Raw genomic sequence first — 46,030 nt, 5'->3', positions numbered from 1 at the left:
TCCACCCCGAAGGGCTTCACCGTTCGACTTGCATGTGTTAAGCACGCCGCCAGCGTTCGTCCTGAGCCAGGATCAAACTCTCCGTGAATGTTTACTCGGCCCCACAATCAAGCAGGGCCGGTTCACACCCGCGTTGAGCGGCACGGCAACCACCGGAATAGGGCGGTCCCGCGCACTGCGTCCTCGCTAGTGTTTGTTTCAAAAGGAATCTCCAACCCCGATCAAACGATCGAGGCCGGGGATGTCAACATATCTGGCGTTGACTTTTGGCACGCTGTTGAGTTCTCAAGGAACGGACGCTTCCTTCGGACCGCCTTCCAGCAGGCCCTCCGGGCTTCGTTCTTTCGTGTTTCCAGCTTACCAGATGTTTTCCGCTCCGTTTTCCGGAGTTTCATTCATCCGATTCCCGCTGGCGGGATTTCCTGCAAACTTCGTCCCGAAGCCTATCAAAGCTTCAGTGCGCTGGTTTCGCAGGATTTGCTTCGTCGGAGGGCGCGCATTTCGTGAAACGCGCTCGCCTCGATTCGGCGGTGTCGTAGACACTAACGCCCGGGCCCGACCGTTGTCCAGTCAGTCCCAACCGTTCAAACCTACTAGTCCGCCCTCACCACGTCAATGGTTTGGCCGGGATGCGAGAAGACTAGCAGGTCAGAGGAGTGTTGATCGCATCGCCTCAGCCCGCGACGGGTTGCAGGTCCGCCCGGTCGGCCGCGTCCAGGTCGCCGAACTCGCCGTCCTCCGCGGCCTTTCGGCCCAGCACCAGGGCGTAGAGGAGGAAGGCCACCTCGGCCGACACGCCGATGGCGATTCGCGCCCACGTGGGCAGTCCCGACGGGGTGACGAAGGCTTCGAGGACGCCGGAGACCGCCAGCACCGTCGCGAGGCCCATGGACATTCCGATGATCGAGCGTCCCTGTTCGGCCAGCGCGACGCCGCGCGTGCGCGGACCGGGGGCGATGACGGTCCAGCCGAGGCGCAGGCCGAGGCCGCCGGCCACGAAGACCGCGGTCAGCTCCAGCAGGCCGTGCGGGATGAGGAGACCGAGGAAGACGTCGAGGCGGCCGGCGGAGGCCATCAGCCCGATGCCGACGCCGAGGTTCACCACGTTGGTCCACATCACATAGACCACGGGGATGCCCAGCGCGATCCCGTACAGCAGGCACTGCACCGCGATCCAGGCGTTGTTCGTCCAGACCTGCGCCGCGAAGGAGCTGGCCGGCCGGTCCGAGTAGTAGGCCTCGTACTGTCCGCCGGGGCGGGTCATCTCCCGCAGTTGGTCGGGCGTGATGAGGCTGTTGCGGACCTCCGGGTGGGTGGCCATCCACCACGCGAGCAGCGTGGTGAGGAGCAGCGAGAGGACGGCGACCGGCACCCACCAGTGGCGGGCACGGTAGAGCGCGGCCGGGAAGCTCACCGTGTAGTAGCGGGCGACGTCCTGCCAGCCGTTGGTGCGGGCTCCGGTCACGGCGCTGCGGGCGCGTGAGACCAGGCTGGTCAGGCGGCTCACCAGGGCCGGGTCGGGCGCGGCGGCCTGCACCTTGGCCAGGTGGCCGGTGGTCCGCTGGTAGAGGGTGACCAGTTCGTCCGCCTCCTCGCCGTTGAGCCGCCGCCGGCGGGCAAGGGCGTCCAGCCGGGCCCACTCCCCCTGGTGGGTGGCGACGAAGACGTCCAGGTCCATTCGGCGGCTCCATGATCGGCGGTGGGCGCGGACGGGCGTGCGCGGGCGGGCAGGTGCGTACGGACACGTGCGGCCCAGCATGCCAGCAGGGGCCCTGGGCGCGGCCCCCGGGATCTCACTTCCCGTGCGCCCGCCGGGCCCCGTATGTTTGCGGCTGCGGATCAGACTGCGGAGAGCGGGGCACGGGGGGCCGATCCGGGCCGTTTCCCTCCCCGGCGCTGCCGCCCCCGGCGGTCCCGGATCCCATGGGCGAGCCGGACGGGCTCCAAGAGCGTGAACGGACAGGTGTCTTGAGCGACCTGGTGACGGGTGAGGCGGTCGTCCTCGGCCTGCAGACGGCGAAGCTTCCGAGCCGGGCACTGGCGATCGTGCTCGACCTGCTCGTGGAGTTCGCCGCCCTGCTGGTGGTCACGCTGCTGCTGAGCGTCGCGCTGGTCGGCCTCGACGGCGCGGCGCTGGCGGCCACCATGATCGGCCTGATGGTGTTCTTCCTGGTGGCGGTCCCGGTGATGGTCGAGACCTTCACCAACGGCCGTTCGCTCGGCAAGGCCGCGCTCGGTCTGCGGGTGGTGCGCACCGACGGCGGCCCGGTGCGGTTCCGGCATTCGCTGGTGCGCGGGCTCGTCGGGTTCTTCGAGTTGATCGCGTTGTCCGGCTCCCCCGCGATGATCACCTCGGCGGTGAATCCGGACGGCAAGCGGCTCGGCGACATCTTCGCCGGGACGGTGGTCGTCCGCGAGCGCACACCGGGTGCGAGTGGCTCCGCTGCCCCGCTGCCGCCGGTGCACCCGCATCTGCTGCAGTCGATGGGCCGCGAGCTGGTCGCGATGGACTTCTCCGCGGTGCCGGAGCCGCTCTGGCTTGCCATTCGCCAACTGCTCGGCAGGGTGGGGCAGTTGGACCCGGCGGTGATGAACCGGATGACCGCTCGGCTGGCCGAGGACCTGTCCGCCCGGATCAGCCACCCAATGCCCCCGGGGCTGCACCCGGCGGCTTACCTGGGCGCGGTGCTCACCGAACGCCAGCGGCGGGAGTGGATCCGCGCCCAGGAGCGGCTGCGGGCAGCCGGCCCGGTGCCCGTGCAGGTTCCCGCGCCCCGTCCGGCCTCCGGTCCGGTGCCCACCACGGCCGACGGCCGGCCCCTGCGGGTCCTCGGTGTCCCGGCCGATCCGGCACCGGTCGCACCGGTCGCACCCGTCGCACCCGTCCTGCCCGTCGCACCGCTCGCACCGCCCGCCGCCGTACCGGCCGCCCCGACCGCGCCACCGGCGCCGTCATTCGACAAGCCCGCCGCCGGCACCGGCTTCGCCCCGCCGTCCTGACACCCGGACGCCCGGACGCCCGGACAACGCAGCGCCCCGACAACGCAGCGCCCTGGCGCCCCGACGCCCGGCGCCCTAGTCCTCGTCGTCTCCGCCGTCCCCCACCCGCCAGGCGTTCGGCGGTGACTCCAGCTCCTCCAGCTCGATCCCGCCCGCCGCCAGCACCACGTCCCCCGCCAGGTGCACGACCTGCTGCTCCCCCGTCTCCAGGTCCGCGACCTGGTACCGCTCGACCAGCAGCGGCCCCGAGTCCGTCTCGTGCGTCTCGACGCCCTCCAGCAGCCACCCCTGGTCGAGGGTGCGCGGCGCCAGCACCGGTTCGGTGAACGCCACCAGCCGCACCCGCGCGCTCGCCCCCTGCCGCAGTCGCAGCAGCCGGGCAGTGGCGACCAGGAAGCCCGGCGAGCTGCCGGTGAAGGCGTGCGCCCGGTCGTGTCCCTCCACCGCGTGTTCGCCACGGGGGTCGGCCGCGTCGGTCCGGACCCAGGCCACGCCGTCCACGGCCCCGCCGCGCACCTGCCAGCCTCCGGCCCGCAGTTCCATCCGCAGCGGCCGGGCCCGCGAGTCCAGCGTGAGGTCGACGCTGCCGATCACCCGGCCGTCCGGTGCGTAGGTCTTGGAGACGTACCGCCACCCGGCCGCCCCGGGGGCGCAGCTGAAGCGCTCCTCGCCGAGCAGGACGTGGTCGTGCGTGTCATGGAGCGAGTAACGGCCATTGGGCATGCCCGGAAGCCTACGTGTGCGTTTCGCGTGCAACGTTCTCCGGTCGCCCGCGCATTAGGGGTGTGGACGGCGCCGGACCGGTGCCGCCGCCACGACGAGAGGGGGTGCGGATGGCGAAGCAGACGCGCGACGAGGAGTTCACGGAGTACGTGGCCTCCAGGAGCGGCTGGCTGCGGAAGGTCGCCTATCTGCTGTGCGGGGACTGGCACCGGACCGATGACCTGGTGCAGGAGACGATCACCAAGCTGTACGTGAACTGGGCGAGGGTGGCGCGGGTGGAGAACCGGGACGGCTACGCCCGGCGGATCCTGGTGAACACCTTCCTGGCCGAGCAGCGCTCCCCGTGGTGGCGGCGCACCGTCCGTGCGGGGGCCGAGCCGGACACGGTGGCGGGCGGCGTCGACCTGGACGCCTCGCTCGACCTGCGCCGGGCCCTCTCCGCCCTCCCGCCCCGCCAGCGGGCCACGGTGGTGCTCCGCTACTACTGCGACCTGTCCATCGAGCAGGCCGCCGAGGCTCTGGGGTGTTCTTCCGGCAACGTCAAGAGCCAGAGCTCTCGCGCGCTGGACGCCCTGCGCGGCAGCCTCACCGCCCGTCCCGCCGTCGCCGAGAGGATGTCATGACCACCGCCGATCCCCACGACCTGGCCACCCGTCTGACGGACCTGGCCGACGAACCGGCGCCGCCTGCGGGCTTCGACGCCGGCCGGTCCATGGCCGAGGGCGCGGCCCGGCTGCGCCGTCGCAAGCTGGCCGTGATCGGAGCCGTCGCGGCCGCGACGGCCGCGGTGGTGACCGGCGGCACGCTCCTGCTCCCGGGCAACGGCACCGCCGCACCCCTACGGCCGGCCGTGCCCGCGGTGGCCACCACCACGGCCCCGACGGTCACGCCCACCCCGACCGCAGCACCGGACCGGACCGGGGCCGACCCGCTGGCCCCCGAGATCCGGTTCGGCCGGCTGCCGGACTGGGCCAGCGGTGAGAACGGCGTCAGCTACCAGACCGGCTTCCACGGCGTCGAGTTGCTGGCGAGCGGCCGGGGCGAGAACGCCCCGAGCCTGCGGCTCTCGCAGTTCCCGGCCGGGTCCCGGCCCCCGATGGCCGGGCCGCCCGGCAGCGACGTCCGCACGGAGGCGGCCGAGCCGGTCGGCGGCCGGACCGCCTACTGGGTGGTCTCCGACGCGCCGCCGTACGACACGCCCACCCTGCGGTGGCTGACGCCCTCGGGCCGCTGGGCGGAGCTCTCGGGCTCCGGCGGCCGGCCGGCGGACGTCTCGCGGGAGGTCCTGCACGACGTGGCCGCCGGGGTCGGGTACGGCACGTGGGACGTCCCGCTGCCGGTCCGGTTCAGCGGACTGCCCGAGGCCTTCGAGGCCACCAACGTCCAGCTGAGCCGTCCGGGTTCGGACGGCAAGGGCGCGTGGAGCATGTGGCTGATGCTCCAGGCGGAGAGCAGGACCGTCTGGTTCACCGTGAAGCCGGCCGCCCCGGGGGCGCCGGCATCACCGACCGGCAAGGACGGGTCGCCGCTGACCGGCCCGAACGCGCCGCTGTGCTCCGTGGGCAACGGGGTGCAGGTGTGTGTCGGGGCCTCGGCCGACCTGCCGCCCTCGCTGGAGCGGCTCGGCGGACTGCCGTGGATGCTCGCCCACACCACGGCGCTCGGCGTGGACGCGAGCACCTGGACGACCGACGTCATGCGCTGACACCGGCCGGACGCGCCGGTGGCCGGCACCCCGAGCGGGGTGCCGGCCACCGGCGTCAGTACCTCAGCGGCACCGCATCAGTAGCGGTACTGCTCCGGCTTGTACGGGCCCTCGACCGGAACGCCGATGTAGTCGGCCTGGTCCTGGGTCAGGGTGGTCAGCTTCACGCCCAGCGCGTCGAGGTGCAGGCGCGCGACCTTCTCGTCCAGGTGCTTCGGCAGCACGTAGACGCCGATCGGGTACTGCTCGGTCTTCGTGAACAGCTCGATCTGGGCGATCGTCTGGTTGGCGAAGGAGTTGGACATCACGAAGGACGGGTGGCCGGTCGCGTTGCCCAGGTTCAGCAGGCGGCCCTCGGAGAGGACGATGATGGTGCGGCCGTCGGCCTTGCGCCACTCGTGGACCTGCGGCTTGACCTCGGTCTTCACGACGCCCGGCAGCTGCGCCAGGCCGGCCATGTCGATCTCGTTGTCGAAGTGGCCGATGTTGCCGACGATGGCCTGGTGCTTCATCCGCGCCATGTGGGAGGCCAGGATGATGTCCTTGTTGCCGGTGGTGGTGATGAAGATGTCGGCGGTCTCGACGACGTCCTCCAGGGTGGCGACCTGGTAGCCGTCCATCGCCGCCTGGAGCGCGCAGATCGGGTCGATCTCGGTGACGATGACGCGGGCGCCCTGGCCGCGCAGCGACTCGGCGCAGCCCTTGCCGACGTCGCCGTAGCCGCAGACGACCGCGACCTTTCCGCCGATCAGGACGTCGGTGGCACGGTTGATGCCGTCGATGAGCGAGTGGCGGCAGCCGTACTTGTTGTCGAACTTCGACTTGGTGACCGAGTCGTTGACGTTGATGGCCGGGAACAGCAGCTGGCCGTCACGGTGCATCTCGTACAGGCGGTGGACACCGGTGGTGGTCTCCTCGGTCACGCCCTTGATGGTGGCGGCGACCTCGGTCCACTTGTTCGGGGTGTCCTTCAGGGTGCGGTTGAGCAGCTCCAGGATGATCCGGAACTCGTCGTTGTCCGCGGTGGACGGGTCCGGCGCGCTGCCGGCCTTCTCGAACTCGACACCCTTGTGGATCAGCAGGGTGGCGTCGCCGCCGTCGTCCAGGATCATGTTCGGGGTCTTGCCGTCAGGCCAGGTCAGCGCCTGCTCGGTGCACCACCAGTACTCCTCCAGGGTCTCGCCCTTCCAGGCGAAGACCGGGATGCCCTGCGGGTTCTCCGGGGTGCCCTCCGGGCCGACGGCGATGGCGGCGGCCGCGTGGTCCTGGGTGGAGAAGATGTTGCAGGAGCACCAGCGGACCTCGGCGCCGAGCGCCGTCAGGGTCTCGATCAGCACGGCGGTCTGGATCGTCATGTGCAGCGAGCCGGTGATGCGGGCGCCGGCCAGCGGCTTCGACTCGGCGTACTCGGCGCGGATGGACATGAGGCCGGGCATCTCGTGCTCGGCCAGCTGGATCTCCTTGCGGCCGAACGGCGCCAGGGAAAGGTCGGCGACCTTGAAGTCACCGGTGGTGTCGCTGGACATGCGTCTGCTCCTCGCTGATGGGGTGGGGCCGAAGGTCCGGTCGTGTGTCGCGCGCGGCAGGCCGTACGGGTGCACGGCTACGCCCGGGCCGCCGGATCCCCGCGGTGGCGGACCGGCTCCCTGTTGCGCAGCACAAACCGTCGGAGGACCTCTCTCCCTCGACCGGCGCACACCCTACGGGCGCGGACCGCCGATCGACCGCCATCAGCAGCGACGTTCTGGCTCTGGTGACGAATCTACACCGACGGCCCCACCGGCCGTCTGCCGATGACCGATTTCGGCCCCCGGCCCGACCGGGGCTCCAGTGCGGCTCCGCCCGCCCGCTCGGGGCGGGGCGGAGGGGCGTCAGTGCGCGGCTTCCGGGCCCGGCCCGCCGGGCGTGGCGGCCGGGTCCTCGCCCGCCGCGGCCTTCTCCGCGCTGTAGACGTCGGGCTCCAGGTAGATGGCCCGCGCGATCGGGACGGCGGCCCGGACCCTCTCCTCGGCCGCGTCGATGGCCTCCGCCACCAGGGCGGCACTGTCCTCGGCGTTGACGCCGATCTTGGCGGCGACCAGCAGCTCCTCCGGGCCGAGGTGCATGGTCCGCATGTGGATCACCCGGGTCACGGAGCGGCCGTCCACCAGCGCCTCGCGGATCCGGCGCACCGCGTCCTTGTCGGCGGACTCGCCGAGCAGCAGCGACTTGGTCTCCATGGCGAGCACCACGGCGATCACCACCAGCAGGACGCCGATGCACAGGGTGCCGATGCCGTCCCAGACGCCGTCACCGGTGATCACGGTGAGCGAGACGCCGAACAGTGCGAGCAGCAGGCCGATCAGCGCGCCGGTGTCCTCCAGCAGCACGACGGGCAGCTCCGGCGCCTTGGCGGTGCGGATGAACTGCACCCAGCCCCGGTCACCCTTGAGCTTCGCCGACTCCCGCACGGCGGTGAGGAAGGACCAGCCCTCCATCGCGATGGCGAAGACCAGCACGCCGACCGCCCAGACCCAGGAGTCCAGCGCCTCGGGGTGGTTGACCTTGTGCCAGCCCTCGTAGATCGCGAACAGGCCACCGACGCTGAACAGCACGATGGCCACCAGGAAGGCGTACACGTAGCGCTCGCGGCCGTACCCGAACGGGTGCTCCTCGTCCGCCTCCCGGCGGGCCCGCTTGCCGCCGACCAGCAGCAGCACCTGGTTGCCGGAGTCGGCCACCGAGTGCACGCCCTCGGCCAGCATCGAGGACGAGCCGGTGAAGCCGAAGGCGGCGAACTTGGCCGCCGCGATCGCCAGGTTCGCGGACAGCGCCGCCACCAGTGCCTTGGTGCCGCCTTCGGTGCTCATGCCTGGGTGTCCTCACGGGGTCGGTCAGCGTCGTCGACCGCTTACCGTACCGGCCGCGCGGCCCGGCCCGTTCGACCGTCTCAGGACTGCGCGGCAGCGAGGCCCAGGTAGACGGCGGCGAAGTCGGTCAGTGCGACCAGGTCGACCAGGGCGTGCAGCACGTCCGGCCGGGCGGTCGCGTACTCGGTCAGCCGGACATCGTGCGCGGCGGCCAGCCGGTGCGCCCGGGTCACCCCGAAGCTGCGCGGGCCCGCGTCCTCCTCCGGCACCTCGGCCGGCCCGTCCTGATCGTCCGACGCTCCACCGGCCGGGCCCGGGGCGTGCCGCAGCAGCAGGACCTGCAGGTGCAACGGGTCCGGCTCCTCGACCCGGTCACGGAAGAAGTCGTCCGGGTCGGCGCCCGCGCCCAGCTGCCCGGTGAACATGCCGCGGTGGGCGGTGAGCACCTGCGGCAGTTCCCCGGCCAGCGCCGGCCGTCCGGCCCGGTCGGCCAGCTGGGCGGCGAAGCGGTCGGCGGCGGCGCCGGCGATCGGGCCCTCGGCCCACAGCAGCGGAACCGTCCCGGCCAGCCGCGCGGCCAGTCCCTTCGCCGGGTTGGTGTACGCGGCGGCGTCGGGGCGGCAACGCACGGCGGTGGCGTCCAGCAGGTCGGCGACGCCCGGCAGCGCGTCGTACGGCAGCTGGGTGAGGCCGATCTTCTGGGCGAGCGCCAGCAGCGGGGCGAGGTGGGACCAGAGCGCGGCCGGGTCCTCGGGCGGCAGGTCAGGCTCGGCGGCCGCGACGGCGGTCCGCCCGTCCTCGGGCAGCACCGAGGTCACGTACGGCAGTGGCAGCGCGCGCACCTGCAGGGCGGCGTCGGCCAGCGCGCTGCCCGCCGGGGCGGTGACGACGACCGCGCAGCCGCGCGCGTAGGCCTGCTCGGCGAGGCCGACCAGGCCCTGCTCGCCGCCGGCGGCGGAGCTGATCACCAGCAGGTCGAGCGGGCCGGCCCAGCCGGGCAGCTGCCAGCCGAGCCCGGTGGTGAAGGCGGGCGGGGCGCCGGCCCGGTCGGCGCGCGGGGCGGCCGCCTCGGCCGGCGGCAGCGGCACGACCAGGCTCGCGGTGCCGGCCAGCGCGGCCAGCATCCCGGCCGCGGTCAGCGCGCTGCCGTGTCCGGCGACCAGGACGGCGCGCGGGCGGCCGTCCGGGCGCAGCCGGTCGAGGCCGGCCGCGTCGGCCTGCCGCAGCGCGGTGCGAACCCGGGCACCGGCGCCGGCCAGGGCCAGCAGGGCACCGTCCCGGTCCGCGCGCTGGAGGGCGGCCGGGTCGTCGAGCAGGGTGTCGTCGAGCATGCGGCGGGCCTCCGGCTGCGGTCCTGGGCGGCTGGCGGGGTGGGGCTTCGCCCCAAGGATCAGGCCGGGCGGCGGGCCTCGTCCACCAGGAGGACCGGAATGCCGTCGCGGACGGGGTACGCGAGGCCGCAGTCCGCGCCGGTGCAGACCAGCTCGGGCTGCTCCTCGGTGCCGCCCTCGGCGAGAGCGGCCCGGCACTGCGGGCAGACCAGGATCTCCAGCAGGAAGGATTCGAGCTTCATGGGGCTCTCCATAGTTCGGTGGTGGCACGGAGGTGCCCCGGCCGATAGGCAACCCTACCGGCCGGGGCACGAGCGCCTCTGGTGAGGCGCGCTTCGCTCAGCCTCGGAGCTCAGTCGCTGAGCTCAGCCTCGGAGCTCAGCCTCGGAGCTCAGCCGCGGAGCTCAGCCGCGGACGAGGGCGAGCACGCCGTCGCGCAGCTCGGCCATCTTCGCCGGGTCCTTGGCCTCGACGTTCAGGCGCAGCAGCGGCTCGGTGTTGGAGGCGCGCAGGTTGAACCACCAGTCCGGGCCGGCCAGGGTCAGGCCGTCCAGCTCGTCCACGGTGGTGCCCTCCGCGTCCGCGTAGGCGGCGCGGACGGCGGCGGTGCTGGCGGCCTGGTCGTCGACGGTGCTGTTGATCTCGCCGGAGGCCGCGTAGCGGTCGTACTCGGCGGTGAGCTCGGACAGCGTGCCCGGCTGCCCGCCGAGCGCGGCCAGCACGTGCAGCGCGGCCAGCATGCCGGTGTCGGCGCGCCAGAAGTCGCGGAAGTAGTAGTGGGCGGAGTGCTCGCCGCCGAAGACGGCGTCGGTGACGGCCATCTCCTGCTTGATAAAGGAGTGGCCGACCCGGGTGCGCACGGGCTTGGCACCCAGCTCGCGGACCACCTCGGGGACGGTCCAGGAGGTGATCAGGTTGTGGATGATCGTCGGCTCGGCCTCGCCGGCGGCCTGGGCACGGGCGATCTCGCGGGCGGCGACCAGGGCGGTGATCGCGGACGGGGAGACCGGCTCGCCGCGCTCGTCCACGACGAAGCAGCGGTCGGCGTCGCCGTCGAAGGCCAGGCCCACGTCGGCGCCGACCTCGCGGACCTTGGCCTGCAGGTCGACCAGGTTCTTCGGGTCGAGCGGGTTGGCCTCGTGGTTGGGGAAGGTGCCGTCCAGCTCGAAGTACATCGGGACGAGGTCGATCGGCAGGCCGTCGAAGACGGTCGGCACGGTGTGGCCGCCCATGCCGTTGCCGGCGTCGACCGCGACCTTGAGCGGGCGGATCGCGGTGAGGTCGACCAGGCCCAGCAGGTGGTCGGCGTAGCCGCGCAGGGTCTCCTGCTCGGAGAGCGCGCCGGGCTTCACGTCCCTGGCCGGGACCGTGACGGTGTCGTCGGCGGCGGTCCAGGACTCGACCAGCTCGCGGATCTCGGCCAGGCCGGTGTCCTGACCGACCGGGGCGGCGCCGGCCCGGCACAGCTTGATGCCGTTGTACTGGGCCGGGTTGTGGCTGGCGGTGAACATCGCGCCGGGCAGGTCGAGCTTGCCGCTGGCGTAGTAGAGCTGGTCGGTCGAGCAGAGCCCGATCCGCACCACGTCGGCGCCGTAGGCCGCGGCGCCCTCGGCGAAGGCCAGGCTGAGCGACGGGGAGGAGGGGCGCATGTCGTGGCCGACCACGATCGCGGACGCGCCGGTGACCTGGACGAACGCGGCACCGAAGGCCCGGGACAGGCTCTCGTCCCACTGGTCCGGGACGACGCCTCGGACGTCGTACGCCTTCACGAGCTGCTTGAGGTCGCGCACTGCGGCTCCACCCTGGTCTCTGTACTGGTCGGTCGGGATACGTCGGGGCCCACCGCCCGTCCGGTCGACGGACGCAGTGGCGGTAGACGGGCAGCGTACCCGGGCCGGACGAACGCCCCGTGCCGGGAGAGTCGTCAGTTGTCGGGCGAGCGCAGGACCCGGAGGTGGCCGCGGCGGCTGCCCTCGGTGGAATCGCCCTCGGGCGCGCGGCCCTGACGGGGGGTCTGCGGGCGGGCGGCCTCGCGCACGGCGTTGGCGAGGGCCTCCAGGTCGTCGCTGCTGCGGCGCAGCGGCCCGGCCTCGGCGGCGAGCCGGACGACCTCCCAGCCGCGCGGGGCGGTGAGGCGCTCGGCGTGCTCGGCGCACAGGTCGTAGCAGTGCGGCTCGGCGTAGGTCGCGAGGGGGCCCAGGACGGCGGTGGAATCCGCGTAGACGTACGTCAGCGTCGCGACGGCCGGCCGGCCGCACGCGGTCCGCGAACAACGACGTACAGAGCTCACGAGGGTGGACGGTACCGCACTCCCCGCCGGGGAGCGAAGACCGCCTGCCCGGAGGGTGTGCCGTGTCGCCCTCCGGGCGCCGGGGCCGCGCATCGGCCGCCCCGGGCGTTTCCCCGTCGGAGTGGTCCACTTCCGACCGTCCAAGGACTACTCTCGGCAGTGATATGGACAGCTCCGCACCGCAGTCATCGACAGGCCCAGCGCGCCGCCCCCGGCACCGCGACCGGCACGGCAGGGGGCTGCGCGGCCCGCTGGCGCCCCCGCAGGTGCCGATCTCGCTCACCCGCTCCGAACTGTTCGACGACTACGTGCGCGAGTCGGTGGAACGACTGGAGCGGCGTTGGCCGCAGCTGATCGAGGTGGAGTTCGCCGTCCAGGAGGTGCCGCTGCACGAGCCGGACGGCGCCGACGCCGAGGACGGCGTGCCGCTGGGGCGGGTGTCCCCGGGCACGCAGGGGCGCAAGAGTCAGATCGTGGTGTACCGGCGGCCGGTGGAGATCCGGGCGAAGACCCGGGAGGACCGCGCGGCGCTGGTGCACGAGATCCTGATCGAGCAGGTCGCCGAGTTGCTGGGCCTCTCGCCGGACGCCATCGACCCGCGCTACGACGAGGACTGAGCCGGGGCCGGTTCGGCCGGGGTCCGGGGCGGCACCACGCGGTGCCGCCCCTTCGGCTTGCTCAGCGCAGGACGACGCCCGGGTCCTGGGCGGCCTGCGGGACCTTGACGGTGCTGTGGTCGTCGCGCAGCGCCTGGACGGTGAACATCGGCACGTCCTTGGCGGGGATGGAGAGCATCCGGGCGGCGACCACGGGGCCGCCGGAGACGGTCTCCACGGTGAGCGCGAAGACCCCGTTCAGCCCGGCGGGCTCGGGCGCCGGGAGGGCGACGGTGCCGCCGGCCGGGATCTGGACCTCCTTGGTGGCCGGGGTGCCGCCGCCGCTGCCGGCCGAGGCGGTGACCCGGACGGTGGCGGCGTCGCCGGCGGAGGTCAGGTAGAGCGTGGAGGCGCCGGTCCGGTTGTCGGCGACGGTGGCGCGGGCGCCGACCGGGTTGCTGCCGGTGAGCCAGGCCGCGTCGGACTTGCCGTTGGCCGCCGCCCGGTCGACCCGCAGCCCGGCCACGACGGGGGTGGGGTGCTTGGGGTCGCTGGGCGACAGCCGCAGGCCGGCGACCTCGTCACGGGTGACCTTGCCGAGGTCGACGGCGGCCACCATGCCCGCCTTGACGTGGATCGACTCGTTGCCGGCCGGGGTGAACCAGCCGTTCTTGCCGGAGAGCTGGATCTTCAGGTCGGCGTCGTCCTCCGGCGGCGCCCAGACCACCAGGCGGGCCGAGGCGGTGTCCGCCGGCAGGCCGGGCAGCACCTGGGTGTCGGCCGGGGCGGCCGAGGCGGGGATCCAGTCGGCGCCCTTGTTGCCGTCGGCGGCGTGCAGGGCGGCACCGATCCGGCCGGAGCGGACCACCACGTGCACGGCGAGGTCGGCGACGGCGCCCTTGGTGAGGGTCGACAGCAGGACGGCCTGGGAGCTGCCCGGGGCGACGGTCAGGCCGTTGGCGGCGTCGTTCTCGATCAGGCCCTTGTCGCCGTACAGCTTGATGTCGACCACCGCGGCGGAGGACTCGGTGTTGACCAGGCTCAGGTAGTCGACGCGGTCGCCGGCCGTGCTGGCCCCGGCGAACCAGAAGCCGGTGCCGGCCGGGGTGCAGGTGACGCCGGACAGGCCGAGGCCGCGCTGCTCGGTGACCACGGTGGTCTGGGTGACGGTGAAGCCGGGGGCGAGGGCGCCGGTGGCGACCGCTCCGGTGCCGGACGCGGTGTCCCCGTTGGCCGCCGGGCCGGTCGCGGGCGTGCCGGGCTTGGTCAGGGTCAGCCGGGCGTCCGCGGGTGCGGCGTTCTTGTCCTGGGCCGGGGCGGTGGTCGGCGCGCCCGAGCCGGTCGGGGCCGGCGTGGTGGCTGTCGGGGTGGCCGGGGCCGAGGGGGTGCCGGAGGGCTGGGCGGCGGGCACGGCGGGCGCGGCCGCGTCGGACAGCCAGCCGGAGCCGCCGGTGGCGGAGCCGCTCCCGGGCGGGGTGTAGGCGGAGAGCGTGGTCGAGCCGGTCAGGCCCTGCAGGGGCTGCGGGCAGACCGCGCCGGTCCGCTCGACCTGCGCGGTGCTGGGGGCCGCTCCCCCGTCCGCCGAGGCCGGGGCGGCCGGCGGGCGCACCTGGGCGATCCCGAACACCGCCGCGAGCACCACGGCCGCGGCGAGCAGGGACGGGGCCGTCCTCGTCCCGCCGGCCTTGCCGGCGAACCGGCCGGGCGCGCCGGCCGGTTCGGGCGCGGACGACTTCGGCGCGGGGGCGGTGCCGACCGGCTCGGGGGCCTCGTCGGCGCCGGGCTTCTTCCTGAATGCGGGCTTCTTCATCGCGGGTCAGCTCCCCGATCCGGGCTGGTGCGGGTACCGGCCGGTCCCGTTGGGGTCGTTCGGGTCGTAGTAGGGCTCGGCCTGCGGCTGCTCCGGCAGCCAGGGCTGCTGGTGCTCGGGCTGCTGGTACGCGTCGTAGCCGTACTGCGGCTGCTCCGACTGGTACGGCTGCTCGTAGCCCTGCTGAGGGTAGGCCTGTCCGCCGTCGTAGCCCTGTCCGTCGTACCCCTGGGTCTCGTAGCCCTGGCCGCCGTAGGGCGCGGCCACCGGCTGCTGGGCCGCGTACTGGTCGTAGCTGTACGGGTCGGCCTGCTGGTACGTCTGGTACGGGTCGCTGTACGGCTCGGCCTCCTGGACGGCGGCGGCCGCCTGGACCGCCTCGGTCACCGGTTCGCCGGCCGGCTGCGCCGGGACCGCGCCCGGCCGGCCCTCGTACACCCCGGCCTCGTCGGCGCCGGGCTCGCCGCCCTCGCCGCGCTCGGCCATCCGGCGGGCCCGGCGGCTGCCGGGGGCGGGGGCCTGCGCCTGGGCGGCGGCGGCCAGCGCGGCGGCGGCCACCACCTCCTCGGGCAGGTCGTCGTCGTTGTGGTTGCGGCGGCCGGGCAGGGCCAGCACCAGGATGGTCAGGCCGAGCAGCACCTGGCCCCAGATCCAGCCGGTGTGGGCGAGGCTGCCCTCCCGGGTGACGGTCAGCTTGCCGCCGCCGGCCGGGAGCTTGAAGCCCTGCGCCCAGCCGTCGACGGTGGTGGGCTCCAGCGCGGTGCCGTCCACGGTGGCCTTCCACTCGGGCGCGGCCGACTCGGCGAGCCGCAGCACGCGGCCGTCCGGACCGGCCGGGACGGTGGCCGCGAGGTCGCGGGCACCGGACGGGACGACCACCGGGGTGGTGCCCGGGCCGGTGATCACCGCGCGGACGGCGGGGGCACCGCTGACCTGCCACAGCGCGGCGCCGTTGTCCTGGTTGGTCTTGACCAGGCCGGGCGTGGTGTCCAGGACGTCCCGGAAGACGTCGATCACCGGCTGCTCGACCAGCACGTAGGCGATGCCGTAGCCGGCCAGGGCGTTGGCCTGGTCGGCGCCGGAGCCGGCCAGCAGGCTGCCGACCATCCGGTTGAGGCCGTCCTGGGTGCCGGTCGCCGGGTCGACGGTGGACTCGGCCTGGCCGAGCGTCAGGCCGGCGCCGCGCACCACGGTGTAGCGGACGGCGCCGCCGCTCTTCTCACCGGTGACGACGAGGGTGCGGGACCGGTCGGTGGTGCCGGCCTCCTCGGCGATGAAGGCGGGCACCTGACCGCTGTCGGCGCGGTGCAGTGGCTTGCCGACGCCGGTCAGCGCCCACCACAGGCCGGTGCCCAGCGGGGCCAGCACCGCGGTGGCCACCACCAGGGCGGCGACCGGCTGGCGCCAGCCGAAGGCGATCCCGGCGACGCGGGCGTTGGCGCCGTCGGCGCCGATCGCGGCCGCGGCCAGCAGGGCGATACCGGCGATCAGGGTGGCCGGGCCGGCCCAGGCGGGGACCGCCGGACCGCCGGAGGCCGGGGTGACGGAGGCACCGGCCACCACGACCGAGAAGACCAGGCCCGCGCCGGCCGCGCCCCAGGCGGCGAGCACCGCGCGGCGGCGGTCGGCGCGCAGCAGCGCGGCGAGCGCGGCGAGGACGACGCCCACCGACAGCCAGATCGGCGGCACGCCGGCGCCGCCCGGGTTGACAAGCAACAGGCCGGCCGCGCTCGCGCCGGTGCCGTGCAGACCGGGCAGCCCGGCCTCCAGCAGCAGCGACTGCGGGTGCGACAGCACCTTGAGCGACCACGGGGCCAGCACCGCGACCGGGACCGCGAGGATCACCAGGACGCGCAGCCCGAGCAGCCGCAGCGCCGTACCACCGGAGCCGAAGGCACCGCCGCGCACGACCGCGGCGACGAGCATCGCGAGGCAGAGCGGAACGGCGAGCGCCCAGGTCAGCGGGACGAAGGCGGTGGCCAGGCCGAGCAGCAGGACGGCCATCCAGACCGGCCGCCAGCCCGGGCGGGCGCCCTTGGCGGCACTCTCGTCCCGGATGCCGAGACCGGCTGCGATCGCGGCGGCGCGGGCCAGCGGCGGCAGCAGCACGGCGAGGACGGCGGTGCCGATCCGGCCCTGGGCGAGCGCGCCGGTCGCGGCGGGCAGCAGCGCGTAGGTGGCACTGGCCCAGGCGCGGACGAGCTTGGAGTCCAGCAGCGGCCGGGACACCAGGTAGGCGCTGACCGCGGACAGCGGGACGGTGAGCACGACGAGCAGGGTGAGCGCGAGGTCGGCGTGGTCGAACAGCAGCCAGGACAGCACCGCGAGCACGCCGAGGTACGGCGGTGCGGCGGCGGTGGAGCCCGTACCGACCGGATGCCAGGCGTCCGCGTACATCGACCAGAGGCCGCTCGCGCCGTCGGAGGCGGGCAGCAGCGCGCCGCCGAAGAGCTCGCCGCTGCCGAACAGGCCGCGGCAGGCGATCAGGGCGAACACCAGCAGGGCCGCGAAGAGCACCGGCGCGGGGCGCCGGGCGAGCTTCTTGATCAGCGCGAACTGCTCGACGACCAGGTCCTCGGAGTCGTCGTCGCCGCCGGCCTCGGCCGAGCCGTGCCGGCTGCCGGTGTCGTCACTGCCCCCTATCCCGAGCGAACCGATGACGCCTTCGACGGCCAGCCGGGTGGTGGCGCCGGGCGCCGGGAAGAGCGTGCGGTCGTCCAGGGCGTCCGCCGCCCTGGTCCGGGCGCGGCGTTTGCGCGCGGCCAGCAGCCTCGGGAACCGGACGAGTTCGTGGCCGAGACCGGCGAGCTCGTCGACGGCCTGGCGCGGGTCCTTGCCGAGCAGATTGGTGACGGCCCGCAGCAGGGTGCCGAGCACCAGCCGCAGCAGGACGTAGGGGAAGAGCGCGCCCCGGCAGTTGGCCAGCAGCGAGTAGACGGCACCGGCCTTGTCCACCCGGTGCGGGTGGGAGGAGGCGCAGTCGATGGCGCGGCGTTCGCGGGCGGAGGCCTCGGCGTGCCGCAGCACCGCGTCGGGGGCGATCACGACGCGGTGGCCGGCGGCGTTGACCCGCCAGCAGAAGTCGGTGTCGTCCCGCATCAGCGGGAGGGCCTTGTCGAAGCCGCCGAGCTCCTCGAAGACGTCCCGGCGCACCAGCATGCCGGCGCTGGAGACGGCGAGCACCGGGCGGACCTGGTCGTGCTGGCCCTGGTCCTGCTCGCGGCGGTCGAGGCCGGTCCAGCGCCGCCCGGAGCGGGCGATCGTCACGCCGACCTCAAGAAGCTGCCGGCGGTCGTACCAGCTGCGCAGCTTGGGGCCGACCACGGCGGCGCTGGGGGTGGAGTCGGCGACCTGGAGCAGGCGGCGCAGCGCGTCGGTCTGCGGCTCGCAGTCGTCGTGCAGCAGCCAGAGCCACTCGACCGGCTGGGTCTCGCGCGGGCCACCGCGGCCGAGGTCGTCCTCCTGGGCGAGCGGGTCGCCGAAGTCGTCCCAGCCGCCGGTGACCGGGTCGTAGCCGGAGGGGTCGAGCCGGTAGGGCAGGTCCTCGGGGCGCAGCGGCGGGCTGTTGAAGACGGCCTCGGCGACGGCGGTGCCGAAGCCGGCCCTGCGGCCGAGGACGAGCGGGCCGCTCTCGGGGAGCCAGTCGGCGAGGGTGTCGGCGAGCAGCTGCGGGGAGCTGTCGGTGGAGCCGGTGTCGACCGCGAGGACGCGCTGGACCTGGCGGTCCTGCCCGAGCAGTCCCGCCAGCGCCTGGGGGAGCCAGCGGGCACCGTCGTGCGAGACGATCACCGCGGTGACCAGGTGGCGCGGGTAGGCGGGCGGCCGGGAAGCGGTGAAGCCGCTCTGGTGGCTGTAGACGGTCATCGAGTGCGCGGGCCCCAGTTCTCGGTGGACACAGCCGGTGAACGGCAACCGGATGGCGCACCACACTAACGGCTCCGGGTGGACGCTTCGTCCGGGAGGCCGGTGCGGGGACGGTGAAGGAGACGGCGGAGGGGACCGCGGAGGCCGCGGCGGAGGCCGCGGCGGCGGGGAGGAGGGAAGGGGCCGGGAACGCGAAAGCGCCCCACCACCGCGGTGAGGCGCCCGTACAGCTGTGCGGTTGTCCGTCGTTGTCGAAAGGTCAGCGGGGCCGGCGGGCCGGCCCGTCAGACCGCGCTCTTCTTGAGCCGACGGCGCTCGCGCTCGGAGAGACCGCCCCAGATGCCGAAGCGCTCGTCATTGGCGAGGGCGTACTCCAGGCACTCCGAGCGGACCTCGCAGGCGAGGCAGACCTTCTTGGCCTCGCGGGTCGAGCCGCCCTTCTCGGGGAAGAAGGACTCGGGGTCGGTCTGGGCGCACAACGCGCGCTCCTGCCAGCCGAGTTCCTCCTCGTCCTCCGTGATGCCGTCCCCGATCAACAGCTCAAAGAGCTCGCTCATGTGGCGCGCCTCCTCTGCCCCTACTTGGCGTCCCCGTGGTTGCCGTTGCCTCGTGCGGCTGACGACACGAGTGAAATTACAGTTGCGTCACTCTGGCCCAGTCAAGCCGAGCTCTGGTATTGGGGCCAGGATTCACTCCCCGGCACCAAGCCGTTACGAATAGTGTACATATTCGGACACAACGGACCTTCCGCCTCAAGGCCCTGAACTGCGCCGAACCGTCCGCAACCATTCGCCAGGTGACGCCCGGTCACCACCACAGGCCGGTCATCGGCCTGCCTTCCCGGCGATCTTCTCATCGAAACATAGAGAGTGATGAATCACCCCATCAGGGCAAGATCCGGGCCTAACCCACTCGAATGCCGCATCCATGGGTTTGACACCGGCACCGCGGATGCGGTGTCCTTGCCCCTATGTCAGAGTCCACCAGCCCCCGGAGCGGTTCCACGCTTCGCCGTGCCGTGAACTCTTGTTGTCGCCTCTGTTCCTGCTGTATCTAGGCGCCCGCGTCCCACCGCGCGCCGCCCCAGGAAGCACAGAGGCCGCCCGCGATTCCCGCCCCAGGACATCCCGGATCCGGCTGATCCCGACGAACCAGCCGACACCTCCGAGGACGACTCCCGTGCGCATGATCCGCATCCGCAGGCGGAACCGCGACCGCAACAAGCTCGCCCGCCGTGGCCTCGCCGCCCACTCCCCCCGCCGCACCGGCGGACAGCGCTGGGCGGACGGGCTGAGCGACGTCTCCATCGCCGGCGACCCGCTCGCCTTCCCGTACCTGGCCCGGACCGACCTGCCGGCCCACCCCACCACCGTCGCCGGGTACGCCCGGCTAGTCCGCGAGATCGCCGCCGACCGCGCCCGCTGGGAGCCGCTGGTCCGCTACGACGCGCTGACCCGCTGGTACGCCCGGCTGGAGACCGGCCCCGGCTACGAGGTCTGGCTGCTCAGCTGGCTGCCCGGCCAGAGCAGCGGCTTCCACGACCACGGCGAGTCCTCCGGCGTGATGACCGTCGTCCGCGGCGAGCTCGTCGAGCGCTCCCTCACGCTGCCCCGGCCCTCGGCCGGAGGGGCCCCCGGCGGCGCGGTCGCCCGCGCCCTTAAGCCCGGCGGGCAGCGGGTGTTCTCCTCCGGCTACCTGCACGAGGTGGTCAACGGCGCGCTCGAACCCGCCGTCTCCATCCACCTCTACACCCCGGGCCTCACCGAGATGAACCAGTACGGCGCCCACGTCGTCCCCGAGCAGCACACCGAACAGCACGCCGAACAGCACGCGGAGCCGCGGCGGGCGCCGTCCGAGCGGCACTGAGCGCAGGCTGACGGACGGTCGGGCCGTGGCAGGATGAGCCCATGCGCATCGTGGCACTGGCAGGCGGAATCGGCGGAGCGCGCTTCCTGCGCGGGCTCCTCGCGGCGGTCGGACCGCAGGACGAGATCACCGTCATCGGCAACACCGGCGACGACATCCACCTCTACGGCCTCAAGGTCTGTCCCGACCTCGACACCGTGATGTACACCCTCGGCGGTGGCATCCACGAGGAGCAGGGCTGGGGCCGGACCGACGAGACCTGGTCGATCAAGGCCGAGATGAAGGAGTACGGCGTCGGCCCCGAGTGGTTCGGGCTCGGCGACCGCGACTTCGCCACCCACCTCGTCCGCAGCCAGATGCTCACCGCCGGGTACAGCCTCAGCCAGGTGACCGAGGCGCTGTGCGTGCGCTGGAAGCCCGGCGTGCGGCTGCTGCCGATGAGCGACGACCGGGTCGAGACGCACGTGCGGATCACCGACGAGCAGGGCACCCGGGCGGTCCACTTCCAGGAGTACTGGGTCAGGCTGCACGCCGCCGTGGACGCCGAGGCGATCATCCCGGTCGGCGCGGACACCGCGAAGCCCGCGCCCGGCGTGCTGGAGGCGATCGCGGAGGCCGACGTCATCCTCTTCCCGCCGTCCAACCCGGTCGTCTCGATCGGCACCATCCTCGCCGTCCCCGGCATCCGGGAGGCCGTCGCCGCCGCCCCGGCACCGGTCGTCGGGCTCTCCCCGATCATCGGCGGGGCGCCGGTGCGCGGCATGGCCGACAAGGTGCTCGCCGCCGTCGGCGTCGAGGCCACGGCGGAGGCCGTCGCACGGAACTACGGCTCCGACCTGATCGACGGCTGGCTGGTCGACACCGCCGACGAGGCGTCGGTGGCCGCGGTCGAGAACGCCGGGATCGCCTGCCGGGCCGTCCCGCTGCTGATGACCGACGTCGAGGCCACCGCCGCGATGGCGCGGGCCGCGCTGGCACTGGCGGACCGGGTCCGCGCGTGACCGGCCCGCTGGAGATCCTGGGGGTCGAGGGGATCCCGGAGGTCGACGCCGGGGCCGACCTGGCCGCGCTCATCGCCAAGGCCGGCACGTACCTGGACGGCGACATCCTGCTGGTCACCTCGAAGGTCGTCAGCAAGGCCGAGGGCCGGCTGCTGCACTCCGCCGACCGCGAGGCCGCGATCGACGCCGAGACCGTCCGGGTCGTCGCCCGGCGCGGACCGGCCCGGATCGTCGAGAACCGCAACGGCTTCGTCATGGCCGCCGCCGGGGTCGACGCCTCCAACACCGCCCCCGGCACCGTGCTGCTGCTGCCCGAGGACCCGGACGCCTCGGCCCGCGCGCTGCGGGCCCGGCTGCAGCAACTCACCGGCCGCCGCCTGGCCGTCGTCGTCACCGACACCTTCGGGCGGCCGTGGCGCAACGGGCTCACCGACGTCGCGATCGGCGCCGCCGGACTGTCCGTACTGGACGACCACCGCGGACGCACCGACAGCCACGGCAACGAGCTGACGCTCACCGTCACCGCGACCGCCGACGAACTGGCCGCCGCCGCCGACCTGGTGAAGGGCAAGGCGACCGACGTACCGGTGGCGGTCGTGCGCGGACTGGGCCGGCTGGTCACCGTCGAGGACGGCGAGGGCACCCGGCCCCTGGTCCGGCCCGCCGCGGACGACATGTTCCGGCTCGGCACCTCCGAGGCCCTGCGGCAGGCCGTCACCCTGCGGCGCACCGTCCGCTCCTTCACCCCCGAGCCGGTCGACCCCGCCGCCGTCCGCCGCGCCGTCGCGGCCGCCGTCACCGCGCCGGCCCCGCACCACACCACGCCGTGGCGGTTCGTGCTGCTGGAGTCGCCCGACACCCGCACCCGGCTGCTCGACGCGATGCTCGCCGCCTGGCAGCGCGACCTGCGCGAACTCGACGGCTGGGACGACGCCAGGATCGCCCGCCGCACCGCCCGCGGCGACGTCCTGCGGGACGCGCCGTACCTGGTGGTGCCCTGCCTGGTGACGGAGGGCTCGCACGACTACCCGGACGCCCGGCGTGCCGCCGCCGAACGGGAGATGTTCACCGTCGCCGCCGGCGCCGCCGTGCAGAACCTGCTCGTAGCCCTCACCGGCGAGGGCTACGGCTCCGCGTGGGTCTCGTCCACCATGTTCTGCCGCGACACCGTCCGCGCCGCCCTGGACCTGCCGGCCGGCTGGGACCCGATGGGCGCCGTCGCCGTCGGCCGCCCCGCCGAACCCCCGCGCTCCCGCCCGGAACGCGACGCCGCCGCCTTCATCGCGGTCCGGTAGCGGCTGCACCGCCCCTCCGGTTCCCGACGGACGCGGCCGCCGGTCAGCGGCGGCGGTGGTCCTCGGGGGCGAGGCGGGGGCCGTAGCGGGGCGCGTGGACGGCCGTGGCCAGGAGGAGGCGGCAGACCCGGTGGCGGTGCGGCCGGTAGGGCTCCAGGAGCGCGAGCATCTGGGCGTCGTCGCTGCGGGGCCGGCCGGCCAGCGCCCAGCCGACCAGGTTCGGCAGGTGGAAATCGCCGACCGAGACCGCGTCCGGGTCGCCGTTGCTGCGCTGCAGGGTCTCCGCCGCCGTCCAGACGCCGATGCCCGGGACGGCGGTGAGGCGGGCGAACGCCTCCTCGTGCCCCATCGCCGACGCCTCCTCCAGGCGCGGCGCCAGCCGCACGGCCCGCATCACGGTCGCGGACCGCTTCGGGTCCACGCCCGCCCGGTGCCACTCCCAGCTCGGTATGAGCGCCCACTCCCGGGCCGACGGCGCGACCCGCATCCCCTCGGCCGGCCCCGGCGCCGGGGTGCCGAAGTCCCGCAGCAGGGTGCGCCAGGCGCGGTACGCCTCGTCGGTGGTGACCTTCTGCTCCAGGACCGCCGGGACGAGGGACTCCAGCACCAGGCCGGTCCGGGTCAGCCGCACCCCGGCGGTACGGCGCTGGGCGTCCCGCAGCGGACCGGGCGGCAGCACCAGCGCCTCCGGCCGGTCCTCCGCGCCCAGCAGCGCGGGCAGGCGGTCGAGCAGCCAGTCCGCGCCCGGGCCCCAGGCGGTCGCCTCGACCTCGCCGGCGGCGGGACGGGACAGCACCCGCAGGGTGCCGACGCCCCCGGGGGTGCGGGAGGCGCGCCAGACGGCGCCGTCCCCGCTGGTCCGGTAGGCCGGGTCCGCCGGACCGCGGCGCAGCGGCAGCAGGGTCCGGGCCGCGTCCAGCGGGAAGCCCGGCCGCCAGCGCCGCACCGCGCCGCCGCCCGTACCGTCCGTCCCGCCCGCCACTGCCGTCGCCTCCTTCGCCCCCGTCGCCGACCATGGGGATATGAACGATACGCGGCTGCCGGAGCTGCCCTCCGGGGACGAGAGCGCGGTGCGGGGGCTGTACCGCCGGGTGCTGGAGGGGTGGAACCAGCGGGACGGCGCGGCCTTCGCCGGGCCGTTCGCGGAGGACGGCGAAGTGATCGAGTTCGACGGGACCCGCTACCGCGGGCGCTCGGCGATCGCCGCCGAGACGGGGCGGGTGTTCGCGGACCACCCGACGCCGGAGTACGTGGCCAAGGTGCGGCGGGTCCGGGCGCTGGGGGCGGACGTGGCGCAGCTGGACGGCGTCGCCGGGATGGTGGCGGACGACGCGGAGGACCTGGACCCGGCGCTCAACGCGGTGCAGACGGTGATCGCGGTGAACGCCGGGTCGGGGTGGCGGATCGCACTGCTGCAGAACACACCGGCGCGCTTCGACCTGCAGCCGGACCGGGCGGAGGCGTTGACGCGGGAGCTGCGGGGGCTGATCGGGCGGGGCCCGGGGCCGACGCAGGAGCACCCGGTCCGGCCCCAGGGGTCCTGACGGGGTTCAGCGGCCCTGGAGGTGGGCGGCCCAGGAGCGGATGTCGCCGAGCCGGTCGTAGAGGCCGTCGCCGGGGCACTCGGTGGCGAAGGCGTCCCGGTGGCCCGAGACGGTGTCGAAGGAGACGACCGTGCCCTTGGGGTAGCGGCTCTGCGAGGAGCCGGAGGTCAGGTTGGTGTGGCCGGCCGCGTCCTGGCCGGTCAGGCCGAGCTTCCAGGCCGCGATCTTGCTCACGCCGTCCACCAGGTCCTGCGGCGGCCCGTCCGTGGTGAAGGTGCCGAGCGCGGCGACGCCGGCCGAGTCGGTGTTGAAGCCGAGGGTGTGTGCGCCGAGGACGGGCTGGGCGACGCCGCCGGCGCGGCCCTCGTAGATGGTGCCGCAGCGGTCGACCAGGAAGTTGTAGCCGATGTCCCGCCAGCCGTTGCTCTGGACGTGGTACTGGTAGATCGCGCGGATCATCTGCGGTGCGTCACCGCACGCGTAGTCGGTGGTGGTGTCGGTGTGGTGGACGAAGACCGCCTTGACCGTCCCGGTGTAGACGAAGCCCGGGTCGCGCAGCGACTCGTCGGCGCCCCAGCCGGCCCGGGTGACGATGCCCGGGCGCGGCGCCTCGTGGTCCTGCGGCAACCGGGCGGCCGCGGTCCCGGCCGGCAGCGTGCGCGGGGCGGAGGATGCCGCGCCCTTGCCCGGGTCGACCAGTTCGGCGCGGAGCCCGGCGGGCAGTCCGTTCGGCCCGGGGGTGACCTCGATCGTGACGCCGTCGCTGCGGCCGGTCCACAGCGGTGCCGTCGAGCCGCGGATGCCGGACCGGCCGTCCCGCTCGTCGGGGGCGTCCTCGCCCTCGACGGCGAGCTGGTGCCAGTCGGTCCAGGTACCGGTGGAGGCGCGGTGGGTGCGGACCCGGATCGAGGTGCCGGCGAGGGACTGCCGGGGGTCGTCCCAGCTCACCCCGATGAGCGAGAAGGGCTTGGTGGTGCGCTTCGTGACGCTGTGTTCGGCGGAGGTCAGCGACAGGCTCGTCACGGTGCCGCCACCGGCGGAGGTCTGCTCGGCCGGGACCGGCTCGGCGACGGCTGGGACGGCGGTGGACTGGAGCAGCAGGACGGCGATGCAGCTCGTGGCCGCACCGGCGAGAAGTGAGATACGCATAAAACGGATATTGACGACAAATGACCGATGCCGCCACGCCGCCCCGCGCCCGTTCGGCCGCCCCTCCCGGCCTCCCACTCGAAGGCCGTAGGCTGGGGCGCACCATGACTGCGCCTTTCGCTGCCGATGCCCGCACCCCCGTCGAGCTGCTGCACGCATACCTGCGCGGCGGCACCCCTTCGGTCGATCCCGCGGCCCCGCTGGTCACCTTCTACGACGACGCCACCGGCGAACGGGTGGAGCTGTCCGCCCGGACCTTCGACAACTGGGTCGCCAAGACCGCCAACCTCCTGCAGGACGAGCTGAACGCCGGCCCGGGCGACCGGGCCGCCCTGCTGCTGCCCGCCCACTGGCAGAGCGCCGTCTGGCTGCTCGCCTGCTGGTCGGTGGGGGTGGCGGCGGTGCCGGGCGGCGACCCGGCCACCACGGACCTGGTCGTCAGCGGCCCGGACGGACTCGCGGCCGCCCAGGCCTGCGAGGGCGAGCGGGTGGCGCTCGCCCTGCGGCCGCTCGGCGGGCGCTTCCCGCAGCGCCCGGACGGCTTCCTCGACTACGCCGCCGAGGTGCCCGGCCAGGGCGACCGCTTCGCCCCGTACTCCCCCGTCGCCCCGGAGGGGCAGGCACTGGAGACCCTGGTGGACGGGCTGCCGCTGAAGCTGACGGGCGAACAGACCGTCGCACTGGCCCGGGAAGGCGCGGTCCGCCTCGGCGTGAAGCCCGGCGACCGGGTGCTGTCCACCCTCTCGTACGACGACTGGGCGGGCCTGGAGGCCGGCCTGCTGGCGCCGCTGGCGGCCGGCGCCTCGGTGGTGCTGTGCCGCAACTCGCAGGCGCTGGACGCCGAGCAGTGGGAGAAGCGGATCGACTCCGAACGGGTGACACTGCGCCTCGGGTGACCCCCGGGCCCCGGCCGGGCGGGTAGGGATCCCTGCCATGGCCGAGGACGACACCGAGCACCCCCCGACCGACACTCCCCCGACGGACGGCCCGCCCGCGGACCGTCCCCCCGCGGACGCCTCCCCGGGCGGGGCCGGACGCCCGCGCAGACGCCGGCGGTGGCTGATGATCACCGCCGGCGTCGTCGCGTTCCTGCTGGTCGCCACCGGGGTGCTGCTCTACGTCGCCTACCGCAAGCTGGACGGCAACATCCGGACCGACTCGGCCACCGACCGGCTGCTCGCCAAGCTGGAGGCCGAGCGGCCGAGCCGCACCGCCGGCGCGCGGGGCGCCGAGAACATCCTGCTGATCGGCAGCGACGACCGCTCCGGCTCGAACGGCTCCTACGGCGGCGAGGCTGGCACCCAGCGCTCGGACACCACGATCCTGCTGCACCTGGCCGCCGACCGGAAGCACGCGACGGCGGTCTCCGTCCCGCGCGACGTCATGGTCAGCGTGCCCGCCTGCGAGAAGCCGGACGGCACCCGCAGCAAGCCCGCGCTGATGCAGTTCAACTGGGCCTTCGAGACGGGCGGCCCGGCCTGCTCGATCCGCACCGTCGAGCAGCTGAGCGGCATCCGGATCGACCACTACGTGATCGTCGACTTCAGCGGCTTCAAGACGATCGTGGACGCGATCGGCGGGGTCGACGTGTGCGTGCCGCAGCCGATCCACGACAAGGACGCCAGGCTCGACCTGCCCGCCGGGCGGCAGACCCTGCACGGCGAGCAGGCGCTCGGCTACGTCCGGGCCCGGGAGAGCCTGGGGGACGGCAGCGACACCCAGCGGATGGGCCGTCAGCAGCAGTTCCTGGCCTCGCTGATCCGCAAGGTGGAGTCGCAGGGGGTGCTGCTGAACCCGGCCCGGCTGTGGCCGGTGCTGGACGCGGCGACCTCCTCGGTCCGGGCGGACGGCGGGCTGTCCTCGCTCGGCGCGCTGTACGACCTCACCCAGGACCTGCGCGGCATCCCCACGCCCAACGTGGTCTTCCTGACCGCGCCGCGCCGCCCGTACCGCTACGACTCGGACCGGGACGAGTTCGTGCAGCCACAGACCGGCCAGCTGTTCACGGCGCTGCGGGACGACCAGCCGGTCTCCGTCCGGCCGCCCGGGTCGACGCCGTCCCCGGGCGCGGACGCGGGCGCCGGGGCGAGCCCGGGTGCGACCCCCGGCGCCGGCTCCGCCGAGGCGGCGACGGCGGCGTCGCCCTCGGCCACCGCCTCGCCCACCTTCGAGGGGCGCACCGCCGACGTGGACGCCTGCGCGCAGCACTGACCGGGCCGCGCGGCCGTCCGGAACCCGGCCGCGCGGAGCCGCAGGTCGGCACGGGTACGTCCGGCGAATGCCCTGTAAATGTCCGGTGGCGAACGGAATTTACCTCCACTTTGTTCAAACATGATGCAGATCACAGCAGGAACCATTCCCCCGTTCGGCTCGTCTACTGTGTTCCGGATCGGCCCGTCAGGACGGGCGGGCCGGAGCCGTGACCGGTCGAACGTAGGGAACCCCCGTGCACGAGGAGCAACCGGAAACCGGCCGGTACCGCGTGGACCCGGCCCCCGGTGTCCCCCGGCAGCGCCGCCGGAACGCCGGAACGCCCGAGGCGCCGGCCGGGGAGGGCCGCCGGGACAGCCGGCGGCGGGCCGCCGCCCTCGCCAAGCGGCAGCGGCGGCGCCGGGCGCTCAAGTGGACCGCCGGCGCCGGCGCCCTGGTGATGGTCGCGGGCTGCGGCGGGGCGTACTACCTGTACCGGCACTTCAACAGCAATCTGACCTCCGTCAAGGTCCAGCTGGGCGACGAGGCGGAGCGTCCCAAGGCCGCCGGGGAGGCGCTGAACGTCCTGGTGATCGGCACCGACAGCCGGGCCGGCCTCGGCCGCGAGTACGGCGACGAGGGCAGCACCGGACACGCCGACACCACCCTGCTGTTCCACATCTCCAAGGACCGCTCCAACGCGACGGTGGTCAGCTTCCCGCGCGACCTCATGGTGCCGATCCCGGACTGCCAGACCCCCCAGGGCAAGAAGATCCCGGGCTCGGCGCGGGACATGTTCAACAACAGCCTCGGCCAGGGCGGGCGCGACGCCGGCTGCACCTGGAAGACCATCGAGAAGAACACCGGGATCCGGGTCGACCACTTCATCCAGGTCAACTTCGAGGCGGTGAAGACCCTCTCCACCGCGGTCGGCGGGGTCGAGGTGTGCGCCGCCAAGGACATCAACGACTCGGACTCCCACCTCAAGATGACCAAGGGCCGGCACGTCGTCCAGGGCGAGGAGGCGCTGGCCTTCGTCCGCACCCGGCACGCCGTCGGCTTCGGCGGTGACCTCAGCCGGATCCCGCTGCAGCAGCAGTTCATCAGCTCGATGATCCGCAAGATCAAGAGCGACGACACCCTGACCAGCCCGACCAAGCTCTACAAGCTCGCGGACGCCGCCACCAAGGCGCTCACCGTGGACGACGGCATCGGCAGCGTGGAGAAGCTCAAGAACCTCGCGCAGGACATCAGCAAGGTGGACACCAGGAACATCACCTTCGCCACCGCGCCCGTCCTGGACGACCCCAAGGACAAGGACCGGGTCGTCTTCAAGCAGCCGGACGCCCAGCAGGTGTTCGCGATGGTCGCCGGCGACCGCTCGCTGACCGAGACCGCCGCCCCGCCCGCCCCCGACGGCGCCGCCTCCGCCGCGCCGGCGGCACCGACCGCCACCGCCCCGGCGGTGGACACCAAGGACGTCCAGGTCACGGTCCGCAACGGCAGCGGGAAGCGTGGGCTGTCCGGGCCGACCGTCGACAAGCTCCGGACGAAGGGCTTCGCCAAGGCCGCGGTCGGCACCGACGCCCCGGTCGCGGCGGGCACCACGGTCTCCTACCAGGCCGGCCAGGAGGCCGCGGCCGGAGCCCTGGCCGCCGCCCTCGGCCTGCCGGCCGACGCCGTCCGGCCGGCCGCGAAGGCGGACCCGAAGGCCGGGCTGCAGCTGGTGCTCGGCAAGGACGCCCTGACCGCTTCCTCCACCGCGGAGGGGGCGCCGACCGAGGCGCCCGAGGACCTCCAACGGGTGCAGGCGGACGACACCGACCTCTGCGCCAAGTAGCCCCGGACCGGGGAGCGGGAACGCCACGCCCGCACGCGGACGGCCGCGGCCGGTAGCGGGCGGCGGCCGGTGCACCGGCAGCGGGTCCCGCGGCCCGACGAGGCCCGGTCGGCCCGGCCGTCGACGCCCGCGCCCGGCTCGGCCCTCCACACGGCTCCGCCGCCCCCGCGAGCGGCGGAGGCGGCGGAGACGGCGGTCGCGACGGGGCGTCAGCCGGTCTTGGAGAGCACATCCTCGGCGGACGGGCCGACGCTGGCGATCACCCGGCGCGCCAGCGAACGCGGCGAGGTGAGGAAGCCGAAGCCCCAGCTGAGGTGCATGGTCGCGAACGCCACCGGGAGCATCGCCCTGGCCTTGGCTGACAGGCCGCGGCCCTCGGTCACGGCGCCGCCGACGATGCCCAGCAGGTAGGCGCCGGGCACCGCGAGGAAGGCCGGGTGGACGGCGGCGCCGAGCACCAGCCCGAGGGTGACCGCCAGCAGCGCGGACGGCGGGGCGAGGTAGCGCAGGTTGACCGAGCCGCGGTGGTAGCGGGTGACGACCCGGCGCCAGCGGCCGTAGTCCTTGTACTGCTTGGCCAGCGCCCGCACCGAGGGCCGGGGGCGGTAGGTCACCTTGAGCTGCGGGGTGAACCAGACCAGGCCGCCGTCCTGGCGGATGCGGTAGTTCAGCTCCCAGTCCTGGGCGCGGATGAACTCCTCGTTGTACCCGCCCAGCTTCTCCAGCACCTCGCGCCGGAACACCCCGAGGTAGACGGTGTCCGCCGGGCCGGCCAGGCCTCCGGTGTGGAAGGCGGCGTTGCCGACGCCGAGCTTGGAGGTCATCGCGGCGGCGACCGCGTTCTCCCACTCGGTCTCGCCCTCGGCGTGCATGATGCCGCCGACGTTCGCGGCCTCCATCTCGCCGAGCAGCCGGACCGCGGTCGCGATGTAGCCGGGGGTGAGCAGGCCGTGGCCGTCCACGCGCACCACTATCGGATGGCGGGAGCCCCTGATCGCGGCGTTCAGCCCGGCGGGCGTCCGGCCGGTGGGGTTCGCCACCGTCCGCACCCGCGGGTCCTCGGCGACCAGCTCGGCGGCGATCTCGTCGGTGCGGTCGCGGGACGGGCCGAGGGCGATCACCACCTCCATCGGCCCCGGGTACTCCTGGTCCAGGATGCGCCGGACGGCCGTGCGCAGGTGACGTTCCTCGTTGAGCACCGGCATGATCACGGAGACAGCCGGCAGCTCCTCAGCAGCCTTGGTGTTCATCGGGGCCCACCGTACCGGTGCGGACGCGTCCTCGTCTCGTCCCGGTCCGGGCCGCCGCGCGCCCCTCGCGCCCCCGCGCCGGGACTGTGATCAAGAATACGTGCCCGCCCGGCGGCGCGGGCCCGGACGGAGTGGTTCCGGCGCCCCTGCGACACGGGTCCGGTACGGGTTCAGAGTGCGTAGTGGGCCACGGTGAACACCGCGTAGCCGACCAGCGAGAGCCGGTTCGCCAGGTGCTGCGGGCCGCCCAGCCGGTCCGGCAGGACCCGGTCCGGGCGCAGGTCGGGCCGGTGGGCGGCGGTGGCCACCGTCCGGGCGAGCGCCACCGGGTCGTACCGGTCGCCGAAGTGACCGGCCAGCCAGACCGCGGGGCGGCTGGCGACGGAGAACTCCCTGCCGCCGCGCAGCCGGATGGTGAGCAGGTTCCGGTGGACCGCGGCCGCGTTGATCTCCGCCCAGCGGAAGCTGCGGGTGCGCAGCGCGGTGGCGACCCGCAGGCCGTGGCGGTCGGCCACCATCTGCCAGGACAGCGTCTGGGCGCAGGCGAGGATCGCCATCGAACCGATCCACAGCGGGCGGACCAGGTTCTCCCACCAGCCGTCGTCGTCGAGCAGCACCACGGCGGCGGCGACCAGCAGCGCCGCCACCGGCCCGGCGGCCGCCCGCAGCGGCGCCGGCATCTCCCAGCGGCGGGCGGCCACCGGCGCGGTGCCCGGGCCGGCCGCAGGGGCGGCGGCCACCGTCTCGGCGGTCAACGCGGCGACGGCGAGTTCGCGCTCGCGGTAGCGCTCGGTGCGGCGGCTGAGCCGCGGGGCCCGGGCAGCGGGGGCGACCACGGCCGCCACCCAGTGCGGGTCTCCGTGCAACAGGCCGGGGCGGACGAGGAGTTGGTGGTCGATGCCGTCGGGGCCGCGGTACAGCACGGCGGGCACGCTGCGGCCGGCCCGGGCCAGCAGCGCGGCGGCCTCGGCGGGGGTCGCGCGGTCGAAGACCTCCTCGCAGTCGTCGTAGTCCTCTTCGTCCTCCGCCCTGTCGTCCTCGTGGCCGCGCAGCAGGTCGGGGTAGTCGGCTTCCTCGCCGGCGGTCTTGTGGAACTCCGGCACCCAGGCCGGTCCCGCCTCGTCCGGGGCGCCTGCGGCGGCCCAGCGGTAGCGGTCGCGCTCGACCAGGCGCCACAGCCCCGGCCCGTCCGGCGGGCCGTCCAGCGGCTGGACCAGCAGGTCGCCGCGGGCATCGGCGCGGACCCGGACGGCGAGCGCTGGGGCGGACCCCTCGAAGGCCGGTCGGGCGCGGCGGGCGCTGCCGACGGCGGCCGTGCCGAGCAGCACCAGGCCGGGCAGGGCGATCAGACCGCCGGCGCTCAGTTGGCCGGAGACGTCGTAGTCGTCGCCGAGGGCGCGGACGGAGTCGCCGTCCACCAGCAGCGGGACGGTCTCGCCGGGCTGCGGCCGCCGCTGCCACCAGACGTCCAGGGCGGCGGTGCGCTCGGGGCCGCCGCCGGGCGGCTGGAAGCGGACGGTCAGCACGTCGTCCCGGTCGGTCGTGCCCGCGGTGCCGGTCACCCGGACGGACCGCTCGGCGGCCGCGTCCGCCCGGGCCTGCGCCCAGAACCCGTACAGCGGGAAGGCCGCGGCGACGACGAGCAGCAGGACGCCGAGGGTGCGGCTCAGCGCGGGCGGGGTGTCGCGGTGGACGGGCGGGTGCGTGCCGGCGGCCGTCCAGGGGAAGGGGACGGGCGAGGGCCCTCCCGCGGCCGTCCACGGGAAGGGGACGGGCGGGGCCATCAGTTCGTCCAGCTGCTGGCGGGCGCGGCGGCGGCCCGCCTCGGCGCTCAGCAGGACGACGGTGAGCAGCACGTGGAGCAGTACCGCCGACCAGCGGGCGAGCGGGGTGACCAGGCCCTCCGGCAGGTACCAGAGCAGGGCCAGGACCACGGGCGGGACCAGCGCCCGGATCCGGATCCTGGTGGCCAGCAGGACCACCTCGGCCAGGACCGACCAGCCGGCCAGCGCCGATCCCCAGGTGTCCCGGCAGACCCCCTGGACGTTGCAGCGGGCGGCGGCGGGCTCCACCGCGGTGGCCAGCACCGCGAACGCGACCGGCAGCAGGGCGAGCCAGCGGCCGTCCAGCCGCCAGGCCGTGCGGGCGACGCGCCAGCGGGCGGCGGCCGCGACGGTGAGGGGCGCGGCGCTGGGCAGTGGCGGGGCGTCCGAGGGGAACATCGGACGATCATCTCAGCCGCCCTGGGGCTGAACGCGCGTCAGGGGCAGCGGGGGCGGTGCCCCGGCGGGCCCGGACGGAGCGGCCCCGCGGAGGGGCCCGGCACGGCACGCGGCAGGGGCCGGGTGCGGTGTGCACCCGGCCCCTGCCCCCGGTCCCGGTCCGGCGCCCCCCGGCGCCGGATCAGTCCGTCGCGATGGCGGCGAGGACGTTCATCCGTCCGGCCCGGAAGGCCGGGACGAGGGCGGCGACCAGGCCGATCACCACCGAGGAGACCAGGGTGATCGCGATCGTGGTGGTGGGGACGGAGAGCGTCGCGAGGCCCTGGTCCCGCAGGACCCCCTGCACGGTGACGCCCCAGGCGAGGCCCAGCCCGGTGCCGAGGACGGCGCCGAACACCGCGATCACCACGGACTCCAGCCGGATCATCCGGCGCAGCTGGCGGCGGGAGAGCCCGATCGCCCGCAGCAGGCCGATCTCCCGGGTCCGCTCGACCACCGACAGCGCCAGGGTGTTGACGACGCCGAGCACCGCGACCGTGATCGAGAGGGCGACCAGCCCGTAGATCAGGTAGAGCAGGGTGTTGACCTGGGACTGCACCAGTTCCTTGTAGCCGGCCTGGTCCTTGACGGTCAGCTGCGGGTACTCCTTGAGCCCGTCCTGCAGGGCGGTCAGCGTCTTGGCGACGTCCGCACCGGAGGAGGCCTTGGCGAAGAAGGTCCACACCGGCGGCTGTTCGGCGGCCGGGACCACCTTGGCCATGGTGTCCATGGCGACGAAGGAACCGTCGCCGAACAGCTCGCCCTTGGCGAAGACCGCGCCGACCGGCAGCTCCTGGGTACGGCCCTTGCCGTAGTCGACGGTCACCCGGTCGCCGACCTTCAGGCCGTGCGCCTTGGCGAAGGCCTCGCCGATGCCCAGCGAGCCGCGCCCGATCGATTCCACCGCACCGGACTTGACGGTCGGCCGGAAGTCGGTGGCGAAGAAGGCGGGCGGTACGGCGGTCAGGTCGGTCTTCGCCTTCTGCCCGTCGGACAACTGGACCTTGGCGGCCTGGAAGCCCCTCTGGGTGGTGACGTGGTCGATGCCCGGGGTCCGGCGCACGATGTCCAGCATCTCCGGGGTGACCTCGGTGCGGCCGCCGGCGATGATGTAGTCCACGCCGACCGACTTGTCGATCTGCGCACTGGCCGAGGTGACCGCCGAGGAGCTGAACACCGCGGAGGCGATCACCAGCGCCAGGCCGATCATCAGCGCGGCGGCGGTGGCACCGGTACGGCGCGGGTTGCGCATCGCGTTGCGCTGGGCCAGCTTGCCGGACGGCCCGAACACGGCCGGCAGCACCGCGCCGAGCACCCGGACGATGGCCGAGGCCAGCAGCGGGCCGAGCACCACGAAGCCGACCAGGGTGAGCACCACGCCCAGGCCCAGGTACTGCCCGCCGGTGGCCGCCTTCTCCGACCGCGCGCCGAGCACCAGCAGCGCGCCGCCGCCCGCCGTCAGCAGCAGGCCGACCGCCGTGCGGACCGCGTTGGCGCGGCCCTCGGCCGGGGTGCCGTGGTCGCGCAGGGCGGCCATCGGCGAGATCCGGCTGGCCCGGCGGGCCGGGAACCAGGCCGCGACCAGGGTGACCACGATGCCGAGCGCGTAGCCGGCGACGAACACGTCCGGCCCGATCTGCAGGTCGGCCGCCTTGAGGTCCATGCCGATCGCGTTCATCAGCTTGATCAGGCCGACCGCGACCCCCAGGCCGGCCGCGACCCCGAGGGTCGAGCCGAGCACGCCCAGGATCAGCGCCTCGACCAGCACCGAGCGGTTGACCTGCCGGCGGCTGCCGCCGACGGCGCGCAGCAGCCCGATCTCCCGGGTGCGCTGGGCGACCAGCATCGAGAAGGTGTTGATGATCAGGAACCCGCCGACGATCGCCGAGACGAAGGCGAAGCCGAGCATCGCGTACTTCATGAAGTCGAGGCCGCTGCCGACCTGCTTGGCGTTCTCGTCCTTCTGCTCGGCCGCGGTCTTGACCTGGTAGTCGCCGCCGATCTTGGCCGCCGCCGCGGCCTTGAGCTGGTCGTTGCTGCGGCTGCCGTCGCCGAAGGCCTCGACGGAGGTGTAGGCCGGCTCACCGAGCAGCAGCTGCTGGGCGGTCGGGGTGTCCAGGAAGCCGAGCGCCGCGCCCGGGTTGGTGGCGGTGAAGGTGGCGATGCCGACGACGGTGAAGTCGTGCTTGCCGCCGGAGTTCTCGACCCGGACCTTGGCGCCGAGGCCGAGCTTGGCCTTCTTCGCGGTGTCCGCGTCCAGCACCAGCTCGCCGGAGCTCTGCGGCGCGTGGCCGGAGGTGATGGTGAGCGGGTTGCGCGGGGTGTCGGTCCAGTTGCCGAGCAGGGTGGGCGCGCCGCTGGTCGGGCCGACCAGCTTGTTGGTGGCCGGGTCGACCAGGATCGCGTTCCCGACCATGACCTGGCCGACGGCCTTCTTCACGCCGGGCACCGCGGCGACCTGGTCGGCGAGCGCGACCGGGACCGTCGACGGCTTGACGGCGGCCTGCTGGTCGTCGTCCTCGGCCGGCTTGGGCGGCTGGACCGAGACGTCGGAGGCGGTCGCGGCGAAGAGCCTGTCGAAGGTGCTGGTGGCGGTGTTGGAGAACACCAGGGTGCCGGAGACGAAGGCCACCGACAGCACGACGGCGATGAGCGAGAGCGCCATCCGGCCCTTGTGGGCGAAGAAGCTCCGCAGTGAGGTCTTGAGCAGCATGGTCGTCGTCCCGCCGCTCAGCTGGTGCGCTTGCCGTCGAAACGGCGCATGCGTTCGAGGACGGAGTCGGCGGTGGGCGCGTGCATCTCGTCGACGAGCACGCCGTCGGCGAGGAAGAGCACGCGGTCCGCGTAGCCGGCGGCGACCGGGTCGTGGGTGACCATCACCATGGTCTGGCCCAGCTCGTCCACCGAGCGGCGCAGGAAGGTCAGCACCTCGGCGCCGGCCCGGGAGTCCAGGTTCCCGGTGGGCTCGTCACCGAAGATGATCTCGGGGCGGGCGGCCAGCGCCCGGGCCACCGCGACGCGCTGCTGCTGGCCGCCGGAGAGCTGGGTCGGACGGTGCTTCAGCCGGCCGGCCAGGCCGACGGTCTCCACCACCTGGTCCAGCCAGGCCTGGTCGGGCTTGCGGCCCGCGATGTCCATCGGCAGCGTGATGTTCTCCAGCGCGTTCAGGGTCGGCAGCAGGTTGAACGCCTGGAAGATGAAGCCGATCTTGTCCCGGCGCAATCTGGTCAGCTGCTTGTCCTTGAGGCCGGTGATCTCGGTGTCGCCGATCCAGATCCGCCCGCCGCTGACCGTGTCGAGCCCGGCCAGGCAGTGCATCAGGGTCGACTTGCCGGAGCCCGACGGGCCCATGATCGCGGTGAAGCGGCCGCGCTGGATGTCGACGTCGACCGCGTCGAGCGCGGTCACCTTGGTCTCGCCCGAGCCGTACGCCTTGGTGACCTGACGGGCCGAAGCGGCGACGGCGGGGGCTCCGCCGGGAAGCTGGGGGTCGTACACGGCTGCTGCTGCCGTCGTCACTGGAGTCTCCTAAGAAGATGCGCTCACCCGTTGCCCCAGCCTCACGGGTCCGCCCGCCTGGCGACATGGTGCCAGCGGTAGTCCTCGACCGGGAGTCAGCCCCACCCTCCCGGTGGACCGGGCTGCCGGACCCGACCGGATCGGGCCGCTTCCTGGCGGGCGGGGATGTGTGAACCACGTTAGGAGCGGACGGCGGACGGCTCGTCATCCGACGGAATGAAGCGGCTCAACCAAGGTTCTACGGGGCGCGGCGCGCCTCCCCCTAGGGGTCGCCGCGGCCCGTATCGGGGACGCCCCGTACGGGCCGCGGCGCTGGTCACCGACCGGTCGGCGCCGGCCGGCGGCCGGTCAGCAGCCGCTCAGCGCCGGAGCGGACAGCCGCTCCAGGGCCGTGGCGAAGCCCTCGACGACCGGGGTCAGCAGGCTCTCGGTCTCGCGCTCCAGCAGGGTCGTGCCGTCCTCCCGGGCGGTGACGTGGCGGTCGAGCACGAACCAGCCCTGCGTGATGTGGCCGGCACCCATCGAGCTGAGCACCGGACGCAGCGCGTAGTCCACCGCGAGGACGTGCGCGGACGAGCCGCCGGTGGCCAGCGGCAGGACGGTCTTGCCCGCGAGCGCGTACTGCGGGAGCACGTCCAGCAGGGCTTTCAGCAGGCCCGAGTAGGCGGCCTTGTAGACGGGGGTGCCGATGACGACGCCGTCGGCACGGGCGAACAGCTCGGTGACGGCGACGATCTCGGGGTGGTCGAAGTCACCCGACAGCAGGGCGTGCGCGGGAAGGCTGCGGGCCTCGAAGGGGACGACGTGATGGCCGCGGTCCGCCAGCCGCGCGTCGACGTGGCGCAGCAGGCGGGTGGTGCGGGAGGTGGCGGACGGGGAGCCGGAAACGGACAGGACGACGGCCATGGGTTCACCTCTGGCTGGAAGCGGGGCGGCGCTGCGCAGCGGGGGAAGGCGCTGCGGGGTCACCGGGGTGGGGCCGGTGCCGGGGGCGCTACGTCGGTGGACGTGCGGGTTTCGACGGGCGCGCGTCAGCCGCGACAGAGCGAACAGGCCACACCGCGCCGCAGGTCGACGTACCGCCGACGCGTGAGTGCAGGCTGATCCATGTCCGAAATGCAAACACGCCGTGTTCGAGCCGGTCAAGAAACGTTTCAGCCTCCGGAACGCCGGGTGTCCGAACGTTACGGAGGGCCGCGCGGGCTCTGCCGAGGGCCGCGTGGGCTTTACCGAGGGCTCTGCGGACCTTGCGGCGGAACGATCCGGTACGTGCATCAAAACGGCTACAAGAGGCCCGGTGGGCCCCCCGGGGGGAGTCAGCCCCACCGGGGTCGGGCATCCTCGACGGCATGAACACGTGGCAGGAGGGCCGCCCGGCGGGCGGCGGGAACCCGTACGGCGGCACCGGCGGCGGCGGCTCGGCGGCCGAGCCGCCGCTGCCGGCCTCGCTGAACCCGCGCGGCCCGGGGTCGTCCGCGCCCGCGCAGCCGGCGCAGCCGGGGCCGTCCCGGCTCGGCGGCGTCCCGCAGCAGGGGACCGGCGCGCCGGGCACCCGGCCCGGCGGCCCGACCGGTCCCGGGCGCCCGGACGGGCCGAGTGGTCCCGGCGGCCCCGGAGGCCCCGGTGGCCCGGGCGGGCCCGGCAGTGCCCGGCCGGCCGGTGCCCGGGCCGGGCGCTGGCCGCGGCGGCGGATCGTCAAGTGGTCGGTGTTCGGTCTGCTGATCGCCGTCATGGTGACCGCCGTCTCGACCTGGTTCTGGGCGGACTCCAAGCTCAACCACGAGAACGTGCTCGCCGACTACCCGGGCCGCCCGGCCGCGGGCAAGGGCACCAACTGGCTGATCGTCGGCTCCGACAGCCGCCAGGGCCTCACCGACTCCGAGCAGGACGACCTGCACACCGGGCACGACACCGAGGGCAAGCGCAGCGACTCGATGATGATCCTGCACGTCGGGGACAACGGGAACACCCTGATGAGCATCCCGCGCGACTCCTGGGTGCCGATCCCCGAGCACGCGGGCAGCAACGGCAAGCCGGTCAAGGGCACCTCCGCGAAGATCAACTCGGCCTTCGGTGCCGGGGGCGGCCGCCTGCTCGTCCAGACCGTCGAGCAGAACACCGGCATCCGCATCGACCACTACGCGGAGATCGGCTTCGCCGGCTTCGTCGGCGTCGTCGACTCGATCGGCGGCGTCGAGATGAAGATCGACCAGCCCGTCAAGGACAAGGACTCCGGCCTCGACCTGCAGGCCGGCGACCAGACCCTCACCGGCAAGCAGGCCCTGGCCTTCGTCCGCCAGCGCCACCAGATGGCCGACCAAGACCTCGGCCGGATGCGCAACCAGCAGAAGTTCCTCGGCGCCCTCGCCCACCAGGCCGCCTCCCCGGGCAACCTGCTCGACCCGTTCACCTTCTACCCGCTGGTCGACTCGGCGCTCGGCACCCTGATCGTCGACGACGACTGCGGACTGACCGACCTCGGCTCGCTCTTCCTCGCCATGAAGGACGTCAACGGCGGCAGCGGCAAGAGCATCACCGTGCCGATCGGCAACCCGGACTACCGGACCAAGACCGGCGAGTCCGCCGTACTGTGGGACGCCAACAAGTCCAAGCAGGTCTTCGACGCCTTCAAGAACGACACCGCGGTGCCGGACGTCAAGTGAGCCACGGCCCGGCGGCCGGAACGCCGTCGGGCCGCCCCCGGCCGTCTCCCGGATCGGGCCGTCTCCCGGCCGGCGCGGGCCCGGGACTATCCCGGCTCGGGCCGGCCGGCGTACGGCAGCAGGCCCGTGCCGCACTCCGGGAAGCGGACCAGCCACTCCCCCTCGCCGCCCGCGGCCTCGGTCGCGCCCGAGTAGCCGTAGTGGATCGGCTGCCCGTCGCCGCCCAGCCAGCGGGCGTGCGCCAGCTGCACCGACAGGGCGGCCGGGCGGTGCGGCGCGGCCTGTTCCAGCACCAGGACGTGCTCGGTCTCACCGGGCCTGAAGATCACCGCGGTCTCCGTGCTCGGCCGGCGGGAGAAGACGCGCGCGCCGTCCGTCCAGTACGCGGCGACCGTCACGGCGAGCGTGCCGTCCAGGCTGCCGGTGTCCGGCCGGACGTACTCCTCGTCGGCGACCCAGCGCGCGTGGTGGCGGGTCTCCTCCTCGTCCCGGCGCTCGTCCCAGCGCACCCAGTAGCCCGCGACCCGCTTGACGGTCATGCCCTCGCGGACGACCCGGACCGCGAACCGGGCCGGGCCGACCGCTTCGAAGGAGGCCGCCGGTTCGCCGGAAACCGGTTCGCAGGAGGCCAGGGAGACCACCGTCACCTGCTCGTACGTCACCTCGCCGTCGTCGGCGCTCTGCTCGATCATCGGTGAACCACCTTGCCGGAAAGTCGAGTTCGGTCGCGGCACGACCCGCTTCCGAGGAGCGTAGGACGACGGCGACGACGGCCGGTGGATTGACCGGTTCCGCCCCGCACGGTCGCGCGCCCGGCTACCCTGCCCCTCCCGCGTCCCGGCCCGACCACCCGCCCGTCCACGACCTCGCCCGCACCCGCGCCCGCACCCGCGCCGGTCCGGCCTCAGCCTGGCAGCCGGTCGAGCGCGATGCCGAAGTGCTCCCGGTAGGCGGTCAGCGTCTCGGCGGCGGTGAGCTGCCGCTCGGAGCGGGTGCCGTCGGGCGCGGTGCGGATGAGCCGGGTGACGCTGAGCGTGGTCCGGCCGCCGTCCTCGGTGAGGACGGAGCAGGTGGTCGAGCGGGTGAAGTGCGAGTCCGGCGAGGTGCTCTGCCACCAGCAGGTCGGGGCGAAGTCCGCGAGCGGGTACGGCCGCGGGTCCAGGCGGTACTGCGGGGCGCCGTCCATCCGGACGTCCAGCTCGCCGTGGGCGCCGTACGGGACCACGGTGAACGTGCCGTGCGGGTCGGACTGCGGGCCCCGCTCGTCGAGGCGCAGCGGGAGCCGGCTGAACCGGCCGAACCCGACGTCCGCCAGCCAGGGCTCGTCCAGGTCGACCCGCAGCGCGAGGTGGTCGAACGGCGGGCCGGGGCGTTCCCCGTCGAAGACCCGGCCGGCCAGCAGGCTCACCCGGTAGCCCAGGGAGCGCAGCAACTCGGCGAACGCACCGTTCAGTTCGTAGCAGAACCCGCCGCGCCGCCGGTCCACCAGCTTGGCCACCAGGGCCGCCGGGTCCAGGACGACGGGCTCGCCGAGGTGGATGCTCAGGTTCTCGAAGGGGACGGCTCGGAGGTGGGCCTGCTGCAGCCGCGCCAGTTCCCGCGCCGAGGGCTCCCCGGGGTCCGGCACGCCGATCCGCTCCAGGTAGGCCGTCCGCGCCTCGGGCGCCAGTTCCTCGTACGCCTTGTCGTGGTCCATCCGCCCATTCCAGCCGGGCCGGGGGCACCGGGCCAATCGGTCCTTGGGCTTAGGTCCCGTCACCGCGGGCGGGCGGCCGGAAGCGCCACCGCCCCGGAGTGGGAAGTCGGCGGATCCGACGTCCCACTCCGGGGCGGTACGCGTGCCGGAGGCAGCGCTGACTACTTGACCTCGCCGGACTTGGCGATCTTGATCGTGGCCGAGGTGCGGCCGCTCTGCGAGCCGAGCGACTCGATCTTCTTCACCAGGTCCATGCCCTCTACGACCTCGCCGAAGACGACGTGCTTGCCGTCCAGCCAGTCGGTCACGATGGTGGTGATGAAGAACTGCGAGCCGTTGGTGTTGCGGCCGGCGTTGGCCATCGACAGCAGGCCCGGGCGGTCGTGCTTCAGCTGGAAGTTCTCGTCCGCGAACTTCTCGCCGTAGATGCTCTTGCCGCCGGTGCCGTTGTGGTTGGTGAAGTCACCGCCCTGCAGCATGAAGGACGGGATCACGCGGTGGAAGCCGGAGCCCTCGTAGCCGAAGCCGTTCTGGCCGGTGGCCAGCTCGCGGAAGTTCTGGGCCGTCTTCGGGACGACCTCGTCGAACAGCTTGAAAACGATACGGCCGGCCGGCTCGTCGTTGATGGTGATGTCGAAGAAAACGTTGGAACTCATGCAGGGATCATGGCACGAGCGGCCCGCTCACGCGCGGTACCCCCGGAAAGGAGCGGGCCGGGGACGCCGTGTTATCCGGCCCGCCGGCCCGCCAGCGCCGGGTAGTCGGTATACCCCTCGACTCCCCCGGTGTACATCAGCCCGTCACGGAGCGGATTGAGCGGCGCACCGGTGCGCAGGCGCTCGACCAGGTCGGGGTTGGCGAGGAAACCGCGGCCGAAGGAGATCAGGTCCGCGCCCGCCGCCAGCAGCCGCCCGGCCGCGGCCAGGCCGCCGTCCTCGGGCAGCGGCCCGCCCCAGCCGAGCGCCGGGTTGGCGATCAGGGGCCCCGGCCAGGACTTGCGGAGCTCCCGGAAGACGGCGTCCTCCGGGTCGGCGAAGACCACGTGCAGGTAGGCGAGGCCGTCGTCGGCGAGCTCGCCGGTCAGCGCCCGGTAGATCTCCGCGGTGTCCCCCTCCTCCATGCCCTGGCCGGTGAAGCCGGGCGAGACCCGCAGGCCCACCCGGTCGGGCCCGATCTCGGCCGCGACCGCCCGGACCACCTCGACCACGAAGCGGATCCGGTTGGCCACCGGGCCGCCGTACGCGTCGGTGCGCCGGTTGGTGTTCCGGGCGAGGAACTGGTGCAGCAGGTAGCCGTTGGCGCCGTGCACCTCGACCCCGACGAAGCCCGCCTCGACGGCGTTGCGGGCGGCGGACGCGAAGTCGGCCACGGTCTGCCGGATCTCCGCCACGGTGAGCTCCCTCGGGACGACGGCCTCCCGGTGCCCGCTCGGCGTGTGGACGGTCCCGGGCAGGGCGACCGGGGAGGGCGCGACCGGGTGCAGGCCGCTGTTCTCCGGGTGGCCGATCCGGCCGCCGTGCTGGAGCTGCAGGAACATCCGGCCGCCGGCCGCGGCGACCGCACCGGTCACGGTGCGCCAGCCGGCCACGTGCTCGGGGGCGTGGACGGCAGGGATGTCGGCGTACGTCCGGCCGACCCGGTTGGGAGTGGTGGCCTCGGCAACGATCAGCCCCGCACCGGCGCGCTGCGCGTAGTACTCGGCCATGACCGGCTGCGGAACACCGTCGGCACCGGCCCGGGTGCGGGTCATCGGGGCCATCACCAGGCGGTTGGGGAGGCGCAGCGGGCCCAGGTCGGCGGGCTGGAAGAGGCCGGCGGTCTCGGTGTTCGTCGTCATGCCGGAACCGTAGAAGCTAACATCGATGTCAGGTTCAAGGCCCTGCGAGGCGACGCTCCTCCGGGGCAACCCGCTCGGGGCACGGAACGTCGCGGCTCGGATCGGATGACGGGGTGGACGGCATGCGGATCGGCGAACTGGCCCGGCGGACGGGCGTGAGCGAGCGCTCACTGCGCTACTACGAGCAGCAGGGCCTGCTGGTCGCCCGGCGCACCGCCGGCGGCCACCGGGAGTACCCGGAGGCGGCCGTCGACCGGGTGGTGCACATCCAGGAACTGTTCGCGGCCGGGCTGCACAGCCGCACCATCTACAAGATCCTCCCCTGCATGCGGGACTCCGACGGCGGCCCGAGCGAGACCGCCACCCCCCTGCTGGTCGAGGAACTCGCCGCCGAGCGCGAACGGATCGACCGGACGATCGACGACCTGCTGCGCTCGCGCGAGGTGCTGGACGAGGTGATCGCGACCGCCTCCGGGCAGCCGCCCGCCGAGGCCGCCTAGGGCCGGACGAGGCCCGGGTCCGAACAGGGCCCGGGTCCGGACGGCGGCTACGGGCGCCGGGCTACCGACCGCCGGGCTTGCGGGCCAGCAAGTAGGCCTGCCTGCTCTTCTCCTCGCCGTCCGGCTCGCGGACCGTACGGGAGGTGACCGGCAGGCCCGCCCCGCGGGCCAGCTCCTCGACGTGCTCCGGCCGCAGCCGACGGAAGTCCAACGACACCGGGTGGCCGAAGGGCCGCTCCAGGTGCAGGGGCTCGTCGCCGACCTGGAAGGCCAGCAGCAGCCGGCCGCCGGGGGCGAGCACCCGGGCGAACTCGGCGAACACCTCCGGGAGGCGCTCCGCCGGTGTGTGGATGATCGAGTACCAGGCCACCGCACCGGTCAACTCGCCGTCCCGGAACGGCAGGTCGAACAGCGAGCCGACCTCGAACGGCACCTCCGGGTAGGCCGCCCTGGCCAGCTCGACCATCCGCGGCGAGAGGTCGATCCCGCGCACGTCCAGGCCGAGTTCGTGCAGGTGGTGCGTCACCCGGCCCGGGCCACAACCGAGTTCGGCCGTCCGGCCGTCCGGGCGCTCGGCGCGGACCAGCTCGGCGAAGAGCGCCAGCACGGCCCGGTCCGTCGGCATGGTGTCCATCGCGTCCCGGAAGCGGTCGGCGTAGTCGGCGGCGATCGCGTCGTAGAACGCCCTGGTCGTGGTGAGGAAGTCCGGCTCGGTCATGGTCCGGGACCCTACCCGCCGCCCCCTGGACGTAACATCGCCATCGCCAACCAGCGGGAGGGGAACGGACGATGAGCACGATCGGGGTCTACCTGGCGCATCCGCGGCCGGGCAGTTTCAACCACGCGCTGTACCGGGCCGTGGTGGACGAACTGCGGGAGCGCGGCTGCGAGGTACGGGCCCACGACCTGTACGCGGACGGCTTCGCGCCGCTGCTGACCGCCGAGGAGACCGGCACGGTGGACTCCGCGGAGGAGTCCACCGACCACCGGCTAGCCCTGCACCGCGCCGAAGTGGCCACCCTGGACGCGCTGGTGCTGATCCACCCCAACTGGTGGGGCATGCCGCCCGCCGTCCTGGCCGGCTGGGTGCAGCGGGTGCTGGCCCCCGGCGTCGCGTACAAGCTCGGCACGGCCGACGGCGAACCGGCCGGGCTGCTGCGGGCCGGACGGGCCCTGGTGCTCAACACCTCGGACACACCCGAGGCCCGCGAACGCGACGAGTTCGGCGACCCGCTGGAGCGGATCTGGGCGGCCTGCGTGCTGCCGTACGTCGGGGTCACGGACGTACGGCGGACGGTGTTCCGCACCGTCACCGACTCCTCCGACGCCCTGCGGGCCGAGTGGCTGCGGCAGGCGCGGGAGCAGGCGGCGGCGCTGCTCGACTGAGGCCGACGGCGGAACGGCCCGGCCGCAGACCGTGCCGGCGGGTGGGCCGTACCGGCGGATGGGCCGTGCCGGCGGATGGACGGTGGTGAGCGGACAGCGGTGAGCAAACGGCGGTGAGCGAACGGCGGCGGACCTAGAGGTCCAGCTCCGCCACCGTCTGGTCACCGCTCAGCTCACCGGTCGGCAGGAACCCGAGGCGGGCGTAGAACTCCGCCGGGCCGCCCGGGCCGGGCACGTACGTGACGGTGGCGCGGGTGCCGCCGCGGCGGCGGATCTCCGCGCACACCTGCTCGACGGCGAAGCGGCCGAAGCCGCCGCGCTGCGCGTCGGCGTCGACCAGCAGGCGCCACAGGCCGGAGCGGGGGCGGTCGTCGGGCCGCTCCGGGTGGAAGCGGACGTCGAAGAAGGCCATCACGAAGCCGACCGGCCTGCCGTCGTCCAGGACCAGCCGGGGCCAGGCCGTCTCCCCGTACGCGTACGCCTCGGCCAGCGACTTCACCACCGGCGCGACCAGGTCCTCCTGCCCGGGGCGCACTCGCAGGGCGAGGGCGGCGTCGATGTTCCCGGGGGTGATGGGGGCCAGGCTCAGCGTGGAGGACATGGCGGGCAGCCTACGGAGCGGGCCGCCCGCCGTCGCACGGTTTTCCCCGGCCGCGGGCCCTCAGGCCCGGGCCGGGGAGGGCTCCGTCGGCGCGACCGCGGCCGGCACCGGCCCCGCCGCCGTCGTGACCGTCACTCGCCGGCCGGGAAGTCGGTGCCGCGTCCGACCGCCGCCCAGGCCTCGGCCTCCTGTCGCGCGCCGTCCAGGTTGCCGAGGACGGCGTCCACGGCGTCGCTGCCGAGCGCGAGCCGCAGCGGGGTCCGCTCGGCATCCAGGGCGGCCAGGATCGCCGCGGCCGCCCTCGCCGGGTCGCCGGGCTGCTTGCCGTCGGAGTCCGGCAGGCCGGTGCGGACCTGGCCGACCACCGGCTCGTACGCGGCGATCGGGGTGGTGTGGGCGAGTGCGCCGCCCCCCGCGAAGCCGGTCCGGAACGCGCCCGGTTCGACGACCAGCACCTTGATCCCGAACCCGGCGACCTCCTGGGCGAGCGCCTCGGACAGCCCCTCCAGTGCGAACTTGGTGGCCGAGTAGGCGCCCACGCCCGGGAACGAGAAGCGGCCGCCCATGCTGCTCATCTGCACCACCGCGCCCGAGCCCTGGCTGCGCATGTGCGGCAGCACGGCCCGGGTGAGCGCGGCCGGGCCGAAGAAGTGCAGTTCCATCAGGTCCCGCAGTTCGCGGTCGGTGTACTCCTCGACGGCGCCGATCAGGCCGCGCCCGGCGTTGTTCACCAGGACGTCGATCCGTCCGTGCCGCCGCACCGCCTCTGCGACGACGGCGGGGATCCGCTCCTGGTCGGTGACATCCAGCCGGACCGGGACCAGCCGGTCCGGGTGGGCGGCGGCCAGCTCGGCCAGCGTCTCGGGGCGCCGGGCGGCCGCGACGACGGTGTCGCCGGCCGCCAGGGCGGCCTCCGCGATCGCCTGCCCGAAGCCCGAGTTGGCGCCGGTGACCAGCCAGACCTTGCCGGCGGGGTGCTGTTCGAAGGTGTCGCCCATGATCCGTGATCTCCCGCGATCGTCGTGCGCTGCCTGTCAGTTGACGATCATTTATGACACCGGACGGGGGGATCCGTCCAGGACGGCTCGACGCCGGACGAACGACGGCCCCCGACCGCGGACGGGCGATCGGGGGCCGTGCAGAGCACCTGGACCGCGTTTCCGCGGCCGGGCCGGGTTACGGGAGGTTGCGGGCCATCACGATCCGCTGGACCTGGTTGGTGCCCTCGTAGATCTGCGTGATCTTCGCGTCCCGCATCATCCGC

40 protein-coding genes and 1 rRNA gene are annotated in these 46,030 nt (G+C 74.0%); 14 read left to right on the top strand and 27 right to left on the bottom strand.

Features of this window, described 5'->3' with window-relative positions; translation table 11 throughout:
- Both AB0D10_RS40595 and AB0D10_RS40590 read right to left on the bottom strand, forming a co-directional pair.
- Nucleotides 1–88, bottom strand: a 16S ribosomal RNA gene (locus AB0D10_RS40595); the annotation flags it as partial.
- Between the two features lie 585 nt (nucleotides 89–673).
- Nucleotides 674–1,678: a stage II sporulation protein M gene (locus AB0D10_RS40590; RefSeq protein WP_360266252.1), complete on the bottom strand. Its 1,005-nt coding sequence runs from the start codon at nucleotides 1,676–1,678 to the stop codon at nucleotides 674–676.
- A gap of 290 nt (nucleotides 1,679–1,968) precedes the next feature.
- On the opposite strand from AB0D10_RS40590, the gene AB0D10_RS40585 reads away from it, so the two are divergent.
- Entirely contained in the window at nucleotides 1,969–3,000 is a 1,032-nt protein-coding gene (locus AB0D10_RS40585) for an RDD family protein (protein WP_360266250.1), read from the top strand.
- 75 nt (nucleotides 3,001–3,075) lie between these two features.
- Here AB0D10_RS40585 and AB0D10_RS40580 read toward each other — a convergent pair whose 3' ends face one another.
- Nucleotides 3,076–3,723 (bottom strand): hypothetical protein, encoded by a 648-nt coding sequence (locus AB0D10_RS40580; RefSeq protein WP_360266247.1) that lies wholly within the window; start codon nucleotides 3,721–3,723, stop codon nucleotides 3,076–3,078.
- A 110-nt stretch (nucleotides 3,724–3,833) separates the two neighbouring features.
- Here AB0D10_RS40580 and AB0D10_RS40575 point away from each other — a divergent pair, with 110 nt between their 5' ends.
- Together AB0D10_RS40575 and AB0D10_RS40570 are read left to right on the top strand one after the other, a co-directional pair.
- On the top strand, nucleotides 3,834–4,346 hold the full coding sequence (locus AB0D10_RS40575) for a SigE family RNA polymerase sigma factor (RefSeq protein ID WP_360266245.1): 513 nt from the start codon (nucleotides 3,834–3,836) through the stop codon (nucleotides 4,344–4,346).
- Nucleotides 4,343–5,428 carry a hypothetical protein gene (locus AB0D10_RS40570; protein ID WP_360266243.1) on the top strand — a complete coding sequence of 362 codons (1,086 nt, stop codon included), beginning with the start codon at nucleotides 4,343–4,345 and terminating at the stop codon, nucleotides 5,426–5,428. Before AB0D10_RS40575 ends, AB0D10_RS40570 begins: the two co-directional genes overlap by 4 nt.
- Nucleotides 5,429–5,505: 77 nt before the next feature.
- On the opposite strand, the gene ahcY is transcribed toward AB0D10_RS40570, so the two are convergent.
- The 6 genes from ahcY to AB0D10_RS40540 form a co-directional block, all read right to left on the bottom strand.
- Nucleotides 5,506–6,954, bottom strand: a complete 1,449-nt coding sequence (gene ahcY / locus AB0D10_RS40565) for an adenosylhomocysteinase (RefSeq protein ID WP_360266240.1) — start codon at nucleotides 6,952–6,954, stop codon at nucleotides 5,506–5,508.
- Nucleotides 6,955–7,299: 345 nt separating this feature from the next.
- On the bottom strand, nucleotides 7,300–8,277 hold the full coding sequence (locus AB0D10_RS40560; RefSeq protein WP_360266237.1) for a cation diffusion facilitator family transporter: 978 nt from the start codon (nucleotides 8,275–8,277) through the stop codon (nucleotides 7,300–7,302).
- An 80-nt stretch (nucleotides 8,278–8,357) separates the two neighbouring features.
- The gene (locus AB0D10_RS40555; RefSeq protein WP_360266235.1) at nucleotides 8,358–9,608 is read right to left on the bottom strand and encodes an SIS domain-containing protein; all 1,251 of its coding nucleotides are present in this window, start codon (nucleotides 9,606–9,608) and stop codon (nucleotides 8,358–8,360) included.
- Between the two features lie 59 nt (nucleotides 9,609–9,667).
- The gene (locus AB0D10_RS40550) at nucleotides 9,668–9,850 is read right to left on the bottom strand and encodes a Trm112 family protein (protein ID WP_097237660.1); all 183 of its coding nucleotides are present in this window, start codon (nucleotides 9,848–9,850) and stop codon (nucleotides 9,668–9,670) included.
- Between the two features lie 162 nt (nucleotides 9,851–10,012).
- On the bottom strand, nucleotides 10,013–11,398 hold the full coding sequence (locus AB0D10_RS40545) for a phosphomannomutase/phosphoglucomutase (protein ID WP_360266231.1): 1,386 nt from the start codon (nucleotides 11,396–11,398) through the stop codon (nucleotides 10,013–10,015).
- Between the two features lie 134 nt (nucleotides 11,399–11,532).
- Nucleotides 11,533–11,898 carry a DUF3499 domain-containing protein gene (locus AB0D10_RS40540; protein WP_360266228.1) on the bottom strand — a complete coding sequence of 122 codons (366 nt, stop codon included), beginning with the start codon at nucleotides 11,896–11,898 and terminating at the stop codon, nucleotides 11,533–11,535.
- Between the two features lie 164 nt (nucleotides 11,899–12,062).
- Between AB0D10_RS40540 and AB0D10_RS40535 the strand changes: the two genes are divergently transcribed.
- On the top strand, nucleotides 12,063–12,515 hold the full coding sequence (locus tag AB0D10_RS40535) for a metallopeptidase family protein (RefSeq protein ID WP_360266225.1): 453 nt from the start codon (nucleotides 12,063–12,065) through the stop codon (nucleotides 12,513–12,515).
- A gap of 61 nt (nucleotides 12,516–12,576) precedes the next feature.
- Here AB0D10_RS40535 and AB0D10_RS40530 read toward each other — a convergent pair whose 3' ends face one another.
- The 3 genes from AB0D10_RS40530 to AB0D10_RS40520 all read right to left on the bottom strand — a co-directional run bounded on the left by AB0D10_RS40530 (nucleotide 12,577) and on the right by AB0D10_RS40520 (nucleotide 18,725).
- Nucleotides 12,577–14,304: a DUF5719 family protein gene (locus tag AB0D10_RS40530; RefSeq protein ID WP_360266223.1), complete on the bottom strand. Its 1,728-nt coding sequence runs from the start codon at nucleotides 14,302–14,304 to the stop codon at nucleotides 12,577–12,579.
- A 6-nt stretch (nucleotides 14,305–14,310) separates the two neighbouring features.
- Nucleotides 14,311–18,168: a glycosyltransferase gene (locus AB0D10_RS40525; protein WP_360266220.1), complete on the bottom strand. Its 3,858-nt coding sequence runs from the start codon at nucleotides 18,166–18,168 to the stop codon at nucleotides 14,311–14,313.
- 284 nt (nucleotides 18,169–18,452) lie between these two features.
- On the bottom strand, nucleotides 18,453–18,725 hold the full coding sequence (locus AB0D10_RS40520) for a WhiB family transcriptional regulator (protein ID WP_188299667.1): 273 nt from the start codon (nucleotides 18,723–18,725) through the stop codon (nucleotides 18,453–18,455).
- 622 nt (nucleotides 18,726–19,347) lie between these two features.
- On the opposite strand from AB0D10_RS40520, the gene AB0D10_RS40515 reads away from it, so the two are divergent.
- Genes AB0D10_RS40515 through AB0D10_RS40505 form a run of 3 tightly spaced genes read left to right on the top strand, consistent with a single transcriptional unit; the run spans nucleotide 19,348 to nucleotide 22,330 of the window.
- Nucleotides 19,348–20,034 carry a cysteine dioxygenase family protein gene (locus tag AB0D10_RS40515; RefSeq protein ID WP_360266217.1) on the top strand — a complete coding sequence of 229 codons (687 nt, stop codon included), beginning with the start codon at nucleotides 19,348–19,350 and terminating at the stop codon, nucleotides 20,032–20,034.
- A 41-nt stretch (nucleotides 20,035–20,075) separates the two neighbouring features.
- Nucleotides 20,076–21,035, top strand: coding sequence for a 2-phospho-L-lactate transferase (cofD, locus tag AB0D10_RS40510; RefSeq protein WP_360266214.1), 960 nt, complete (start codon nucleotides 20,076–20,078; stop codon nucleotides 21,033–21,035).
- Complete coding sequence (locus AB0D10_RS40505) at nucleotides 21,032–22,330, top strand: coenzyme F420-0:L-glutamate ligase (protein ID WP_360266211.1); 1,299 nt, start codon at nucleotides 21,032–21,034, stop codon at nucleotides 22,328–22,330. Before cofD ends, AB0D10_RS40505 begins: the two co-directional genes overlap by 4 nt.
- Before the next feature lie 43 nt (nucleotides 22,331–22,373).
- Here AB0D10_RS40505 and AB0D10_RS40500 read toward each other — a convergent pair whose 3' ends face one another.
- Nucleotides 22,374–23,276 carry a DNA-3-methyladenine glycosylase 2 family protein gene (locus AB0D10_RS40500; protein ID WP_360266261.1) on the bottom strand — a complete coding sequence of 301 codons (903 nt, stop codon included), beginning with the start codon at nucleotides 23,274–23,276 and terminating at the stop codon, nucleotides 22,374–22,376.
- Nucleotides 23,277–23,352: 76 nt separating this feature from the next.
- Between AB0D10_RS40500 and AB0D10_RS40495 the strand changes: the two genes are divergently transcribed.
- Nucleotides 23,353–23,874 carry an SgcJ/EcaC family oxidoreductase gene (locus tag AB0D10_RS40495; protein WP_360266208.1) on the top strand — a complete coding sequence of 174 codons (522 nt, stop codon included), beginning with the start codon at nucleotides 23,353–23,355 and terminating at the stop codon, nucleotides 23,872–23,874.
- 6 nt (nucleotides 23,875–23,880) lie between these two features.
- Here AB0D10_RS40495 and AB0D10_RS40490 read toward each other — a convergent pair whose 3' ends face one another.
- On the bottom strand, nucleotides 23,881–25,023 hold the full coding sequence (locus AB0D10_RS40490) for an N-acetylmuramoyl-L-alanine amidase (RefSeq protein ID WP_360266205.1): 1,143 nt from the start codon (nucleotides 25,021–25,023) through the stop codon (nucleotides 23,881–23,883).
- Between the two features lie 104 nt (nucleotides 25,024–25,127).
- Between AB0D10_RS40490 and AB0D10_RS40485 the strand changes: the two genes are divergently transcribed.
- The 3 genes from AB0D10_RS40485 (at nucleotide 25,128) to AB0D10_RS40475 (ending at nucleotide 29,053) form a co-directional block, all read left to right on the top strand.
- Nucleotides 25,128–25,919, top strand: a complete 792-nt coding sequence (locus tag AB0D10_RS40485; RefSeq protein ID WP_360266202.1) for a TIGR03089 family protein — start codon at nucleotides 25,128–25,130, stop codon at nucleotides 25,917–25,919.
- 37 nt (nucleotides 25,920–25,956) lie between these two features.
- Complete coding sequence (locus tag AB0D10_RS40480) at nucleotides 25,957–27,234, top strand: LCP family protein (RefSeq protein WP_360266199.1); 1,278 nt, start codon at nucleotides 25,957–25,959, stop codon at nucleotides 27,232–27,234.
- 235 nt (nucleotides 27,235–27,469) lie between these two features.
- The gene (locus AB0D10_RS40475) at nucleotides 27,470–29,053 is read left to right on the top strand and encodes an LCP family protein (RefSeq protein WP_360266196.1); all 1,584 of its coding nucleotides are present in this window, start codon (nucleotides 27,470–27,472) and stop codon (nucleotides 29,051–29,053) included.
- Between the two features lie 209 nt (nucleotides 29,054–29,262).
- Here AB0D10_RS40475 and AB0D10_RS40470 read toward each other — a convergent pair whose 3' ends face one another.
- From AB0D10_RS40470 to ssuE, 5 genes are all read right to left on the bottom strand, one after another.
- Complete coding sequence (locus AB0D10_RS40470) at nucleotides 29,263–30,303, bottom strand: glycosyltransferase family 2 protein (protein ID WP_360266193.1); 1,041 nt, start codon at nucleotides 30,301–30,303, stop codon at nucleotides 29,263–29,265.
- A gap of 170 nt (nucleotides 30,304–30,473) precedes the next feature.
- Entirely contained in the window at nucleotides 30,474–32,525 is a 2,052-nt protein-coding gene (locus tag AB0D10_RS40465; protein ID WP_360266190.1) for a hypothetical protein, read from the bottom strand.
- Between the two features lie 181 nt (nucleotides 32,526–32,706).
- Nucleotides 32,707–35,277 (bottom strand): ABC transporter permease, encoded by a 2,571-nt coding sequence (locus AB0D10_RS40460; RefSeq protein WP_360266187.1) that lies wholly within the window; start codon nucleotides 35,275–35,277, stop codon nucleotides 32,707–32,709.
- A 17-nt stretch (nucleotides 35,278–35,294) separates the two neighbouring features.
- Nucleotides 35,295–36,062 carry an ABC transporter ATP-binding protein gene (locus tag AB0D10_RS40455; protein ID WP_360266258.1) on the bottom strand — a complete coding sequence of 256 codons (768 nt, stop codon included), beginning with the start codon at nucleotides 36,060–36,062 and terminating at the stop codon, nucleotides 35,295–35,297.
- 369 nt (nucleotides 36,063–36,431) lie between these two features.
- Nucleotides 36,432–36,989 carry an NADPH-dependent FMN reductase gene (ssuE, locus tag AB0D10_RS40450; protein WP_360266184.1) on the bottom strand — a complete coding sequence of 186 codons (558 nt, stop codon included), beginning with the start codon at nucleotides 36,987–36,989 and terminating at the stop codon, nucleotides 36,432–36,434.
- A 443-nt stretch (nucleotides 36,990–37,432) separates the two neighbouring features.
- Between ssuE and AB0D10_RS40445 the strand changes: the two genes are divergently transcribed.
- Complete coding sequence (locus AB0D10_RS40445) at nucleotides 37,433–38,746, top strand: LCP family protein (protein WP_360266181.1); 1,314 nt, start codon at nucleotides 37,433–37,435, stop codon at nucleotides 38,744–38,746.
- 86 nt (nucleotides 38,747–38,832) lie between these two features.
- On the opposite strand, the gene AB0D10_RS40440 is transcribed toward AB0D10_RS40445, so the two are convergent.
- The 4 genes from AB0D10_RS40440 to AB0D10_RS40425 all read right to left on the bottom strand — a co-directional run bounded on the left by AB0D10_RS40440 (nucleotide 38,833) and on the right by AB0D10_RS40425 (nucleotide 42,279).
- Nucleotides 38,833–39,438, bottom strand: coding sequence for a hypothetical protein (locus tag AB0D10_RS40440; RefSeq protein ID WP_360266179.1), 606 nt, complete (start codon nucleotides 39,436–39,438; stop codon nucleotides 38,833–38,835).
- A 212-nt stretch (nucleotides 39,439–39,650) separates the two neighbouring features.
- On the bottom strand, nucleotides 39,651–40,442 hold the full coding sequence (locus tag AB0D10_RS40435; RefSeq protein WP_360266176.1) for an arylamine N-acetyltransferase: 792 nt from the start codon (nucleotides 40,440–40,442) through the stop codon (nucleotides 39,651–39,653).
- Between the two features lie 161 nt (nucleotides 40,443–40,603).
- Nucleotides 40,604–41,098, bottom strand: coding sequence for a peptidylprolyl isomerase (locus AB0D10_RS40430; protein ID WP_360266173.1), 495 nt, complete (start codon nucleotides 41,096–41,098; stop codon nucleotides 40,604–40,606).
- 71 nt (nucleotides 41,099–41,169) lie between these two features.
- Nucleotides 41,170–42,279: an alkene reductase gene (locus AB0D10_RS40425; protein ID WP_360266170.1), complete on the bottom strand. Its 1,110-nt coding sequence runs from the start codon at nucleotides 42,277–42,279 to the stop codon at nucleotides 41,170–41,172.
- A gap of 122 nt (nucleotides 42,280–42,401) precedes the next feature.
- On the opposite strand from AB0D10_RS40425, the gene AB0D10_RS40420 reads away from it, so the two are divergent.
- Nucleotides 42,402–42,779 (top strand): MerR family transcriptional regulator, encoded by a 378-nt coding sequence (locus AB0D10_RS40420; protein ID WP_360266255.1) that lies wholly within the window; start codon nucleotides 42,402–42,404, stop codon nucleotides 42,777–42,779.
- A 61-nt stretch (nucleotides 42,780–42,840) separates the two neighbouring features.
- On the opposite strand, the gene AB0D10_RS40415 is transcribed toward AB0D10_RS40420, so the two are convergent.
- A complete protein-coding gene (locus AB0D10_RS40415; protein ID WP_360266168.1) occupies nucleotides 42,841–43,497 on the bottom strand; it encodes a class I SAM-dependent methyltransferase in 657 nt (218 codons plus the stop codon).
- A 71-nt stretch (nucleotides 43,498–43,568) separates the two neighbouring features.
- Between AB0D10_RS40415 and AB0D10_RS40410 the strand changes: the two genes are divergently transcribed.
- Nucleotides 43,569–44,165 carry an NAD(P)H-dependent oxidoreductase gene (locus AB0D10_RS40410; RefSeq protein ID WP_360266165.1) on the top strand — a complete coding sequence of 199 codons (597 nt, stop codon included), beginning with the start codon at nucleotides 43,569–43,571 and terminating at the stop codon, nucleotides 44,163–44,165.
- Between the two features lie 133 nt (nucleotides 44,166–44,298).
- Here AB0D10_RS40410 and AB0D10_RS40405 read toward each other — a convergent pair whose 3' ends face one another.
- From AB0D10_RS40405 to AB0D10_RS40395, 3 genes are all read right to left on the bottom strand, one after another.
- A complete protein-coding gene (locus AB0D10_RS40405) occupies nucleotides 44,299–44,766 on the bottom strand; it encodes a GNAT family N-acetyltransferase (protein WP_360266163.1) in 468 nt (155 codons plus the stop codon).
- A gap of 131 nt (nucleotides 44,767–44,897) precedes the next feature.
- Nucleotides 44,898–45,764, bottom strand: a complete 867-nt coding sequence (locus AB0D10_RS40400; RefSeq protein ID WP_360266160.1) for an oxidoreductase — start codon at nucleotides 45,762–45,764, stop codon at nucleotides 44,898–44,900.
- Nucleotides 45,765–45,942: 178 nt separating this feature from the next.
- Nucleotides 45,943–46,030: acyl-CoA dehydrogenase family protein (locus AB0D10_RS40395; protein ID WP_157846636.1), on the bottom strand; the 88-nt coding region annotated here is incomplete at its 5' end.

Origin of the sequence: Kitasatospora sp. NPDC048545, from assembly GCF_040651155.1 — a bacterium.
Taxonomy (GTDB): domain Bacteria; phylum Actinomycetota; class Actinomycetes; order Streptomycetales; family Streptomycetaceae; genus Kitasatospora.
Note: the sequence above shows the minus strand (reverse complement) of the source record. Positions and strands in the feature narration are given on the sequence as shown.

What these genes read in the sequence shown, in the direction of transcription:
- AB0D10_RS40465 (WP_360266190.1), bottom strand. Translation starts at nt 32,525, where the DNA reads ATGTTCCCCTCGGACGCCCCGCCACTGCCCAGCGCCGCGCCCCTCACC.
- AB0D10_RS40485 (WP_360266202.1), top strand. Translation starts at nt 25,128, where the DNA reads ATGACTGCGCCTTTCGCTGCCGATGCCCGCACCCCCGTCGAGCTGCTG.
- ahcY (WP_360266240.1), bottom strand. Translation starts at nt 6,954, where the DNA reads ATGTCCAGCGACACCACCGGTGACTTCAAGGTCGCCGACCTTTCCCTG.
- AB0D10_RS40560 (WP_360266237.1), bottom strand. Translation starts at nt 8,277, where the DNA reads ATGAGCACCGAAGGCGGCACCAAGGCACTGGTGGCGGCGCTGTCCGCG.
- AB0D10_RS40570 (WP_360266243.1), top strand. Translation starts at nt 4,343, where the DNA reads ATGACCACCGCCGATCCCCACGACCTGGCCACCCGTCTGACGGACCTG.
- AB0D10_RS40490 (WP_360266205.1), bottom strand. Translation starts at nt 25,023, where the DNA reads ATGCGTATCTCACTTCTCGCCGGTGCGGCCACGAGCTGCATCGCCGTC.
- AB0D10_RS40405 (WP_360266163.1), bottom strand. Translation starts at nt 44,766, where the DNA reads ATGTCCTCCACGCTGAGCCTGGCCCCCATCACCCCCGGGAACATCGAC.
- AB0D10_RS40420 (WP_360266255.1), top strand. Translation starts at nt 42,402, where the DNA reads ATGCGGATCGGCGAACTGGCCCGGCGGACGGGCGTGAGCGAGCGCTCA.
- AB0D10_RS40525 (WP_360266220.1), bottom strand. Translation starts at nt 18,168, where the DNA reads ATGACCGTCTACAGCCACCAGAGCGGCTTCACCGCTTCCCGGCCGCCC.
- AB0D10_RS40430 (WP_360266173.1), bottom strand. Translation starts at nt 41,098, where the DNA reads ATGAGTTCCAACGTTTTCTTCGACATCACCATCAACGACGAGCCGGCC.
- AB0D10_RS40415 (WP_360266168.1), bottom strand. Translation starts at nt 43,497, where the DNA reads ATGACCGAGCCGGACTTCCTCACCACGACCAGGGCGTTCTACGACGCG.
- AB0D10_RS40495 (WP_360266208.1), top strand. Translation starts at nt 23,353, where the DNA reads ATGAACGATACGCGGCTGCCGGAGCTGCCCTCCGGGGACGAGAGCGCG.
- AB0D10_RS40555 (WP_360266235.1), bottom strand. Translation starts at nt 9,608, where the DNA reads ATGCTCGACGACACCCTGCTCGACGACCCGGCCGCCCTCCAGCGCGCG.
- AB0D10_RS40435 (WP_360266176.1), bottom strand. Translation starts at nt 40,442, where the DNA reads ATGGACCACGACAAGGCGTACGAGGAACTGGCGCCCGAGGCGCGGACG.
- AB0D10_RS40580 (WP_360266247.1), bottom strand. Translation starts at nt 3,723, where the DNA reads ATGCCCAATGGCCGTTACTCGCTCCATGACACGCACGACCACGTCCTG.
- AB0D10_RS40400 (WP_360266160.1), bottom strand. Translation starts at nt 45,764, where the DNA reads ATGGGCGACACCTTCGAACAGCACCCCGCCGGCAAGGTCTGGCTGGTC.
- AB0D10_RS40470 (WP_360266193.1), bottom strand. Translation starts at nt 30,303, where the DNA reads ATGAACACCAAGGCTGCTGAGGAGCTGCCGGCTGTCTCCGTGATCATG.
- AB0D10_RS40445 (WP_360266181.1), top strand. Translation starts at nt 37,433, where the DNA reads ATGAACACGTGGCAGGAGGGCCGCCCGGCGGGCGGCGGGAACCCGTAC.
- AB0D10_RS40425 (WP_360266170.1), bottom strand. Translation starts at nt 42,279, where the DNA reads ATGACGACGAACACCGAGACCGCCGGCCTCTTCCAGCCCGCCGACCTG.
- AB0D10_RS40590 (WP_360266252.1), bottom strand. Translation starts at nt 1,678, where the DNA reads ATGGACCTGGACGTCTTCGTCGCCACCCACCAGGGGGAGTGGGCCCGG.
- ssuE (WP_360266184.1), bottom strand. Translation starts at nt 36,989, where the DNA reads ATGGCCGTCGTCCTGTCCGTTTCCGGCTCCCCGTCCGCCACCTCCCGC.
- cofD (WP_360266214.1), top strand. Translation starts at nt 20,076, where the DNA reads ATGCGCATCGTGGCACTGGCAGGCGGAATCGGCGGAGCGCGCTTCCTG.
- AB0D10_RS40575 (WP_360266245.1), top strand. Translation starts at nt 3,834, where the DNA reads ATGGCGAAGCAGACGCGCGACGAGGAGTTCACGGAGTACGTGGCCTCC.
- AB0D10_RS40520 (WP_188299667.1), bottom strand. Translation starts at nt 18,725, where the DNA reads ATGAGCGAGCTCTTTGAGCTGTTGATCGGGGACGGCATCACGGAGGAC.
- AB0D10_RS40480 (WP_360266199.1), top strand. Translation starts at nt 25,957, where the DNA reads ATGGCCGAGGACGACACCGAGCACCCCCCGACCGACACTCCCCCGACG.
- AB0D10_RS40460 (WP_360266187.1), bottom strand. Translation starts at nt 35,277, where the DNA reads ATGCTGCTCAAGACCTCACTGCGGAGCTTCTTCGCCCACAAGGGCCGG.
- AB0D10_RS40530 (WP_360266223.1), bottom strand. Translation starts at nt 14,304, where the DNA reads ATGAAGAAGCCCGCATTCAGGAAGAAGCCCGGCGCCGACGAGGCCCCC.
- AB0D10_RS40410 (WP_360266165.1), top strand. Translation starts at nt 43,569, where the DNA reads ATGAGCACGATCGGGGTCTACCTGGCGCATCCGCGGCCGGGCAGTTTC.
- AB0D10_RS40440 (WP_360266179.1), bottom strand. Translation starts at nt 39,438, where the DNA reads ATGATCGAGCAGAGCGCCGACGACGGCGAGGTGACGTACGAGCAGGTG.
- AB0D10_RS40550 (WP_097237660.1), bottom strand. Translation starts at nt 9,850, where the DNA reads ATGAAGCTCGAATCCTTCCTGCTGGAGATCCTGGTCTGCCCGCAGTGC.
- AB0D10_RS40535 (WP_360266225.1), top strand. Translation starts at nt 12,063, where the DNA reads ATGGACAGCTCCGCACCGCAGTCATCGACAGGCCCAGCGCGCCGCCCC.